This is a genomic window from Rhizobacter terrae, from assembly GCF_003852895.1.
Taxonomy (GTDB): Bacteria; Pseudomonadota; Gammaproteobacteria; order Burkholderiales; family Burkholderiaceae_C; genus Albitalea; species Albitalea terrae.
In genome coordinates this window covers 1-56,682 of record NZ_QUSW01000008.1, presented here as the reverse complement: position 1 = coordinate 56,682, position 56,682 = coordinate 1, and the positions used below count along the sequence as shown (strand labels likewise).

At 67.0% G+C, this 56,682-nt stretch carries 48 protein-coding genes, 2 tRNA genes and 2 riboswitches (1 of these 52 only partly in view); of the genes, 21 read left to right on the top strand and 29 right to left on the bottom strand.

Annotation, left to right across the window (positions count from 1 at the left end; translation table 11 throughout):
• Positions 1 to 3,531, bottom strand: partial view of a DUF2339 domain-containing protein gene (locus DZC73_RS23840; RefSeq protein ID WP_124542877.1) — the 5' portion only. Its footprint begins 225 nt before the window's first position; the window shows 3,531 of its 3,756 coding nt (coding positions 1-3,531); it begins with the start codon at positions 3,529 to 3,531; the stop codon falls past the left edge of the window.
• Between the two features lie 197 nt (positions 3,532 to 3,728).
• Between DZC73_RS23840 and DZC73_RS23835 the strand changes: the two genes are divergently transcribed.
• Positions 3,729 to 3,804, top strand: a tRNA-His gene (locus DZC73_RS23835).
• A gap of 138 nt (positions 3,805 to 3,942) precedes the next feature.
• Here DZC73_RS23835 and DZC73_RS23830 read toward each other — a convergent pair.
• The 9 genes from DZC73_RS23830 to uvrC form a co-directional block, all read right to left on the bottom strand.
• Positions 3,943 to 5,874 carry a peptidylprolyl isomerase gene (locus DZC73_RS23830; protein WP_124542876.1) on the bottom strand — a complete coding sequence of 644 codons (1,932 nt, stop codon included), beginning with the start codon at positions 5,872 to 5,874 and terminating at the stop codon, positions 3,943 to 3,945.
• Positions 5,875 to 6,038: 164 nt separating this feature from the next.
• Positions 6,039 to 6,114: transfer RNA gene (locus DZC73_RS23825), tRNA-Val, on the bottom strand.
• Between the two features lie 11 nt (positions 6,115 to 6,125).
• On the bottom strand, positions 6,126 to 6,398 hold the full coding sequence (locus DZC73_RS23820) for an HU family DNA-binding protein (protein ID WP_124542875.1): 273 nt from the start codon (positions 6,396 to 6,398) through the stop codon (positions 6,126 to 6,128).
• 273 nt (positions 6,399 to 6,671) lie between these two features.
• Complete coding sequence (locus DZC73_RS23815) at positions 6,672 to 7,763, bottom strand: tartrate dehydrogenase (RefSeq protein WP_124542874.1); 1,092 nt, start codon at positions 7,761 to 7,763, stop codon at positions 6,672 to 6,674.
• A complete protein-coding gene (locus DZC73_RS23810; RefSeq protein ID WP_124542873.1) occupies positions 7,760 to 8,644 on the bottom strand; it encodes an alpha/beta fold hydrolase in 885 nt (294 codons plus the stop codon). Before DZC73_RS23810 ends, DZC73_RS23815 begins: the two co-directional genes overlap by 4 nt.
• Positions 8,645 to 8,662: 18 nt before the next feature.
• Complete coding sequence (locus DZC73_RS23805; protein ID WP_124543114.1) at positions 8,663 to 9,520, bottom strand: DMT family transporter; 858 nt, start codon at positions 9,518 to 9,520, stop codon at positions 8,663 to 8,665.
• 38 nt (positions 9,521 to 9,558) lie between these two features.
• A complete protein-coding gene (pgsA, locus tag DZC73_RS23800; protein WP_124542872.1) occupies positions 9,559 to 10,128 on the bottom strand; it encodes a CDP-diacylglycerol--glycerol-3-phosphate 3-phosphatidyltransferase in 570 nt (189 codons plus the stop codon).
• 54 nt (positions 10,129 to 10,182) lie between these two features.
• Positions 10,183 to 10,677, bottom strand: coding sequence for a hypothetical protein (locus DZC73_RS23795; protein WP_235835258.1), 495 nt, complete (start codon positions 10,675 to 10,677; stop codon positions 10,183 to 10,185).
• Positions 10,664 to 12,658, bottom strand: coding sequence for an excinuclease ABC subunit UvrC (gene uvrC, locus DZC73_RS23790; RefSeq protein WP_124542871.1), 1,995 nt, complete (start codon positions 12,656 to 12,658; stop codon positions 10,664 to 10,666). Before uvrC ends, DZC73_RS23795 begins: the two co-directional genes overlap by 14 nt.
• A 111-nt stretch (positions 12,659 to 12,769) precedes the next feature.
• Here uvrC and earP point away from each other — a divergent pair, with 111 nt between their 5' ends.
• From earP to mnmC, 3 genes are all read left to right on the top strand, one after another.
• Positions 12,770 to 13,828 carry an elongation factor P maturation arginine rhamnosyltransferase EarP gene (gene earP / locus DZC73_RS23785; protein ID WP_124542870.1) on the top strand — a complete coding sequence of 353 codons (1,059 nt, stop codon included), beginning with the start codon at positions 12,770 to 12,772 and terminating at the stop codon, positions 13,826 to 13,828.
• A gap of 144 nt (positions 13,829 to 13,972) precedes the next feature.
• Positions 13,973 to 14,527: an elongation factor P gene (gene efp, locus DZC73_RS23780; protein WP_124542869.1), complete on the top strand. Its 555-nt coding sequence runs from the start codon at positions 13,973 to 13,975 to the stop codon at positions 14,525 to 14,527.
• A 60-nt stretch (positions 14,528 to 14,587) separates the two neighbouring features.
• Positions 14,588 to 16,516: a bifunctional tRNA (5-methylaminomethyl-2-thiouridine)(34)-methyltransferase MnmD/FAD-dependent 5-carboxymethylaminomethyl-2-thiouridine(34) oxidoreductase MnmC gene (gene mnmC / locus DZC73_RS23775; RefSeq protein WP_124542868.1), complete on the top strand. Its 1,929-nt coding sequence runs from the start codon at positions 14,588 to 14,590 to the stop codon at positions 16,514 to 16,516.
• Here mnmC and DZC73_RS23770 read toward each other — a convergent pair.
• The 3 genes from DZC73_RS23770 to rpiA all read right to left on the bottom strand — a co-directional run bounded on the left by DZC73_RS23770 (position 16,491) and on the right by rpiA (position 18,684).
• Positions 16,491 to 17,741 carry an alpha/beta hydrolase family protein gene (locus DZC73_RS23770; RefSeq protein ID WP_124542867.1) on the bottom strand — a complete coding sequence of 417 codons (1,251 nt, stop codon included), beginning with the start codon at positions 17,739 to 17,741 and terminating at the stop codon, positions 16,491 to 16,493. The genes mnmC and DZC73_RS23770 overlap by 26 nt on opposite strands.
• 10 nt (positions 17,742 to 17,751) lie before the next feature.
• On the bottom strand, positions 17,752 to 17,946 hold the full coding sequence (locus DZC73_RS23765; RefSeq protein WP_124542866.1) for a hypothetical protein: 195 nt from the start codon (positions 17,944 to 17,946) through the stop codon (positions 17,752 to 17,754).
• A 78-nt stretch (positions 17,947 to 18,024) separates the two neighbouring features.
• Positions 18,025 to 18,684, bottom strand: coding sequence for a ribose-5-phosphate isomerase RpiA (gene rpiA, locus DZC73_RS23760; RefSeq protein ID WP_124542865.1), 660 nt, complete (start codon positions 18,682 to 18,684; stop codon positions 18,025 to 18,027).
• Between the two features lie 51 nt (positions 18,685 to 18,735).
• Here rpiA and DZC73_RS23755 point away from each other — a divergent pair, with 51 nt between their 5' ends.
• From DZC73_RS23755 to DZC73_RS23745, 3 genes are read left to right on the top strand one after another with little or no spacing between them, the layout of a single operon-like run.
• Positions 18,736 to 19,773: a quinone-dependent dihydroorotate dehydrogenase gene (locus DZC73_RS23755; protein WP_124542864.1), complete on the top strand. Its 1,038-nt coding sequence runs from the start codon at positions 18,736 to 18,738 to the stop codon at positions 19,771 to 19,773.
• 40 nt (positions 19,774 to 19,813) lie between these two features.
• Positions 19,814 to 21,205: a cardiolipin synthase gene (cls, locus tag DZC73_RS23750; RefSeq protein WP_124542863.1), complete on the top strand. Its 1,392-nt coding sequence runs from the start codon at positions 19,814 to 19,816 to the stop codon at positions 21,203 to 21,205.
• 38 nt (positions 21,206 to 21,243) lie between these two features.
• Complete coding sequence (locus DZC73_RS23745; protein ID WP_198414943.1) at positions 21,244 to 22,089, top strand: hypothetical protein; 846 nt, start codon at positions 21,244 to 21,246, stop codon at positions 22,087 to 22,089.
• A 25-nt stretch (positions 22,090 to 22,114) separates the two neighbouring features.
• On the opposite strand, the gene DZC73_RS23740 is transcribed toward DZC73_RS23745, so the two are convergent.
• Both DZC73_RS23740 and DZC73_RS23735 read right to left on the bottom strand, forming a co-directional pair.
• Positions 22,115 to 22,753, bottom strand: a complete 639-nt coding sequence (locus DZC73_RS23740; protein ID WP_124542861.1) for a CoA transferase subunit B — start codon at positions 22,751 to 22,753, stop codon at positions 22,115 to 22,117.
• Positions 22,754 to 22,763: 10 nt separating this feature from the next.
• Positions 22,764 to 23,465, bottom strand: coding sequence for a CoA transferase subunit A (locus DZC73_RS23735; RefSeq protein WP_124542860.1), 702 nt, complete (start codon positions 23,463 to 23,465; stop codon positions 22,764 to 22,766).
• 125 nt (positions 23,466 to 23,590) lie between these two features.
• On the opposite strand from DZC73_RS23735, the gene DZC73_RS23730 reads away from it, so the two are divergent.
• Positions 23,591 to 24,157 (top strand): PAS and helix-turn-helix domain-containing protein, encoded by a 567-nt coding sequence (locus DZC73_RS23730; RefSeq protein WP_198414941.1) that lies wholly within the window; start codon positions 23,591 to 23,593, stop codon positions 24,155 to 24,157.
• On the opposite strand, the gene DZC73_RS23725 is transcribed toward DZC73_RS23730, so the two are convergent.
• The 3 genes from DZC73_RS23725 to DZC73_RS23715 form a co-directional block, all read right to left on the bottom strand.
• Positions 24,158 to 24,577 (bottom strand): acyl-CoA thioesterase, encoded by a 420-nt coding sequence (locus DZC73_RS23725; RefSeq protein WP_124542859.1) that lies wholly within the window; start codon positions 24,575 to 24,577, stop codon positions 24,158 to 24,160. It lies immediately after the preceding gene.
• Between the two features lie 4 nt (positions 24,578 to 24,581).
• Entirely contained in the window at positions 24,582 to 25,250 is a 669-nt protein-coding gene (locus DZC73_RS23720) for a YceH family protein (RefSeq protein ID WP_124542858.1), read from the bottom strand.
• 76 nt (positions 25,251 to 25,326) lie between these two features.
• On the bottom strand, positions 25,327 to 26,109 hold the full coding sequence (locus DZC73_RS23715; RefSeq protein WP_124542857.1) for an SDR family oxidoreductase: 783 nt from the start codon (positions 26,107 to 26,109) through the stop codon (positions 25,327 to 25,329).
• A 152-nt stretch (positions 26,110 to 26,261) separates the two neighbouring features.
• Here DZC73_RS23715 and DZC73_RS23710 point away from each other — a divergent pair, with 152 nt between their 5' ends.
• Positions 26,262 to 27,944 carry an electron transfer flavoprotein-ubiquinone oxidoreductase gene (locus DZC73_RS23710; protein WP_124542856.1) on the top strand — a complete coding sequence of 561 codons (1,683 nt, stop codon included), beginning with the start codon at positions 26,262 to 26,264 and terminating at the stop codon, positions 27,942 to 27,944.
• On the opposite strand, the gene DZC73_RS23705 is transcribed toward DZC73_RS23710, so the two are convergent.
• Positions 27,945 to 28,361: a hypothetical protein gene (locus DZC73_RS23705; RefSeq protein ID WP_124542855.1), complete on the bottom strand. Its 417-nt coding sequence runs from the start codon at positions 28,359 to 28,361 to the stop codon at positions 27,945 to 27,947.
• A 131-nt stretch (positions 28,362 to 28,492) separates the two neighbouring features.
• A riboswitch (glycine riboswitch) is annotated at positions 28,493 to 28,584 on the top strand.
• Positions 28,585 to 28,600: 16 nt separating this feature from the next.
• A riboswitch (glycine riboswitch) is annotated at positions 28,601 to 28,714 on the top strand.
• 48 nt (positions 28,715 to 28,762) lie between these two features.
• On the opposite strand from DZC73_RS23705, the gene gcvT reads away from it, so the two are divergent.
• From gcvT to DZC73_RS23675, 6 genes are all read left to right on the top strand, one after another.
• Positions 28,763 to 29,881, top strand: coding sequence for a glycine cleavage system aminomethyltransferase GcvT (gene gcvT / locus DZC73_RS23700; protein ID WP_124542854.1), 1,119 nt, complete (start codon positions 28,763 to 28,765; stop codon positions 29,879 to 29,881).
• 56 nt (positions 29,882 to 29,937) lie between these two features.
• Entirely contained in the window at positions 29,938 to 30,312 is a 375-nt protein-coding gene (gene gcvH, locus DZC73_RS23695; RefSeq protein ID WP_124542853.1) for a glycine cleavage system protein GcvH, read from the top strand.
• A gap of 115 nt (positions 30,313 to 30,427) precedes the next feature.
• Positions 30,428 to 33,325, top strand: coding sequence for an aminomethyl-transferring glycine dehydrogenase (gene gcvP / locus DZC73_RS23690; protein ID WP_124542852.1), 2,898 nt, complete (start codon positions 30,428 to 30,430; stop codon positions 33,323 to 33,325).
• Positions 33,326 to 33,344: 19 nt separating this feature from the next.
• The gene (locus DZC73_RS23685) at positions 33,345 to 34,838 is read left to right on the top strand and encodes a flavin-containing monooxygenase (protein ID WP_124542851.1); all 1,494 of its coding nucleotides are present in this window, start codon (positions 33,345 to 33,347) and stop codon (positions 34,836 to 34,838) included.
• Position 34,839: 1 nt separating this feature from the next.
• On the top strand, positions 34,840 to 36,231 hold the full coding sequence (locus tag DZC73_RS23680) for an L-serine ammonia-lyase (RefSeq protein WP_124542850.1): 1,392 nt from the start codon (positions 34,840 to 34,842) through the stop codon (positions 36,229 to 36,231).
• A gap of 19 nt (positions 36,232 to 36,250) precedes the next feature.
• The gene (locus DZC73_RS23675) at positions 36,251 to 36,820 is read left to right on the top strand and encodes a GNAT family N-acetyltransferase (RefSeq protein WP_124542849.1); all 570 of its coding nucleotides are present in this window, start codon (positions 36,251 to 36,253) and stop codon (positions 36,818 to 36,820) included.
• Positions 36,821 to 36,823: 3 nt separating this feature from the next.
• On the opposite strand, the gene DZC73_RS23670 is transcribed toward DZC73_RS23675, so the two are convergent.
• From DZC73_RS23670 to DZC73_RS23635, 8 genes are all read right to left on the bottom strand, one after another.
• Positions 36,824 to 38,623, bottom strand: coding sequence for an ATP-binding protein (locus tag DZC73_RS23670; protein WP_124542848.1), 1,800 nt, complete (start codon positions 38,621 to 38,623; stop codon positions 36,824 to 36,826).
• Positions 38,624 to 38,957: 334 nt separating this feature from the next.
• Positions 38,958 to 40,532 (bottom strand): galactarate dehydratase, encoded by a 1,575-nt coding sequence (gene garD / locus DZC73_RS23665; RefSeq protein WP_124542847.1) that lies wholly within the window; start codon positions 40,530 to 40,532, stop codon positions 38,958 to 38,960.
• Positions 40,533 to 40,546: 14 nt separating this feature from the next.
• Complete coding sequence (locus DZC73_RS23660; RefSeq protein ID WP_235835257.1) at positions 40,547 to 41,629, bottom strand: lactonase family protein; 1,083 nt, start codon at positions 41,627 to 41,629, stop codon at positions 40,547 to 40,549.
• A gap of 37 nt (positions 41,630 to 41,666) precedes the next feature.
• Positions 41,667 to 42,635: a Bug family tripartite tricarboxylate transporter substrate binding protein gene (locus DZC73_RS23655; protein ID WP_124542846.1), complete on the bottom strand. Its 969-nt coding sequence runs from the start codon at positions 42,633 to 42,635 to the stop codon at positions 41,667 to 41,669.
• A 22-nt stretch (positions 42,636 to 42,657) separates the two neighbouring features.
• On the bottom strand, positions 42,658 to 43,941 hold the full coding sequence (locus DZC73_RS23650; protein ID WP_124542845.1) for a TRAP transporter large permease: 1,284 nt from the start codon (positions 43,939 to 43,941) through the stop codon (positions 42,658 to 42,660).
• Positions 43,932 to 44,420, bottom strand: coding sequence for a TRAP transporter small permease (locus DZC73_RS23645; RefSeq protein ID WP_124542844.1), 489 nt, complete (start codon positions 44,418 to 44,420; stop codon positions 43,932 to 43,934). Before DZC73_RS23645 ends, DZC73_RS23650 begins: the two co-directional genes overlap by 10 nt.
• Positions 44,421 to 44,442: 22 nt before the next feature.
• The gene (locus DZC73_RS23640) at positions 44,443 to 45,408 is read right to left on the bottom strand and encodes a TRAP transporter substrate-binding protein (RefSeq protein WP_124542843.1); all 966 of its coding nucleotides are present in this window, start codon (positions 45,406 to 45,408) and stop codon (positions 44,443 to 44,445) included.
• A 33-nt stretch (positions 45,409 to 45,441) separates the two neighbouring features.
• Positions 45,442 to 46,296, bottom strand: coding sequence for an NAD-dependent epimerase/dehydratase family protein (locus tag DZC73_RS23635; RefSeq protein WP_124542842.1), 855 nt, complete (start codon positions 46,294 to 46,296; stop codon positions 45,442 to 45,444).
• A 129-nt stretch (positions 46,297 to 46,425) separates the two neighbouring features.
• On the opposite strand from DZC73_RS23635, the gene DZC73_RS23630 reads away from it, so the two are divergent.
• The 4 genes from DZC73_RS23630 to DZC73_RS23615 all read left to right on the top strand — a co-directional run bounded on the left by DZC73_RS23630 (position 46,426) and on the right by DZC73_RS23615 (position 51,927).
• Complete coding sequence (locus DZC73_RS23630) at positions 46,426 to 47,175, top strand: FadR/GntR family transcriptional regulator (RefSeq protein WP_124542841.1); 750 nt, start codon at positions 46,426 to 46,428, stop codon at positions 47,173 to 47,175.
• Between the two features lie 111 nt (positions 47,176 to 47,286).
• Complete coding sequence (kdgD, locus tag DZC73_RS23625; protein ID WP_124542840.1) at positions 47,287 to 48,198, top strand: 5-dehydro-4-deoxyglucarate dehydratase; 912 nt, start codon at positions 47,287 to 47,289, stop codon at positions 48,196 to 48,198.
• Between the two features lie 19 nt (positions 48,199 to 48,217).
• On the top strand, positions 48,218 to 49,654 hold the full coding sequence (locus tag DZC73_RS23620) for an aldehyde dehydrogenase family protein (protein WP_124542839.1): 1,437 nt from the start codon (positions 48,218 to 48,220) through the stop codon (positions 49,652 to 49,654).
• 149 nt (positions 49,655 to 49,803) lie between these two features.
• The gene (locus DZC73_RS23615) at positions 49,804 to 51,927 is read left to right on the top strand and encodes an ATP-binding protein (protein ID WP_161974714.1); all 2,124 of its coding nucleotides are present in this window, start codon (positions 49,804 to 49,806) and stop codon (positions 51,925 to 51,927) included.
• 5 nt (positions 51,928 to 51,932) lie between these two features.
• On the opposite strand, the gene DZC73_RS23610 is transcribed toward DZC73_RS23615, so the two are convergent.
• The gene (locus tag DZC73_RS23610; RefSeq protein WP_124542837.1) at positions 51,933 to 52,673 is read right to left on the bottom strand and encodes a hypothetical protein; all 741 of its coding nucleotides are present in this window, start codon (positions 52,671 to 52,673) and stop codon (positions 51,933 to 51,935) included.
• 83 nt (positions 52,674 to 52,756) lie between these two features.
• Here DZC73_RS23610 and DZC73_RS23605 point away from each other — a divergent pair, with 83 nt between their 5' ends.
• Both DZC73_RS23605 and DZC73_RS23600 read left to right on the top strand, forming a co-directional pair.
• Positions 52,757 to 53,608: an arylamine N-acetyltransferase family protein gene (locus DZC73_RS23605; RefSeq protein WP_124542836.1), complete on the top strand. Its 852-nt coding sequence runs from the start codon at positions 52,757 to 52,759 to the stop codon at positions 53,606 to 53,608.
• Positions 53,609 to 53,680: 72 nt separating this feature from the next.
• The gene (locus tag DZC73_RS23600) at positions 53,681 to 54,808 is read left to right on the top strand and encodes a GGDEF domain-containing protein (protein ID WP_124542835.1); all 1,128 of its coding nucleotides are present in this window, start codon (positions 53,681 to 53,683) and stop codon (positions 54,806 to 54,808) included.
• Positions 54,809 to 54,935: 127 nt separating this feature from the next.
• On the opposite strand, the gene DZC73_RS23595 is transcribed toward DZC73_RS23600, so the two are convergent.
• Positions 54,936 to 56,237 (bottom strand): ABC transporter substrate-binding protein, encoded by a 1,302-nt coding sequence (locus DZC73_RS23595; RefSeq protein WP_124542834.1) that lies wholly within the window; start codon positions 56,235 to 56,237, stop codon positions 54,936 to 54,938.
• Positions 56,238 to 56,682: the final 445 nt, after the last annotated feature.

Genomic DNA, 56,682 nt, shown 5'->3' with positions numbered 1-56,682 from the left:
CACGGCCACCAGCGACCACGCCACCGACAGTGCCGCCTGCGCGAGCCTGGACTGGAACAGATCGCCAGCATCCCAGGGCACGCCCGCCCAGTGGTGGCAGGTACGCAGCACCAGTCCGGTGTAGAGCGCGAAGGCCGTGGCCGCGAGGACGGCGTGCATGGCCTGGCGCGACACCCGGGCGCGCCATTCCTCGGGCAGCGCCTTGAACCACAGTGCCAGGGCCAGCAGCACGAGGCCCTGCCCCATCTCCAGCGGATTGAGCAGTGGCACGTAAGGCAAGGGCCTGGCCGAGCCGGCCTGGGTGTTGCCGACCCACAGCCACAGCAGCAGGTACAGCGCCACCGGCGCAGCGCCTGCCACGAGGTAGGCGGCCGCATGGCCGGCAATCGGCCAGCGCTTGAGCAACGCGGGCCGCGTGATGCCCACCAGCACCGCAGCGGGCACGAGCATGAAACCCAGCACGGACCACGCGGCGCCCGGTTCACCCAGCCCTTGCATCAGCAGCTGGCATTCACGTGCACCCAACAGCAGGAAGAACCAGAACCCCAGCACGTGCAGGGGCCGCAGCAGCTTGGCATCCCAGCTCTCTTCCTGCACCTTGAGCAAGGCGATGTGCCAGGCCAGCGCCAGCGGCCAGGCGAGCCAGCCCAGGGAGGCGGACGGTGAAGCGCCATGCGCGACAGGCCCGACAGCAGCCAGCAGCATCCACGCCGGCAGCGCCACCACGCTGGCCTGACCCATGGCCGTCCAGCGGCGCCAACGCGCCAGGCCCACCATCAGCATGGTGCTGAACAGCACCCACAGCACCATCACCGCCGGCCACAAGGCCGAACGTTGCATGTGCTGAAGCTGGCGGTCGAATTCGGGCGGCAAGAGCTGGATCCACCAGGCCATGGTCCAGCCCACCATCGCCCACTGGGTCGCCGGCCAGCGCACCCACTCGGGCGCGGTGCGGCGCTGCAGCCAGTCGCCCGCCAGGAGCGCCGCGGCCACCAGCACCAGCGGCCCCATCCATGGCGAGCCGTTCACGGTGGCGTCCCACAAGGCGGGGCCGTACAGAATGGTCGCGATGCCCGCCACCACCTGCAGCGCCAGCCAGCTCAAGGACAGTGCCGGATGCGACAGCCGCAGGCCTGCCCACAGCGTGCCCAGGCCCAGCCACGGCCAGACCAGGGCGGCGCGATCCGCCGGCATGACGAAGAGCAGGCTGCCGCTCATCACGCCGATACCGGCGACAAGCGCGAGGCTGCCGGACAAGGACCACGTCGGCGCGGCGCTGGCCTTCAGCTTCAGCCATTGCGCGCGCAGCTCCAGCGCAGCCGTCGCCAGCAGGCCTGCACCGATCAGCACGGCCGACACCAGCCCTGACAGGCCACTGGCCAACATCGCGGCGCCATCGACGGCGCGAAGCGACAGCACGAGGCTGGCCAGCGCGATGACGTGCATCACTGCCGCCGCGAAGCGCAGCACCGGTGCCTTCAGGCGCTCACGCGACAGCATGGCCACGACAGCCAGCCACGAGGTGCACACGCCCGCCCATCGCGGCGCAAGCAGCATCCACGGCATGGAGGTGACGGCCGCCGCGGCGAGCAAGGGCAGCAATGCATCGTTCATGGACTCGATGCCGTTGCGCTCGCTGGCCGGCAGCTTGCGATGCACCAACAGCATCGCGACAACGCTCGCCGCCAGCATGGCCATGCCCAGCGTCGAGCCGACCAGCAGCGGCGTGCCCGCCTGCAGGTCGACGTCCATGCTGGTGACCAGCCGCACCACCGCTCCGGCAAGAACGGCCAGAGAGAACAGCCGCGCGTAGGTGCGGCGCTGCCGGGCGCCCAGCCAGTACATGCCTGCGGCTTCCACCGCCCAGGTCGCGCCCGTCCACACGCCTTCGAGCGCGAGCGGAATCGTCAGCGTGCCGAAGATGACCGACACGATCACGTAGGCCTCGCCCAGCAGCGAATAGCGCCGATGGCCGCCGCGCAGCAGCAGACCGCCCAGCAGCAGGTAGAACACGGCAAAGCCCAGGGCACTCCACGCCGGGCCCCAGGGCCTGTCCTGCACCAGCAGGTACTGCAGTCCATAGGCGGCCAGCGGGATGCCGAAGGTCAGCGTGCTGTCCACGCGCCCCACGAGATTCAGCGCCTGTGCGGCACGTTCAGCCAGCGGCAGGCTTTCGTCGGGCTCCGTTCCCTGCGCCAGCGCACGCCGCGCGAACAGCACACCGATGAAGGTGAAGAGCAGGAAGAAGACGATCAGGAAAAACTGGACGCTGGCGTACAGCGCATCGCTGTAGTGTTCGCTGGCCCAGGCCGAAGCGAGGCTGAAGGTGGCGACCGCGCCAACCAGGTTCAACGGCCTCCAGGCGCGGAACCATGCCATGAGGAAGATGCCCACATCCAGGATCAGCATGTAGCTGAACAAGGCGACGTGGTTGCCGCCGCCGGTGGACACGAGCACCGGCGCCGCGAAGCCTTCGGCGACGGACACCAGGGCCAGCCACGGCGCGTTCTGCGTGACCGCGAGCACCGCGCCCAGCACCGACACCAGCGCCATGAACGTGAAGGCCACCGCAGGCGTCAGCAAGGGATTGAGCTTGATCGCCGCGAGCGCGGTGAGATAGAAGACACCGATGCCCGCACCTTGCAGGATGAGTCCGTAGTCGCTGCCGCCTTGCTGTGCCGAACGGGAACGCAGCCGCCAGCCGATGCCTAGCAGGAACGCGCCCACCATCGCCACGCCGGCATAGCGCAGCTCGATGGGCACCGTCACGCGCTCGGCCGCATAGCGCAGCAGGAAGGCCAGGCCCAGGAAGAGGATGAGCACGCCCACCTTGACGATGGTGTTGCCGCCGAAGATGAAGTTGCTGATGAAGGGCGGGAGTTGGTCGCGCAGCGGCGGCGTGGGGGCTCGCGGCGGCGCGGGGGGCCGGGGGGCCGGGGCTGTCCACGCTGGCTGTTCCTTGTTGGCTTCCGGCGCCTCAGGCAGGTCGAAGGCCTGCGCCTGTTCCACCGTGACCGATGCGGACTCCGACAACGTGGCGGCCATGGGCTGCAGATCGAACTCGGGTTCCTCGGCAGGCGCGACCTCCTCGATCGGAGCGGCAGCCGCCGGCATGGCCAGATCCTGCGCCATGGACACCGTGGGAGCGGGCCCTGGCAGTTCAATCGTTGCCACGGCTGGCGGCTGCATCGCGGCCAGCACGGACGCACTCCTGTGCTCCTCCTGCGCCGTCGCATCGGCCACCGCTTCCGGCCTCGATTCGGCGATGGTCCGGCGCAACTGCGCCACCTGCTCTTCCAGCGCCTGGACCCGTGCCGCCAGCGCCTGGACCGTCGGCACAGCAGCCTTGGCCTGCGCCTCAGTGACCTGGGGGACAGCCGACGGCTTCGGCTTGTCATCGCCGTCGTCGTTCATGCGGTTTCGGATCGAGACCCAGGCCACCGGCAGCACGACCGCGCCGACCAGTGCGCCGGTGCCGCCAGCCATGACGCCGCCGAGCAAGGCGCCCAGCAAGACGAAGACGAAGACCATCCAATCCCCCGCGTTGTTTGGGCGCGATTATGGAAGCGCCGGCCATGCGATGGGGGACCATCCACCCAAGAGAGGGGACGAGTCGCGGAATGCAAAGCCAGCAGTACCGCAAAGCGATGCGATCGCACCCCGCCCACGCGCTAACACGCGAGACTTTGGGTGTCTCTCGTGATTGGCATATAATGCGCGGCTCTGCGGTGGCTGTAGCTCAGTTGGTAGAGTCCCAGATTGTGATTCTGGTCGTCGTGGGTTCGAGTCCCATCAGCCACCCCACCCAAACTGCAAAGCAAAAGGCCTCTCGGAAACTCCGAGAGGCCTTTTGCTTTGTGGGCTCCACCTTTGCGGACTCCACTTTCGCGAGCCCTGCATGGTGAGCTGCTGCCAGGACGGCCGCAGCTCACCCACGGTCCATCACTTCGGTGCGCTGGCGGCGTCGGTCGACACCTTGAGCGACTTCTCCTTGGTCTCCACCTTCAGGCGGCTCTTCAGCGCGGCGTAATAAGCCATCGTCTCGACTTCGCCGACGGCTTGCGCCATCTGCGGCTGGGCGCGCGCGGCATCCGGCGCGGCCGGGTCGCGGCCCAGCACCTTGGTCAGGCGCAGCACGGCATAGCCATTGGGCAGTTCCACACCCAACGCCACGGGCAGCTTGGCAGCGTCGGCGCGCAATGCCGCATCCACCACCTGGCGCGGCAAGTCCTTCGCGCCTGCGCGCGACACCACGACCGGCTCGCCAGCCAGCGCGGCCTGCGGATCCTTCTTCACTTCAGCCAGGCGGGCCTCACCATCCTTGCGAGCCAGCACCGCAGCCTGGGCCTGCACGACACGCGCACGCACCATGTCCTTCACCTCGGCCAGCGGGATCGTGTGCGCGGCGGTGTACTGCACGATGCGAGCAGAGACGAGCTGGTTCGGGCCCACCTCCACCGCATCGGTGTTGCGCTTGTTCTTCACGATGTCGGGCGCGAAGAGCGCGGCCATCAGCTTCTCGCTGTTCAGCGGCGCGGGCGCATTGGGCGACGCCGTGCGCTTCACGTTCTGCGCGGTGCGCAGTTCCAGCTTGAACTTGTCAACCGCGGGCTTGAGGCTGTCGGACTGCTCGTAGACGGTGTTGGTGAAGTCCACGGCCTTCTCGGCGAAGAGCTTCTGCGCCTCGGTGCGGCGCAGGTCCTTCTCGATCTCCGCCTTCACGTCGTCGAAGCTCTTCTTGCCGCCGGCATGCACGCCTGTGACCTTGATGATGTGGAAGCCGAAGTCGCTCTCGACGATGCCGCTGATGTCGCCTTCCTTCATTGCGAAGGCCGCATCGGCGAAAGGCTTGACCATGGCTTCACGGTTGAAGAAGTCGAGGTCGCCACCGCGTTCTGCAGACGCCTTGTCGTCGGAATTCTTCTTCGCGATTTCCGCGAAGCCGGCGGGGTTCTTCTTCACCTCGGCCAGCAGCGCCTCGGCCTTGGCCTTCGCCTTGGCACGCTCTTCAGCCGGTGCGCTCTTGTCTGCCTTCACGAGGATGTGGCTGGCCTTGCGCTCTTCCTGCACGGTGTAGCGGCCTTGCTTCTCGTTCTGCTCGTAGTAGTGCTTGAGCTGCTCGTCCGCAACCTTCACCGACTTCGCCAGCGAATCCACATCCAGCATCACGTACTCGATGTTGGCTTGCTCCTCGGCCTGGAACAGCGCGGCGTTGGCCGGGTCCTTGTAGAACTTCTCGATGTCGGCGTCGGAAGGCGTGACCTTGCTCGCGTAGTCCTTGGCGTCGAAGCGTTGCACCTGCAGTTCGCGCTGCTGGAAGAAGGCATCGAAGGCGGTACTGGCGGCAGCGGCCGGTGCGAAGGCGCTGCGGCTCACCCCCAGCAGGACTTGCTGGCGGGCATAGTTGGCTTCGAACTCCTTGGGCGAGAGGCCGTTGGACGCCAGCACCTGGATGTACAGGTCCTTGTTGATCGCGCCATCGGGGCCGCGCACGGACGCAAGCTGCGGGTCGCTGTTCATCAGGCTGCGGATGCGCACGTCGGACGAGTTCAGGTGCAGCTTGTCGGAGACCTCCTGCAGCACGCGGTCGCGGATCAGCGTGTCGAGCAGTTGCTGGCGCATCTGCGGCGTGTCGAACATCTTGATGTCCAGGCCGGGCGCCTGACGGCGGATGCGGTCGATCTGCCGACGGTGCTCGTTGTCGAACTCTTCCTGCGTGATCCGGCCCGAGCCCACCTTCACGACGGTGGTGTTGCCGGGACCGGTGAACTTGTTGTAGCCCTGGAGGCCGAACCCGAACACGAAGGCGGGGACGATCACCAGCAGCAGCAGGAACTGGAACAGCTTGGTGTGCGATCGAACGAAATCAAACATCGAAGGCCTCGACGATGGGGCAGCAGGACTTCTGGCTGCGTATGACAAAGAGTGAAGCTGCAAACGCAACAAAGGCGAACCGAGGTTCGCCTTTGTGGGTGCGGGCTTGCCGGAGATTCTAGCCGACCGGACCACATCTGCCCGGGGTGGCAAGCCGCTGATTCTGGTGGGTGCTGAGGGGCTCGAACCCCCGACCTACGCCTTGTAAGGGCGCCGCTCTACCAACTGAGCTAAGCACCCGGAATGGAATCTCAGTTGACTGCGTCTTTGAGCGCCTTGCCGGGACGGAACTTCGGCACCTTGGCGGCCTTGATCTTGATCGTGGCGCCGGTGCGCGGGTTGCGGCCCGAGCGCGCTGCGCGCTTGCTGACGCTGAAGGTGCCGAAGCCCACCAGCGACACGCTGTTGTTCTTCTTCAGCGTGGTCTTCACACCGCCGATCACCGCTTCGAGCGCGCGAGTCGCGGCCGCTTTGGAGATGTCCGCCTGCTTGGCGATGTGTTCGATCAGTTCAGATTTGTTCACGAAGGTACCCCCTCTCAAAGGTGTCTCACAAGGAATCTGGGATGGTGATTGGGCCGCGGATTGGGGAGGACGGCGTCGAATTCATTACAGCCGTGCGACCTCACAGTGTCAAGCGCGGAAGCGGATTCTATGCGTATTCACCAGGGGCAAGACGGGCAACTTCGAGCGTGATTTCTCGCTTGACAAGCGCGCGTCGCGCGACGAGGAAAAACGGCGCCAACCCGCATGGCGCCAAGTGTTTCCGCGTGTTTGTGTCAGTGCCGTTCACGCCTTTCACAGCGATGCTGCAATCGCACGGCCCATGTCGATGGTCGTCGCCTTGCCCCCGAGGTCGGGCGTGCGCGGTGCGCCCGATTCAGGCGCGAGCACCGTCTCGATGGCCTGCAGGATGGCATCGTGCGCGTCGCGGTGTCCGAGGAAGTCCAGCATCATCGCGGCCGACCAGACCTGCCCGACGGGATTGGCGATGCCGCGGCCGGCGATGTCCGGCGCCGAGCCGTGCACGGGTTCGAACAGCGAGGGCGCACGGCGCGTCGGGTCGATGTTGGCCGAGGGTGCGATGCCGATCGTGCCAGTGCATGCCGGTCCGAGATCGCTGAGGATGTCGCCAAAGAGGTTGCTCGCCACCACCACGTCGAAGTGCTGCGGACGCTGGACGAAGTGAGCGGTCAGGATGTCGATGTGGAACTTGTCCACACTCACGTCCGGATACTTTTTCGACATTTCTTGTACGCGCTCGTCCCAGTACGGCATGGTGATGGAGATGCCGTTGGACTTGGTGGCCGAGGTGAGCTTCTTGCGCGGCCGTTGCTGCGCCTGGTCGAAGGCGAACTTGAGCACGCGGTCCACGCCGACGCGCGACATCACCGTTTCCTGGATGACGATCTCGCGCTCGGTGCCTTCGTACATGCGCCCGCCGATGCTGGAGTATTCGCCCTCCGTGTTTTCACGGACGATGAGCATGTCGATCTCGCCCGGCTTGAGCGGCTGCCCGTCGCGCCCCACCAGCGGCGAGCGCACGCCGGGCATGAGGCGCGCGGGCCGCAGGTTGATGTACTGGTCGAACTCGCGCCGGAAGCGAAGCAGCGAACCCCACAGCGACACGTGGTCGGGGATTTTCTCGGGCCACCCCACTGCACCAAAAAGGATCGCGTCGGCGGACTGGAGCCGGTCCTTCCAGTCGTCGGGCAGCATCTGGCCGTGACGCTCGTAGTAGTCCCAGCTGGAGAAGTCGTGGTGCTCGAACTGCAGGTCGATGTTGAAGCGCGAGGCCGCGGCTTCGAGCACGCGAAGGCCTTCGGGCATGACCTCCTTGCCGATGCCATCGCCGGGAATCACGGCGATGCGGTATTTAGTTTTTTTCATGGCGTGTCCTTGAAGAAGGCGAGCATCTCGCCGAGAAGTTCAGCCGGTTGTTCTTCGGCGACGTAGTGGCCGCAGTCCAGCGCGCGGCCACTCACCTGATTTGCTGCAGCGCGCCACAGACCAAGCACGTCGAAGCACTGGCCCACCGTGCCGTGCGCGCCCCACAGCACACGCGTGGGCACGTCGAGCTTGCGGCCGGCCCCGCGGTCGGCACGATCATGGTCGAGGTCGATGCCGGCCGACGCACGGTAGTCCTCGCAGATCGAATGGGCAGAGCCGGGGATGCCCACGCAGCGCTTGTATTCGCTGAGCGCACGCGGATCGAACACCGACAGGCCCGCATGCCGGCGCCCCATCACGTTGACCACGTAGGACGATGGGTCGGCTTCGATCAACCGTTCGGGCAAGGGTGCTGGCTGGATGAGGAAGAACCAGTGCCAGTAGGCGCGGGCAAAACGCTCGGAGGTCTGCTCATACATCGCGAGCGTCGGGGCGATGTCCAGCAGCATGAGTTGGCTCACGCGATCCGCATGGTCCAGCGCCAGCCGGTGCGCCACGCGGGCGCCGCGGTCGTGGGCGCACAGCGCGAAGCGGTCGTGGCCCAGTTGCTGCATCACCTGCGCCGCATCGCGCGCCATGCGGCGCTTGCAGTAGGGCTCGTGCGATTCATCGGACAAGGGCCGCGACGAGTCGCCATAGCCACGCAGGTCCAGCGCCACCACGCGAAAGCGCTGCGCCAGGTCGCCGGCCACGCGATGCCACATCACATGCGTCTGCGGATGCCCGTGCAGCAACAGCAAGGCCGGACCGGTGCCGCCGACGCGGCCATGGATCTCGGCGCCGTCGACCACAAAGCGGCGCGACTCGAAGGATTCGAACATGCGGGCGATTGTGCCGATTCAGGCCGTCGGTGTGCGCGCCACCAGCGCCACCCCTGCCGCCGTCAGGACCATGCCGAGCATCATCGGCACCGTCAGCACTTCATGGAAGATGGCCCAGGCCATGATCGCCGTGCACGGCGGCACAAGGTAAAGCAGGCTCGTGACCTTCGTCGCCGCGCCGCGCTGGATGAGCAGGTACAGCAGCGAACTGCCACCCAGCGTCAGCGCGAACACCGACCAGGCCATGGCCCCGATGAAGGCCGGGTGCCAGTCGACCGCCTCGGGCTCCAGCAGGGCCAGGGGCGCGGTGACCGCCAGGGCCGCCAGCAGTTGCACGAAGCTCGCGGTGCGCACGTCGCAAGGCGCGACGAAGCGCTTCTGGTAGAGCGTGCCAGTGGTGATGCTGAGCAGCGCGAAGATCGCGAGCCCCAGGTTGGCCGCACCCACCTCGCCGGCTCCGAGCTTGCGCCACACCACCAGGGCCAGTCCGCCCAGGCCCAGCATCAGGCCCAGCCATTGCTGACGGGTGACTGAGTGCGCCTCGCCCGATGCAGGCATGGCAGTCACCCACAAGGCAGTGAGGATGGGCTGCAGGCCCACCAGCAAGGCGATGGTGCCAGCGCCCAACCCGAGTTTGACTGCTGCCCACACGCCGCCGAGGTAGCCAGCGTGCATCAGCACACCCGTCACGGCGAGGTGGAATGCCTGGCGCCGGTCGCGCGGCCAGGCGGGGCGAGAGACCGCGATCCACACACCAAAGCACAGCACCGACAGCGCGTAGCGGATGGCGAGGAAACTCAGCGGCGGCGAGTGCGGCATGCCGAAGCGCGCCACGATGAAACCGGTGCTCCAGATGAGCACGAACACCGCAGGCATGGCGCGGACCAGCGCGCCGTCGTTGCTGCCGGACAAGGCTAGCGGGCCTTGGCGCGGATCTCGGGCAGCGCCTTCTGCAGGTAGTAGATCATCGACCAGATGGTCAGCACCGACGCGATCCAGATGAGGCCGGTGCCCCAGATGCGCGTGTCGATGAGGCCGAAGAGCACGGCGTCATAGAGCAGGAACGGAATCGCGATCATCTGCACCGTGGTCTTCACCTTGCCGAGCATGTGCACGGCCACGCTGCGTGAAGCGCCGATCTGCGCCATCCATTCGCGCAGCGACGAGATGGCGATCTCGCGACCGATGATGACCAGGCCCACCAGTGCATGCGCGCGGCCCAGGTGCACGAGCACGATGAGCGAGGCGCACACCAGGAACTTGTCGGCCACCGGGTCGAGGAAGGCGCCGAACGATGAAGTCTGGTTGAGCTTGCGAGCGAGGTAGCCGTCCGCCCAGTCGGTCAGCGCCACCACCACGAACAGCACGGTGGCCACGAGGTTGCGCGTGTGCTGCTGCAGGTCGCTCAGGTAGAACACGCCGACGATGAGGGGAATGGCGACGATGCGCGCCCAGGTCAGGAGTGTCGGCAGGTTGAAGAACATAGGCCCCCATTCTGCCGAAACTCGGCTGCCCCCACGAAACCGCGCCTCATGCACTCATTCGTCCAGCGTGCGTGGCTTGAACTTGCGCTCGTTGTTGAAGAGGAAGGTCTCGGCGAACTTCCACGGCTTGGGCGCGCGCGACACGTCGCCGAACGGCGCCGCGCGGCGCACCGCGTCGATGGCCATCTGCAGCGTCTCGGGCGCTTGGCCGGGCCTGCGCAGCACGTCGATGTTGCGGATGCTGCCATCAGCGTTCAGCTCGATCTCCAGCACCGGAATGGCCAGCAGGATGTCGGGCACCGTGCCGACGTAAGTGCCGTTGGGGTTGGCGGCCACGATGCGCCGCGCGGCCTGCTGCCGCATCTCGGTCATGCTGCGCACCGCGCCCGGCGTGTTCAGCCTGCCCGCGGCCGGCACAGTGGCGGTGGTCGACGGCCGGGGCGTGGGCGCCGGCGCGGGCGGCGGCGGTGATGGAGAAGCGCAGGCCGTCAGCAAGGCCGCGGTCGCGATGGCACTGCGCTGCAAGCGCTTGTTGTCAATGAAGGGCACGATAAATCTCCTCAGCGAGTTCCTTGGACACACCTTCCACTGTCGCCAGGTCGTCCACGCTGGCGGCGGCCACACCTCTCACGCCGCCGAAACGCTGCAGCAGTTTGGCACGCTTCTTCGGGCCGACGCCCGCGATGTCTTCCAGCCGGCTGCCGCCGGTGCGCACGCTGGCGCGGCGAGCCCGCATGCCGGTGATGGCGAAACGGTGGGCCTCGTCGCGGATCTGCGCGACCAGCATCAGCGCGGCGGAATCGCGGCCCAGATAGACCTTGTCGCGACCGTCGGCGAAGACCAGTTCTTCCAGGCCGACCTTGCGCCCTTCACCTTTTTCGACACCCACGATCAGCGACAGTTCCAGGCCCAGTTCCTGGAAGACTTCGCGTGCCATGCTCACCTGGCCCTTGCCGCCGTCGACCAGCACGAGGTCGGGCAGCCGGGCGAGCTTCGTGGGCGCGGGCCTGGGTTCGGCATCGTTGGCGGGGGGCGTCTCGCCTTCGGGTGCGGCAGGCGGGTTGGCCTGCTCGGCCATCATCGCCGCGATCTTCCCGTAGCGGCGCGTGAGCACCTGCCGCATGGCTGCGTAGTCGTCTCCGCCGGTGATGCCTTCGATGTTGTAGCGACGGTACTGCGAGTTCTGCATCTTGTGGTTCTCGAACACCACGCACGATGCCTGAGTCGATTCGCCGGCGGTATGGCTGATGTCGAAACACTCGATGCGGAAGGTATCGAGGTCGTCGACGTCCAGGTCCAGCGCCTCCACCAGCGCACGGGTTCGCGCCTGCTGCGAGCCTTCCTCGGCCAGCAGTTGCGCGAGCTTGATCTCCGCGCCCTTGATGCACATGTCCAGCCACGCCCGCCGCGGCTCGCGCGGCTGGTGCTGCGCGGTGATGCGCACGCCGCTTTGCTGCGACAGCGCATCGATGAGCGCCTTGTCCACCGCATGGCTCAACACCAGCAGCGGCGGCACCGCGCTGTCGAGGTAGTGCTGGGCGATGAAGGCTTCGAGCACCTGCACCTCGGGCTCCTTGCGCTCGGCCTCGTCGTCCACGATGGCGGTGGCGTCGTCCACATGCGCCGGGAAGTACGGCCGGTCGCCCAGGTGGCGGCCGCCGCGCACCATCGCCAGGTTCACGCAGGCGCGGCCGCCGTGGACCTTCACGGCGAGGATGTCGGCGTCCTTGGTGGTCACGCCGGTGTTGTCCTCCACCGCCTGCTGGTGCAGCACCCGCGACAAGGCACCGAGCTGGTTCCGGATCTCCGCTGCCTGCTCGAACTTCAGCTCCTCGGCGTAGCCCATCATCTGGGTCTGCAACGCGTTCATCACCTCCTGCTGCTCGCCCATCAGGAAACGTTCGGCGTGGCTCACGTCGCGGGCGTAGTCCTCGGGGGCGATGTACTTCACGCACGGCCCCGAGCAGCGCTTGATCTGGTACAGCAGGCAAGGCCGCGTGCGGTTGTTGAAGACCGTGTCCTCGCATGTGCGAAGGCGAAAGACCTTCTGCAACAGCGCGATCGAATCCTTCACCGCCCAGGCGCTGGGGTACGGGCCGAAGTAGCGGTGCTTCTTGTCCACCGCGCCGCGGTAGTAGGCCACGCGCGGGAACTCGTGCGACACCAGCTTGAGATAGGGGTAGCTCTTGTCATCGCGGAACAGGATGTTGTAGCGCGGCTTGAGCGTCTTGATGAGGTTGTTCTCGAGCAGCAGCGCCTCGGCCTCGGAGCGCACCACCGTCGTCTGCAGCCGCGCGATCTTGCTCACCATGTGGCCGATGCGCGTGCCGCCATGGTTCTTCGTGAAGTAGCTGGACACCCGCTTCTTCAGGTCGCGCGCCTTGCCCACGTAGAGCACGTTGTCCTGCGCGTCGAAGTAGCGGTAGACGCCCGGCAGGCCGGGCAGCGCGGCCACGTCGGCCAGCACGCGCTCGCGGGCGGCATCGTCGGGGGACGGTTCGTCCGGGGGGATATCCACAACGTCGGTCATTGGCCGAATTATGTGTTGGACCTCGTGGCCGGGTCTGCCGATGCCCGCGAGGGCCGCACGCGAGGGCCGCACATGGCAATGGCGAACGAAGGCATGGCAAATAATCGGCCCATGCTCTGGGACATCTTCTGCCGCGTGGTGGACAACTTCGGCGACATCGGCGTGTGCTGGCGCGCGGCGGCCGACCTCGCGTCGCGCGGCGAGCGTGTGCGGCTGTGGGTGGATGACGGCAGCGCTTTGGCATGGATGGCGCCGCAAGGACACGAGGGCGTGGAGGTCCGGCCATGGCCGTCCGGGCCGGTCGAGGCCGTCCCGGGCGACGTGGTCGTCGAAGCCTTTGGCTGCCACCTGCCGGACGACTTCATGGCCCGCATGGCGGCAGCCAGCAGGCCACCCGTGTGGATCAACCTGGAGTACCTCAGCGCGGAACCCTACGTCGAGCGCAGCCACCGCCTGATGTCGCCGCAGATGAGCGGGCCGGGCAAGGGGCTGGTGAAGTGGTTCTTCTACCCCGGCTTCACGGCCGCCACGGGAGGACTGATTCGCGAGCCCGATCTGATGTCGCGGCAGGCCCGGTTCGAGCCCGGGCCGTGGCTGGCCAGCCGGGGCCTGGCCCCGCGCGGCGAAGAGCGCATCGTCAGCCTGTTCTGCTACCCGAATCCAGCCGTGGCTGCCCTGCTGGACCGGCTCTGCCAGCAGCCCACCCTGCTACTGGCGACCAGCGGCCACGCCAGCGAACAAGTGGCTGCCCAGCTTGGCCCCAGCCTGCAGCGCGGCCACCTGCGGGCCCTGGTCGTCCCCCGGCTGACCCAGCCCGACTACGACCACCTGCTGTGGTCCTGCGACCTGAACTTCGTGCGCGGCGAGGATTCCTTCGTCCGCGCCCAGTGGGCCGGCAAGCCGTTCGTGTGGCACATCTACCCCCAGGACGATGGCGTGCACGGCGACAAGCTCACCGCCTTCGAGGCCTTGTTCCTCCAGTCGGCGGAACCTGGAGTCGCCGCGGCGGTCCATGGCTGGCATGCGGCCTGGAACGGCCTGGGGCACGACCTGCCCGCCCTTGCCGGCCTGGGCGCGTGGACCCGGCAGGCCCGGGCGTGGCGTGAATCCCTGCTCAGCCAGCCGGACTTGGTGAGCCAGCTGCGCGATTTCGCCATCGAAAAACGCTAGAATTCAAGGCTTTGCGCGATCCGGTAGCCGGGTGACCAGACACCCGGGGGCAATTTGGGCGGACGCGCACCTACAGCGCCAGGAAGGCCATCAAACCAGCCCGCGGCGCGTCCCCGCCCTGGCGGGATCATTCGGAAATTCGCTATGAAGATTGCACAGGAAATTCGCGCCGGCAACGTGATCATGCAGGGCAAGGACCCGATGGTCGTCCTCAAGACCGAATACAGCCGCGGCGGCCGCAACTCCGCCACCGTGCGCATGAAGCTCAAGAGCCTCTTGAACAACTCGGGCACCGAAGTCGTCTTCAAGGCCGACGACAAGATGGACCAGATCATCCTGGACAAGAAGGAGTGCACCTACTCCTACTTCGCCGACCCGATGTACGCCTTCATGGACGCCGAGTACAACCAGTTCGAGGTGGAAGCCGAGAACATGGGCGACGCCATCCAGTACCTCGAAGACGCCATGCCCGTGGAAGTGGTGTTCTACGAAGGCAAGGCCATCTCGGTCGAGCTGCCCACCAGCCTGGTCCGCGAAGTGACCTACACCGAGCCGGCCGTCAAGGGCGACACCTCGGGCAAGGTGATGAAGCCTGCCAAGCTGTCCACCGGCTTCGAGATCGCCGTTCCGCTGTTCGTGGAAACCGGCGACAAGATCGAAATCGACACCCGCACCCACGAATACCGCAAACGCGTCTGACCGTTGGCCGGTGACGGGCACACTCAAGGGCACTTCGGTGCCCTTTTGTCTTTTTGCTGAATGAAAACCGCTCCCATCGTGGCGGCCCGGGTCGAGCGCGACGAGCGCGGCGTGCCCTTCTCGCCCTTGTTCGGCGACGTCTACCACCCGGCTGCGGGTGCCCTGCAGCAGGCGGAGCACGTCTTCCTGCGCGGCAATGGCCTGCCCGGGCGTTTCGCCGGCCGCGACAGCTTCGTCGTGCTGGAGACCGGCTTCGGACTGGGCAACAACTTCCTCGCCACCTGGGACGCCTGGCGGCGCGCCGGCCGTCCTTGCCGGCTTCACTTCATTTCCATCGAGCAACACCCGCTGACGCGTGACGACATGGCCGCCATGCCACGCGATGAGTCGGTGGCCGGCCTGGCCCGGCAATTGGTGGAGGCCTGGCCGCCGCTGACACCCAACCTGCACCGGCTCGGCTTCGAGGACGGACAAGTCGAGCTGTTGCTGGCGCTGGGCAACGCGCAGGACTGGCTGCCCGAACTGGTGGCCCAGGTGGACGCCTTCTTTCTCGATGGCTTCACGCCGGCCAAGAACCCGCAGATGTGGGAGCCGCGCCTGTTCAAGGCCATGGGCCGCATGGCTGCGCCGGGCGCGACCGCGGCCACCTGGTCAGTGGCGCGCGCGGTTCGCGACGGACTGGCCGCCGCCGGCTTCGAGGTGACCCGGCAGCCCGGCGTCGGCGGCAAGTTCGACATCACCGTGGCGCGGTACTCGCCGCGCTTCGCGCCCAAGGCTTCGCCTTCACGGCACGCAGGGTCGGCGCCCTCGCGTGGACGTGCGGTGGTCATCGGCGCCGGGCTGGCCGGCTGTGCCACGGCCTGGGCCCTGGCCGGGCAAGGGTGGACGTGCGAGGTGCTCGATGCCAACGACCAGCCGGCCATGGCAACGTCCGGCAACCCGGCCGGACTCTTCCACGGCGTGGTGAACGCGCAGGACGGCACGCACGCACGCTTCAACCGGGCCGCCGCGCTGGAGGCCCGCCGTGTCATCTCCGGCCTGCTCACGCAACAACCCGGACTGGGCGAGGTGCGCGGCCTGCTTCGCCTGGAAACCTCGGGGCTGGATGCTGCCGCGATGCAATCCTCGCTCGCAGCCCTGGGGCTTCCGGAGGACTACGTGCAGGCCGTCGCCGCAGACCAGGCCGCCGCCATCGCGGGCATGGCGATGGCACATCCCGCCTGGTTCTATGGCGGAGGCGGCTGGGTGCGGCCGGCCTTGCTGGCACGGTCCCTTCTCGCCGCATCGGGCGCCCAGGTCATGTTCCGCGGCGGGCTCCAGGTGGATTCACTGCGCCGCCACGAGGGCCGCTGGCAGGTGATCGATGCCCGGGCACAAGTCATCGCCGAGGGCGACGCCGTGGTGCTGGCCAACGCCGGATCGAGCATGAAGCTCGCCGGCACGGCCTGGCCGATGCAACCCGTGCGCGGCCAGCTCAGCATGGCGCCGGCTGGAACAATGGCCCTGCCCCGCGTGCCGGTCGCCGGCTCAGGCTACCTGCTGCCGCCGGTGGATGGCCTCGCGATGTTCGGCGCCACCGTGCACACCGACGATCTCGAGCCCGATTGCCGAGACGCCGATCACGCCCACAACCTTCGACAGGTCCAACAGCTGACCGCCGATGCCGGTTGGGCTCGGCTCGATCCAGCCAGCCTGAGCGGCCGCGTCGGTTGGCGCTGGGTGACTGACGACAGGTTGCCTGTGCTCGGCGGTGTGCCCTTGCCCGCGGATCAACTCCACGGCAAACGCCTGGACCAGCCCCGTTTCGTTCCGCGCCAGGAAGGCCTCTACGTGTTCACCGGCCTCGCCTCGCGAGGCATCACCTGGTGCATGTTGGGAGCCAGGGGGCTGGCATCCATGATCACCCGAGCCCCTGTCCCGCTGGAAGCCAGCCTGATCGATGCCGTGGACGTTGCGCGCTTCGTCAGCCGCGAGGCGCGGCGCCAGTGACCAGCGCAGGGCGCGTCTCGTCCCACCACCGCCGCACGATCTCGTAGACCCGCGCATCGTTGAGCAGGCCCATGTGGCCGATGCCGCGAAGCTCCTCGCGCTGCACGTCGCCGCGCAGGTCGCCATCGGCAGCGCTTGAAGGCATCACCAGCCCATCGCCCAGCAAGGCCGACATCATGGCCGACGCCGGGCTGGCATCGTCATCTGCCAAGCGGGCGGCGAGCAGCCGAACCGGCACGCTCAACGCAGCGCCCTGGCCACGCAGGCCGTGCCGCAGGTCCTTGATGCCGCGGCTGCGTGCGTTGGCCACCTGCGCCAGCGGCCTCGTCACCTTCGACAGATTCAGCGCCATCGACGCCAGGTGCCCCAGCCGTTCGAGCGGAGCGCCGCGGTGCGGGGTGCCCAGGCACATCAGCACGGACACGGCGCGCAGCCAGGAGGCGCCATCCTGCACGGCCAGGTCGCAGGCGCTGCGGGCCACCAGGCCACCCATGCTGTGCCCGACGATGGCCAGGTCGCGCACCTGCGGGGCGGCAGCGAGCAGCGCCTCGATGCGCTCGCCGAGGCGGCGCGCGTTGTGCTCGACCGGCATGCCGGTGTTGTAGCGAACGTAGAGCGCGCTGACGGGCCGCTCGGCGGCCAGCCGCTCGCCGTACGAGCCCTCGGAAACCGAACCGCTGGTGCTGCGCCTGAACCAGCTGCGCTCATCGCAGGCCAGGCCGTGGATGAAGATCAGCACATTCGGCTGCAGACCTTCGACGACCGGGCCGTCCAGCTCGAGCGGTGCGCCGTCCAGGTGGAAGTCGAGGTCCGCCGCGAGCGGACTGCCGTCCTCGGCGAGGTGGTCGCCGAACACGCCGTTCAACGCGCTCCTCACGGCCTGCTCGGAGGGACCCACGCGTCGCGCAGGATCCAGGCTCATCGCCTCGGCCGCACCGGCCACGCTCAGGGCGGCATGCCCACCTGCGCGGACAGCGGCGTAGACCCCATCGGTGATGGCATCGTGGGCGCCTTGCACCACACGTGCCGGCAGCGACACGACCGGCACCTTCTGCAAGACGCCGAAGGTCTTGTCGGCGATGGCGTGGTGCATGTCCTGCACCCGCTGAGCGGTGGCCCGGAAGCCGGCCTTCAGGCCTGGTGCATAGACGGCGGCACGGGGTTTGGCCGGGGCCGTCTCGTCTTTGGGCTCGTTGGCATCATGCCGCTTCGAACGTCGCGGCATGGCCGCCTCCTCAGGGATTGGGTTGGGTGTCGGCAGGCGCCGCACCGTCGTCGGCGGGCACGTTGCCCTGGGTGGCTTCGTCGGGCTGCTCGCCGGAGCCGCCTCCGGCCTTGCGGGCGGCCTTTTCCTGCAGCTTCTCTTCCTTTTTCTTCTTCTTGGCCAGCTCGCGCTGGCGCTTTTCGAACGAGTAGTTGGGCTTGGCCATGGGCCGTCCTTCATCAGTTGCCGACACCCCGAGGTTACGCCCATTTGGGCGCCCGCGACCGTCCGACCGTGCGACGAATCAGAAGCTCAAGGTCTTCACGCCCTGCGAGGTGCCCAGCAGGCACACCGCTGCGCGGTTGCGGGCAAAGATGCCCACGCTCACCACCCCGGGCCACTGGTTGATGTCGCGCTCCATGGCCGCCGGATCGGTGATGGACAAGCCGCGCACGTCCAGGATGTGCCCGCCGTTGTCGGTGACCACGCCTGCGCGCAGCACCGGCTCTCCGCCCAGCGCCTTGAGCCTGCGTGCCACCTGCGAGGCCGCCATCGGGATCACCTCCACCGGCAGCGGGAACTTGCCCAGCGTCGGCACCAGCTTGGACTCATCGGCGATGCACACGAAGCGGTCGGCGATGTCGGCCACGATCTTCTCGCGCGTGAGCGCCGCGCCGCCGCCCTTGATCATGTTGCCGTGGTGGTCGATCTCGTCGGCCCCGTCCACGTAGACCGGAATGCGTTCCACCGTGTTGCTGTCGAGCACCGCGATGCCGTGGGCACGAAGCCGCTCGGTGCTGCGTTCGCTGCTGGACACCGCGCCCGCGATGCGGTCCTTGATGGTCGCCAGCGCATCGATGAAGCAGTTCACCGTGGAACCGGTGCCCACCCCCACGATGCTGCCTGGCACCACGTAGTCCAGGGCCGCCTGGCCCACCAGTGCTTTCAATTCGTCCTGGGTCATGTTCGCTCGCCGCGTTTGAGACAATCCGCGGATTATCCCAAGACCCGCTCCATGGCCCTCGTTCCCTACGCCCTCGCCCGCCCGTTCCTCTTCGGACTCGACCCTGAAGCCGCGCATGAACTGACACTCGGGGCGCTGGCGCGCATCCAGCGCACACCCCTGATCTGCACCGTCGCGCAGACCCGGGTGAGCGACCCGGTCACCGTCGCGGGCCTGAAGTTCCCGAACCGCCTGGGCCTGGCCGCGGGCCTGGACAAGAACGGCCGCTGCATCGACGGCCTGGGCGCCATGGGATTCGGCTTCATCGAGGTGGGCACGGTCACGCCGAAGGCGCAGCCGGGCAACCCCAAGCCGCGCATGTTCCGCCTGCCGCAGGCCAACGCGCTCATCAACCGGCTGGGCTTCAACAACGAAGGGCTGGCCGCCTTCATCGCCAACGTGAAGCAGGCGCGCTTTCGCGAGAGCGGCGGCATCCTCGGGCTGAACATCGGCAAGAACGCGGCCACGCCCATCGAGAACGCAGTAGACGACTACCTCATCGGCCTGGACGGCGTGTACCCGCATGCCGACTACGTGACGGTGAACATCTCCTCGCCCAACACCAAGAACCTGCGCGCGCTGCAGTCCGACGAGGCACTGGACGCCCTGCTGTCGGCCGTGAGCGAGCGCGACGTGAAGCTCGCCCGGGAGCACGGCAAGCGCGTGCCCATCTTCCTGAAGATCGCGCCGGACCTGGACGAAGCGCAGGTCGACGTCATCGCCGCGACCTTCGCCAAGAGCGGCATGACGGGCATCATCGCCACCAACACCACCATTGCACGCGATGCGGTGAAGCACTTGCCGCATGGCGAGGAAACGGGCGGCCTGAGCGGTGCGCCGGTGTTCGAGGCGTCCAATCGCGTGATCCGCCAGCTGCGCTCGCGGCTGCCCAAGGGCACGCCGATCATCGGCGTGGGCGGCGTGATGTCCGGCGCCGATGCGAAGGCCAAGATCGACGCAGGCGCCGACCTCGTGCAGATCTACACCGGCTTCATCTACCGCGGCCCGCCGCTGATCACCGAAGCCGCCCAAGCCATCAAGAACCGCTGAACATCGCGCAGCCACCGGCGCCGGGCACGGCGCTTGCCGAATGAGGGTCGTGCGAATCCATCCGATTCTTCGATCTCTCTTTGCCGTGGGCCTGGGCATCTTCTTCATCAGCGGATGCCGCTCGCTGCCGGCCATCCATCCCGACATGGCGCCGGTGGGTAAGGCCCCCGTCCTGGAGAACGGCAAGGGACCGCTGTCGGCGGCGCGCAGCAAGGCCATCATCGACGAGCTCAAGCGCCGCACGCCTGACACCAACATCCTCGAACGCCACCTCGCGCTGGAACAGGCCATGGTCGACAGCCCGCTGGTGACCGACAACAAGGTCACGCTGCTGCAGGACGGGCCGGCCACCTACAAGGCCATGCTCGCGGCCATCGCAGACGCGAAGAGCCATGTGCACATGGAAACCTACATCTTCGAGGACGACGAGACCGGCCGCCAGTTCGCGCAGGCGCTCATCGCCAAGCAGAACCAGGGCGTCCCGGTCGCGATGATCTATGACGCGGTGGGCACGATGGGCACATCGGCGGAGTTCTTCAAGACCCTGACCGATGCGGGCGTGCAGGTGCTGCAGTTCAACCCGGTGAACCCGCTCACCGCCAAGGCGGGCTGGAACGTGAACCAGCGCGACCACCGCAAGCTGCTGGTGGTGGATGGACGCACGGCCTTCCTGGGCGGCATCAACATCAGCGCCGTGTACTCGGGCGGCTCGGCCAAGTCGGCGCCGCGCAAGGGCGCGAAGCTGCCGTGGCGCGACACGCACCTGCAGATCGAAGGCCCGGCCGTGGCGGAATACCAGCGCATGTTCATCGACACCTGGACCAAGCAGAAGGGCCCGCCGCTGCCCTCGCGGGAGTTCTTTCCGAAGCTCACGCCGCGCGGCAAGGAAATCGTGCGGGCCATCGCCGGCTCGCCGGACGACGCCTACAGCGCGATCTATGCGACGCTGATCTCCGCCATCGAGAGCGCGGAGAAGGAGATCTGGCTGACCAACGCCTACTTCGCGCCCGACCCGCAGCTTCGCGCCACACTGGCCGATGCCGTCAAGCGCGGCGTGGACGTGCGGCTCATCCTGCCCAGCAAGACCGACTCGGGACTCATCTTCAATGCCGGCCGCAGCTACTACGACGAAATGCTGCAGGCAGGCGTCAAGATCTACGAGCGGCGCGACGCGCTGCTGCACTCGAAGACCGCGGTGATCGACGGCGTGTGGTCGACCATCGGCTCCACCAACCTCGACTGGCGCAGCTTCCTGCACAACCAGGAGGTCAACGCCGTCATCCTCGGGCCGGACTTTGCGGCGCAGATGAAAGCGGTATTCGAGCACGACCAGGCAGCCTCCACGCCTGTTACCCTGGAGGCTTGGCAACACCGGCCGGTTGGCTGGCGCATCAAGGAAGGGTTGGCCCGGATGTGGGAGTACTGGTTGTGATGACCGGCAGGCCGCCGCGGTTGACGCGGTGTCTGGCCTTGCTCCTGAGCCTCGCGGGCGCGGCAGGCGCCATCGCCTCGCCCGAGGCCGATTCGCTGCGGTCCCACCATGCCGGCATGGCGCCCCAGCTGGCCAACAGCGCCTTCCACCAGCCGCTGGTGCTGGAGTCCACCCAGACCTCGGGCGACCTCAAGGGCGATGTGTTCGCCGTGGTCGAGCATGAGTTCGGCAAGCTCGAAGCCGCGCTGCAGGGCGTCGAGGTGTGGTGCGACGTGCTCATCCTGCACCTGAACGTCAAGTACTGCCACAGCACCGGCAAGGGCGCCAGCGGCAGCATCGCGCTGGCCGTCGGCAAGAAGGGCGACCAGGACATCGCCGATGCCTACCAGGCCAACTTCGCCTACCAGCTCGCCGCCGCGGCGCCCGACTACCTGAAGGTGCAGCTCAGCGCCAAGGAAGGACCGATGGGCACGAGCAACTACCGCATCCTTTTCGAGGCCACGCCACTGGACGCGACGCATTCGTTCGTGCACATGTCATATGCCTACGGCTACGGCTTCACGGCACGCATCGCGATGCAGGGCTACCTGGCCACCGTCGGCCGCAACAAGGTGGGCTTCACCGTGGTGGGCAAGAAGTCCGATGGACAACCGGTGTACGTGGACAACGTGCGCGGCGTCGTGGAGCGCAACACCATGCGCTACTACCTCGCCATCGACACCTACCTGGCCACTCTTTCACTGCCGGCCGCCCAGCGCGACGAGAAGCGCATGCACGACTGGTTCATCGCCACGGAGCGCTACCCGCGCCAGTTGCACGAGATGGAGGAAGGCGAGTACATGGCGATGAAGCGCAAGGAGCTTGCGCGGCAGCGGGCGTCGTAGGCACCCGCCACCCTCGAACGTCCGCTCAGTGCAGCGGCACGCCGGTCTTGGACTGCAGCTCCTCGTGCGTCACGCCCGGCGCGAGTTCCACCACCTTCAGGCCTTGGGGCGTCACGTCCATCACCGCCAGGTCGGTGATGATGCGGTTGACCACGCCCACGCCCGTCAGCGGCAGCGTGCACTTCGGGATGATCTTCAGGTCGGTCGTGCCGTCCTTCTTCTTCGCGACGTGCTCCATCACCACGATGCAGCGCTCGACGCCAGCCACGAGGTCCATGGCGCCGCCCATGCCCTTGACCATCTTGCCGGGGATCATCCAATTGGCGAGGTCGCCCTTCTCGCTCACCTGCATCGCGCCCAGGATCGACAGGTTGATTTTGCCGCCGCGGATCATCGCGAAGGAATCGTGCGAGCCGAAAATGCTGGAGCCGGGGATGGTGGTCACGGTCTGCTTGCCGGCGTTGATGAGGTCGGCATCGACCTCGTCTTCCTTCGGGAAGGGGCCGATGCCCAGCATGCCGTTCTCGCTTTGCAGCCACACCTCGATGTTGCTCGGCACGAAGTTCGCCACCAGCGTGGGAATGCCGATGCCGAGGTTGACGTAGTAGCCGTCCTTGAGTTCTTGCGCGGCCTTGGCGGCCATTTGGTCTTGAGTCCAGGGCATGTCGGTCTCCTCAGTTCGCAGGACGGGTGGTGCGCTTCTCGATGCGCTTCTCGGGGTGCGCGTTCACGACGATGCGATGAACGTAGATGCCGGGCAGGTGCACGTCGTCCGGGTCGATCTCGCCGACTTCGACGAGCTGCTCCACTTCCACGACCGTGGTCTTGCCGGCCATCGCCGCGGCGGGGTTGAAGTTGCGCGCGGTGCGGCGGAACACGAGGTTGCCGCTCTTGTCGGCCTTGTGGGCCTTGACCAGCGAGACCTCGGGCGTCAGCGAACGCTCCATGACGTACACATGGCCGTCGAACTCGCGCGTCTCCTTGCCCTCGGCCACCATGGTGCCCACGCCGGTGCGGGTGAAGAAGGCCGGGATGCCGGCACCACCGGCGCGCAGCTTCTCGGCCAGCGTGCCCTGCGGCGTGAATTCAAGCTCCAGCTCGCCGGCCAGGTACTGGCGCTCGAACTCCTTGTTCTCGCCCACGTAGCTGGAGATCATCTTCTTGATCTGGCGCGTCTCCAGCAACTGCCCGAGGCCGAAGCCGTCGACGCCCGCGTTGTTGGAGATGACGGTGAGGTTCTTCACCCCCGAATCGCGCAGCGCCGCGATGAGCGCCTCGGGAATGCCGCACAGCCCGAAGCCGCCGACCGCCATCAGCTGGCCGTCCTTGACCAGCCCCTTGAGCGCTTCGGCCGCGCTCGAATACACCTTGTTCATACGCCGTCTCCGGATGGTCTGAATTCGAGGGGTGGACCCTTGGCCCACGGAAGCCGCAAGCGTACTACGTAACCCATTACGTAGTCGTTACGTAGAATTGATTAATCCCTCCTCGGGACAACCCCATGAACGCCCTGCCTCCCCTCGACTACCGAATGGCTTTCGACCTCGCCCCGATCGGGCTGGTCATGTCCCGCAACCGGCTCATGGTGGACTGCAACCAGCAGCTGCTGGACATGTTCGGCGCGACGCGCGAGCAACTGGTGGGGCAATCCTTCGAGGTGCTTTACCCAACGCACGACGAGTTCGAGCGGACCGGCGCGCGCATCGTGGCGAGCCTCAATGCCAAGGGCTACTACGCCGACGAGCGGGTGATGAAGCGCACCGGCGGGCCGCACAAGGGCGACTTGTTCTGGTGCCACGTGTCAGGGCGTGCGCTGAACCCGAAGCAGCCGCATGCGGCAGGCATCTGGAGCTTCGAGGACTTGTCGGCCACGCGGCAGGTGAAGGCCGATCTCACGCCACGCGAGCGGGAGATCGCGGCGCTGCTGATCGAAGGGCTGACCAGCAAGCAGATCGGCAAGCGGCTGGGGATCAGTCCGCGCACGGTGGATGTGTACCGGGCCAGGCTGATGAGAAAGTACGAGGCGGCAACGACGCCGTTGCTGGTGCAGAAGCTGCTCAGCGCGTAGTCAGATGAGGTGCTCTCGCAGCCAATCCGGAATCGGCACCGACTTCTGCTGCGGAAAGTCGATCCACACCGTCGTCGCCCCACCTTCCGCATAGATCACGCCCGGCTCATCCACCCGCTCCAGCGTGATGAAGGTATCGAAGCTCGTGCGCCCTGGATTCGCCACGTAGTGCTTGGCCAGGATGTCGCCCGGGAACTCCAGCTGCCGCACGAAGTTGCAGAACGCATTGACGATCACCGGCCCCTGCCCGTTCGGATCCGGCGCCCCGCCCAGCGAGTTCAGCCACTCGATGCGGATGGTCTCCAGGTAGCGGAAGTAGATCGTGTTGTTGACGTGCCCCATCGCATCCATGTCGCCCCAGCGGATGGGCATGGTCATCTGGTAGACGAACTTCTTCTGCACGGGGATGTCGATGCGCATGCGCTCAGGCTCCGCCCTTGCTCACGCCCAGCTCGGCGTAGAGCCGCTCGACGAGTTCGCGCAGTTCGCCGATCTCGGATTCCATGGCCGCCTGCCGCGACTTGAGCGACGCCAGTTCGCTGGCCGCGACGAAGTCTTCGGAATCAGCCGACACCGCCGAGGCGGACACCTCCACCGCACCGCACAGCAGGTGCCCCCAGCGCGCCTCACGCGCACCGGGCGCACGGGGCAGCTTCACCACCAGCGGCCCGCCCTTCTCTGCCGAACGCTCGACCAGCTCGGTGAGAAAACCTTCCACCGACGACACGTCCGCGAAGCGGTGCAGCCGATCGCAGTTGGCCCGCAGCTCCGCACTCGTCTGCGGACCCCGCAGCATCAGCACCGCCAGCAACGCGACCGATTGCGATGGCAATCCCATCGCCCGACCGAAGTTGTGCTCATAGCGGCTCACGCGCGAGCCGCTCGACTCGAACGCCAGGCTCAGCGACTTGAGCGCATCCACCGCCACCTGCACCTCGCTCTCGGTGGCATTGAGCACCGGGTCGCGGGCGGTCTTCTGGTTGCAGCCGGAGACCAGTGAATTCAGGGACAGCGGATAGCTGTCGGGAACCGTGTGTGCCTTTTCAACGAGCACGCCGAGAACGCGTGCCTCCAGCAAGGAAAGCTCGCGCATCAGACGCCGCCGGGCCGCCCCAAGGCGGCTGAGCGCCCCCTCGGGGGGCAGGAGTGGAACGACGTGGGGGCCTTCATCAGACGGCAAACCCATCATCAGCCTGGATCACCGCCCCATTGATGAAGTGGCTCTCGTTGGCCACCAGCATCATCAGCGTCGAATCGAGATCGGACGGCTGGCCGATGCGCTTGCGCGGCAGCATGTCGATGAGCTTGCGGCCCTGCTCGGTCTGCCAGTGGTGGTGGTTGATCTCGGTGTCGATGTACCCGGGGCAGATGCAGTTCACATTGATGCCGTAGCGCCCCCATTCAAGCGCCATGGCCTTGGTCATGTGGATGACGGCCGCCTTGCTCATGCAGTACACGCCGATCTGGCTGAGCACACGCATTCCCGCCATCGAGGCGATGTTGACGATGCGCCCGCCGGTGAAGGTGCCCGGCGCCGACCCCTTGGCCCGCGCCAGCATGCGCTTGCCGACTTCCTGCGCCACGAAGAAGGCGCCCTTGGTGTTGGTGTCGAAGACGTAGTCGTAGTCGTCCTCGCTGACGTCGGTGAGCTTTTGCGTGGTGCTCACCCCGGAGTTGTTGATGAGGATGTCCAGCGTGCCCATCTCGGTCTCGGCATGCGCCACGGCGGCGCGGATGCTGTGCACGTCCGTCACGTCCACCGTGACCACGTGCGCCGTGCCACCGCCGGCCTCGATCTCGGCGCGCAAGGTCTTCAGGCGCTCGACCCGGCGACCCGCCAGCACCACGCCGCACCCCGCAGCGGCCAGCGTCTTCGCGAATTGCGTTCCAAGACCGCTGGACGCTCCAGTGACGAGCGCCACGCGCCCGGACAAATCGATGCTGTAACCCATGCGACAACTCCTCGAATTCTGTTGAAGGGACGATAGCACGCAGCCTCGCTGCAACGAACGGCGAGTGCCCTCACTAAAAAATCGAACGGTCGTTCTATTTCGCGCCGCTTCCCTCGTAGAATCGCGCCCAATTCAAGCTGGAAGGAAGCCCGATGACCCCCCAAGCGATCCTTGAACAATACGGCCCGCGCGAGTCGATGGAATACGACGTGATGGTCATCGGCGCCGGCCCCGGCGGCCTGGCCACCGCGATCCGCATCAAGCAGCTCGCAGCCGAGCAAGGCAAGGACGTGTCGGTCGTCGTGCTCGAGAAAGGCTCGGAGCCCGGCGCGCACATTCTCTCAGGCGCGGTCATGGACCCGCGCGCCATCACCGAGCTGTTCCCGAACTGGAAGGAGCTCGGTGCGCCGCTGAACCAGCCCGTCACCGGCGACGACATCCTCTTCCTGAGCGAGACCGGCTCCAAGCGCACGCCCGACTGGCTGGTGCCGGTGCCCTTCCACAACAAGGGCAACTACGTCATCAGCCTGGGCAACGTCGTGCGCTGGCTGGCGCAGCAGGCCGAAGGCCTGGGCGTTGAAATCTTCCCGGGCTTCGCGGCCGCCGAAGTCCTCTACAACGACGATGGCTCGGTCAAGGGCGTGGCCACCGGCAACCTCGGCGTCGGCAAGGACGGCGAGCCCACCGAGAACTTCCAGCTCGGCATGGAGCTGCACGCCAAGTACACGATCTTCGCCGAGGGTGCGCGTGGCCACCTGGGCAAGCAGCTCATCAAGAAGTTCAAGCTCGACGAAGGCCGCGACCCCGCCAGCTGGTCCATCGGCATCAAGGAGCTGTGGGAGATCGACCCGAAGAAGGCCAAGCCCGGCCTCGTGGTCCACACCGCCGGCTGGCCCATGGACAACGACACCTTCGGCGGCGGCTTCCTGTACCACCTCGAAGACAACAAGGTGACCCTCGGCCTGGTGGTGGGCCTGGACTACCAGAACCCCTACCTCAGCCCCTTCGAGGAAATGCAGCGCTGGAAGACGCACCCTGCGATCCGCCAGCACCTGGAAGGCGGCAAGCGCCTGAGCTACGGCGCGCGTGCCATCAACAACGGCAGCCCGCAGTGCCTGCCCAAGACGGTGTTCCCCGGCGGTGCGCTGGTGGGCTGCGACGCGGGCTACATGAACGCGGCACGCATCAAGGGCAGCCATGCGGCGATCAAGTCCGGCATGCTGGCGGCGGAGGCCGCCTTCGGCGCGGTGACCAGCGGGCGCCAGCACGATGAGCTCTCGGCCTACCCCGAGGCGTTCGAGAAGAGCTGGCTCAACGAGGAGCTGCAGTCCACCCGCAACTTCAAGCCGTGGTTCAAGAAGGGCTTCACCATCGGCTCGCTGATGTTCGGCATCGAGCAGTGGCTGCTGCCCAAGCTGGGCATCAAGAACCCGCCGTGGACGCTGCACCGCGACACGCCCGACAACGCGCGGCTGCTGCCCGCGTCACAGTGCAAGAAGATCGACTACCCCAAGCCGGACGGCAAGCTCACCTTCGACCGCCTGAGCAGCGTCTTCGTGAGCAACACCAACCACGAAGAGAACCAGCCGGCTCACCTCACGCTCAAGGACGCGAGCGTGCCGGTGAACGTCAACCTCGCCAAGTACGCAGGCCCCGAGAGCCGCTACTGCCCGGCCGGCGTGTATGAGTTCGTCAACGACGGCTCGGGCGACCGCCTGCAGATCAACGCGCAGAACTGCGTGCACTGCAAGACCTGCGACATCAAGGATCCGACGCAGAACATCGTCTGGGTCACGCCCGAGGGCGGCGGCGGGCCGAACTACAGCGGGATGTAGTCAGCGCAGGACCTGCCGGTACTCCTTCAGCCCGCGCAGTTCGACCTCGACGTCATACGGAAACCCGTGGCGCCCGCCACGGTGGTCCACCAGCAGGTCGTCGAAGGTTTCCGCACAGCGCATGCCGCTTGCCCAGTTCAGCGCGATCTGGTTGGCCACGCGCGGAAAGCGCTCGGCCAGTCGCGACGGCCGCACCGTCGATGGCAGCTTGGACAGCCAGTCCAGCGCCACGCCGGACAAGGCCCGGTCCGTCGGTTCCGCCGCACGGCGGCGCGCCTCCCAGTAGCCGGGTTTCAGGCGCTGGACTTCAGCAATGCCCGCCGGCAGTTCTTCAAGTGCCTGCCGTGCGGTATCGAAGTCCGTCAGTTCGAATTCAAATGCCCCAACGTCGCCTGCATTGTTCTTGGAAGTAGCCATTCACGCCTCTCCAACAATCGCGACATGGGAATTTTGATGTCGCCGCGGGCAAATGCGGACAGGGTTCTCACCAAGTCCGAGCCCCTTGGTCGAGGGATGGGCCGAAGCGGGAATCCTTCCGCTACACTCGCGGGCTGTGTTCAGGAGAGAGCTTCAAATGAAGCCGCCGAAGGCGCAGGGCCCACCCGCCCGAACGCTCAGGCAAAAGGACTGACAAGGCGGCTTGTGAATGAAACAAGCCGTTCCTCACTGGAGAGAGGCCCGTCATCGAGCGGGTCCACCGAAGGGGCAAGCGGCCGCGCCGTCATCCGGCAGCCGTCAATCTCTCAGGTAAAGCGGACAGCGAGGGCATCCCAACGTATGCTGAGTGCGTTGGTCCCAGAATGCCCTCGGAGAGAGACATGTCCGCACCCTCACTTCTGAAGACCCCGCTGCATGCCCTGCATGTGGAGCTTGGCGCCAAGATGGTGCCCTTCGCCGGCTACGACATGCCGGTCAACTACCCAGGCGGCATCATTGCCGAACACAGGCAGTGCCGGGAGTCGGCGGCACTCTTCGACGTCTCGCACATGGGCCAGCTGCGCATCACCGGCGACGACGCCGCCCGCGCCCTGGAAAGCCTGGTGCCCGTGGACGTGGTGGACCTCGCGCCCGGCAAGCAGCGCTACGCCCTCTTCACCAATGCCAACGGCGGCATCCTCGACGACCTGATGATCACCCGGCGCGAGAACGACCTGTTCGTGGTCGTGAACGCCGCCTGCAAGGACGCCGACACCAGGCACCTGATGACCCACATCGGGCACCGCTGCACCATCATCCCCCTGCCCGACCGCGCCCTGCTGGCGCTGCAAGGCCCCAAGGCCGTGACCGCCCTGTCGCGGCTGAACGACGGCGTTGCCAAGCTGACCTTCATGACCGGCGCGAACTTCACGCTGGCCGGCATCGACTGCTTCCTCACCCGTTCGGGCTACACCGGCGAAGACGGCTTCGAGATTTCCGTGCCGGCCGACCGCTCCGTGGAACTGGCCCGCGCGCTGCTCGACCAGCCCGAGGTCAAACCCGCCGGCCTGGGTGCGCGCGACACGCTGCGCCTGGAGGCGGGCCTGTGCCTGTACGGGCATGACATCAACACCACCACCACGCCGGTCGAGGCAGCACTCACCTGGGCCATCCAGAAGGTGCGCCGCCCGGGTGGCGCGCGGGCCGGTGGCTACCCGGGCGCGAGCGTCATCGAATCGCAGCTCGCCACCGGCGCCGTCAGCAAGCGCGTGGGCCTGCTGGGCCTGGAGCGCGTGCCGGTGCGCGAAGGCGCCAAGCTGGTCGATGCGCACGGCCACACGCTGGGCCACGTCACCAGCGGCACGCTGGCGCCCACGGTGAACCAGCCCATCGCCATGGCCTACCTGGCCGCCAACCACGCGCTGCCCAGCCACGAGGTCTACGCCGAAGTCCGCGGCAAGCGACAGCCCATGCGCGTCGCGCCCATGCCCTTCTCGCCGCACCGCTATTTCCGCGGGTGATCCGCACCCTTCTTGCATCTTTCGCCAGCCCAACGCCACCACAGGAGCACACGCCCATGACGACCATGTACACGCCGGACCATGAGTGGATCAACATCGAGGACCACGAGGCCGCGACCGTCGGCATCACGCTGCATGCGCAGGACGCGCTGGGCGACGTGGTCTTCGTCGACCTGCCCGAAGTGGGCCGCACCTTCAAGAAGGGCGAAGTGGCCGGCGTCGTCGAGTCGGTGAAGGCCGCGGCCGACCTCTACATGCCGGTGAGCGGCGAGATCGTGGAAGTCAACGAAGCGCTGCGCGCCGACCCGTCGCTGGCCAACAGCGATCCGCTGGGCAACGGCTGGTTCTTCAAGGTGCACGTGTCGAACATGGCCGAGTTCGAGCAGCTCATGGACGGGCCGGCTTATGACGTGCTGGTGAAGAACAGCTGATCGCGTTCGACGCCCGTTCCGGCCGGCCCCCCCTGCTCGTTCGGGTCGCAGCCCGAACGAGGCGTTTGCCCACGGAAGAAATCCCTCTCTTGTTTCGTTAGACCCTGGAAGTCCCATGCCCTCGACCACCGCCCTCCCCCTTGCCGCGCTTGAGAACGCGAGCGAATTCGTCGCGCGCCACATCGGCATCGAGCCCGAAGACGAACGGCGCATGCTGTCGGTGATCGGCCTGGCCTCGCGGCAGGCGCTGATCGATGCGGTGGTGCCGGCCAACATCGCACGCGGCAATCCGATGGACCTGCCCGCGCCGCTGACCGAGGCGCAGGCGCTGGCCGAGCTCAAGGCCATTGCAGGCAAGAACCAGGTGCTCAAGAGCTTCATCGGCCAGGGCTACCACGGCACGCTCACGCCCGGGGTCATCCTGCGCAACATCCTCGAGAACCCCGCCTGGTACACCGCCTACACACCCTACCAGGCCGAGATCTCGCAAGGCCGCATGGAAGCGCTGGTGAACTTCCAGACCATGGTGACCGACCTCACCGGCCTGGCGATGGCGAACGCCTCGATGCTCGACGAGGCCACCTCCGCCGCCGAAGCGATGACGCTGGCCGCGCGCGTGGGCAAGAGCAAGTCCACCACCTTCTTCGTGGCCGACGACGTGCTGCCCCAGACGCTGGAAGTGGTGCGCACGCGCGCCAGGCCGCTGGGCATCACGGTGGTGACGGGTCCGGTGGGCGATGCGGCCGGTGCAGGCGCCTTCGCCGCGCTGCTGCAATACCCCGGCGTGAACGGCGCAGTGCGCGACCTGAAGCCGGTGATCGACGCGGTGCACGCAGCGGGCGGCCTGGCCATCGTCGCGGCCGACCTGCTGGCCCTCACGCTGATCACCTCGCCGGGTGAACTGGGCGCCGACATCGCGGTGGGCACCACGCAGCGATTCGGCATGCCCATGTGCAACGGCGGCCCGCACGCCGCCTACATGGCCTGCAAGGACGAGTTCAAGCGCTCGCTGCCCGGCCGCATCGTGGGCGTGAGCGTGGATGCGCACGGCAACCCCGCTTACCGACTCGCGCTGCAGACGCGCGAGCAGCACATCCGCCGCGAGAAGGCCACCTCCAACATCTGCACGGCGCAGGTGCTGCCGGCCGTCATCGCCAGCATGTACGCCGTGTACCACGGGCCCGAAGGGCTCAAGCGCATCGCGCGCCGCGTGGCGAGCTACACCGCGGTGCTGGCTTCGGGCCTGAAGCAGCTGGGCTGCAAGCTGCCGCACGAATCGGCTTTCGACACGCTGGAAGTCACCACCGGCGACCACACGGCTGCCGTCCTTGCCGCCGCACGCGCCAAGGGCTTCAACCTGCGCCAGGCCTCGCGCACCAGCGTGGGCATCACGCTGGACGAGACCACCAGCCGCGACGACATCCACACGCTGTGGGCGCTGTTCGCCAACGGCCAGTTGCTGCCGTCCTTCGCGCAGTTCGAGCAAGGCGTGGCCACGCTGCTGCCGGCATCGCTGGAACGCACCAGCGCCTTCCTCACGCATCCGGTGTTCAACGCGCACCACAGCGAGACCGAGATGCTGCGCTACATCCGCAGCCTGTCGGACAAGGACCTCGCGCTGGACCGCTCGATGATCCCGCTGGGCTCGTGCACGATGAAGCTCAACGCCACCAGCGAGATGATTCCCGTCACCTGGCCGGAGTTCGCAGGCGTGCACCCCTTCGCGCCGCGCGACCAGCTGAAGGGCTACGAGGAACTCGACAGCCTGCTCACCGGCTGGCTGTGCCAGGCCACGGGCTACTCGGGCATCAGCCTGCAACCCAATGCCGGCTCGCAGGGTGAATATGCCGGCCTGCTCATCATCCAGGCCTGGCACGCCGCGCGTGGCGAGGCGCACCGCACCATCTGCCTGATTCCCGAATCCGCCCACGGCACCAACCCCGCCAGCGCGCAGATGACCGGCCTGCAGGTGGTGGTGGTGAAGTGCGACGCCGAAGGCAACGTGGACCTCGCGGACCTGAAGGCCAAGTGCGAGCAGCACAGCCAGAACCTGTCCTGCGTGATGATCACCTACCCGTCCACCTACGGCCTCTTCGACACGCACGTGAAGGAGCTGTGCGGCATCGTTCGCCAGCATGGCGGCCGGGTGTACGTGGACGGCGCCAACATGAATGCCCTGGTGGGCGTGGCTGCGCCGGGCGAGTTCGGCGGCGACGTGAGCCACCTCAACCTGCACAAGACCTTCTGCATCCCGCACGGCGGCGGCGGCCCCGGCGTCGGCCCGGTGTGCGTGGTGCAGGACCTCGTGCCCTACCTCCCCGCGCACCGCAGCGCGGGCCTGGGCACCGAGCAGCAGATCGGCGCCGTCTCGGCCGCGCCGCTGGGCAATGCCGGCGTGCTGCCCATCAGCTGGATGTACGTGCGCATGATGGGCGCCGACGGCCTCAAGCAGGCCACCGAGACTGCCATCCTCAGTGCCAACTACATTGCGGCGCGGCTGGCCGACCACTTCGACATCCACTTCAGCGGCAACAACCCCGAGGTCAAGGGCGGCGGCGTGGCGCACGAATGCATCCTGGACCTGCGCCCGCTGAAGGACAGCTCCGGCGTCACCGCTGAAGACGTGGCCAAGCGCCTCATCGACTACGGCTTCCACGCGCCCACGCTGAGCTTTCCGGTGGCCGGCACGCTGATGGTGGAGCCCACCGAGAGCGAGCCGCTGAAGGAGCTGGACCGTTTCTGCGAGGCCATGATTGCCATCCGCGACGAGATCCGCAAGGTCGAGTCCGGCACCTGGCCGCGCGAGGACAACCCGCTGAAGGCCGCGCCGCACACGACCGAGGCCTTGCTCAAGGGCGACTGGACACACCCCTACTCTCGTGAGGACGCGGCGTATCCGTTGAAATCGCTGCGACTGCAGAAGTACTGGTCGCCGGTGGGCCGCGTGGACAACGTCTACGGCGACCGCAACCTCTTCTGCAGCTGCGTTCCCCTGTCCGCCTACGATCACTGAAGCAAAAGGATCCGCGCCGATGACGACACCGACCCCCATCAACGGGCACCACGATGTCGTGATCATCGGCGCGGGCTTCGGCGGGCTGGGCATGGGCATGCGGCTCAAGCAGGAAGGCCGGCACGACTTCATCATCATCGAGCAGGAAGTGGGCGTGGGCGGCACCTGGCATGCCAACCGCTACCCGGGCGCGGCCTGCGACATCCCCTCGCTGCTGTACTCGTTCAGCTTCGCGCCTACGCCGGACTGGTCGCGCAGCTATCCCGGCCAGGAAGAGATCGAGCAGTACCTGAACGACTGCGTGGCGGACTTCGAGCTGGAGCCGCACCTCAAGCTGCGCACCAAGGTGCTGTCGCTGGACTGGGATGCTGCCACGCAGCACTGGACCGTGACGGCGCAGCAGCGCGGCGGGCAGGAGATGCGCTGGACGGCCCGCGTGATCGTCAGCGCCACCGGCGCGCTGAGCCGGCCGGTGATGCCTGACATTCCCGGCCTCGCCGACTTCCAGGGACCGGTGATGCACACCGCGCGCTGGCAAGGCGAGGTCAACCTCGGCGAGCGCCGGGTGGGCATCGTGGGCACGGGCGCCAGTGCCATCCAGATCGTGCCCAAGCTGGTGGACCGTGCCGCGCAGGTGGTGCTGTTCCAGCGCACGCCGCCCTGGATTCTTCCCAAGCATGACCGCGTGCGCCCCGGCTGGCGGCGCTGGCTGTATGCCAACGTGCCTGGCATGCAGAGGCTGGCGCGTGGGGTGGTCTATGCCATTCATGAGGTGCGGGCGCCCGCCTTCATCCGCTGGACGGGCCTGCTCAAGGCTTCGGAATCACAGGCGCGCAAGTTCATGGAGCGGCAGGTGCACGACCCCGCCTTGCGCGAGGCGCTGACGCCCAATTACCGCATGGGTTGCAAGCGCATCCTCATCGCCAGCGACTTCTACCCGGCGATCCAGCGGCGCAATGCGAAGCTGGTGACCTCGTCCATCGAGAAGGTGGTGAGCGACGGCGTGGTGACCACCGACGGCGAACACCACCCGCTGGACGTGCTGGTGCTGGCCACCGGCTTCCAGGCGGCCACGGCGCTCGCGCCCTTCCCAATCCGCGGACGGCAAGGGCAGGAGCTGAACGAAGCGTGGCGCGACGGTGCCCAGGCCTACCTCGGCACCACGGTGCCGGGCTTTCCCAACTTCTTCATGCTGGTGGGGCCCAACACGACACTGGGCCACAACTCCATGGTCTACATGATCGAGTCGCAGATCCGCTACGTGCTCGATGCGCTGGACCGCATGGCGCAAGCGCACCTCGCTGCCGTGGACACGCGCGCCGAGGTGAGCGAGGCCTACAACGCACAGCTCCAGCAGCGCCTGCAGCGCACGATCTGGGTGACTGGCGGCTGCACCAGCTGGTACCGCGTGGGCGACCGGCGCATCTCCACACTTTGGCCCCACTCCACCCTCGCCTTCCGCTGGCACACCCGGCGGTTCCGCCTCGACGACCACGAACCTTTGCGGGCCTGACATGGCAGTTTCCGTTTTCGACCTCTTCAAGATCGGCATCGGGCCGAGCAGCTCGCACACCGTGGGGCCCATGCGTGCAGCCCGCCTGTTCACGCTGCGGCTGCAGCACGACGGCTTGCTCGACAAGACCGCGCGCGTCGTGTCCGAGCTGTACGGCTCGCTGGGCGCCACCGGCAAGGGCCACGGCAGCGACAAGGCCGTGCTGCTGGGCCTGGCCGGCCACGAGCCCGACACGGTGGACGTGGACGCGATTCCCACGCTGCTGCACGCCATCCGCCACGATCACCGCGTGATGCTTGGCAGCACGAAGGAGATCGGCTTCGACGAGAAGGCCGACCTCGTCTTCCACCGCAAGGAAAGCCTGCCCTTCCATGCGAACGGCATGCGCTTCATCGCCTCCGATGCCGGCGGCAGGGAGCTGGCCTCCCGCACCTACTACTCGGTGGGCGGCGGCTTCGTGGTGAGCGACGAGGTGGCCGCCGATGGCACGCGCCAGAAGCAGATCGCGCCGGACACCACCGTGCTGCCCCTGCCCTTCCACAGCGGAGAGGAACTGCTGGCCGTCACCCGCCGCGAGAACCTCAGCATCGCGCAGGTGATGCGCCGCAACGAGCGGCATTGGCGCACGGATGATGAGATCGATGCAGGCCTGCTGAAGATCTGGTCGGTGATGCAGGCCTGCGTCGAGCGCGGGCTGAAGACCGACGGCGTGCTGCCCGGCGGCTTCAAGGTGCGCCGCCGCGCGGCCGACCTGCACCGCCAGCTGTGCGGCAACCCCGAGGCCGCGCTGCGCGACCCCTTGCAGGTGCTGGACTGGGTGAACCTCTACGCACTCGCGGTGAACGAGGAGAACGCCGCCGGCGGCCGCGTGGTCACCGCGCCCACCAACGGGGCGGCCGGCATCGTGCCCGCGGTGCTGCACTACTACACCCGCTTCGTGCCGCAGGCCACGCAGGCCAGCGTGATCGACTTCCTGCTCACGGCCGCGGCCATCGGCATCCTCTACAAGGAAAACGCCAGCATCAGCGGCGCCGAGGTGGGCTGCCAGGGCGAAGTGGGCGTGGCCTGCTCGATGGCTGCGGGTGCCCTGTGCGCGGTCATGGGCGGCACGCCCGAGCAAGTCGAAAACGCCGCGGAGATCGGCATGGAACACCACCTGGGCCTCACCTGCGACCCGGTGGGCGGGCTGGTGCAGATCCCCTGCATCGAGCGCAACGCCATCGCCTCGGTGAAGGCCATCAACGCCGCACGCATGGCGTTGCGCGGCGACGGCACCCACCACGTGAGCCTGGACAAGGTCATCAAGACCATGCGCGAGACCGGCGCGGACATGATGACCAAGTACAAGGAAACGGCGCGCGGCGGACTCGCGGTGAACATCGTGGAGTGCTGACCTTCCGGAGGACGAGGCCATGGACACGATCGAGATCCATCCGCTGTCTGCGGACCGCCTGGGCGACTGGCTGCACTACTTCGATCACGTGGCCTTCGCCGACAACCCTGACTGGCAGGATTGCTACTGCCACTTCCTGCATGCGGACACGGCCAGCAAGCCGTGGTCGCAATGGACGGGCGAGGAAAACCGCCGCGCGGTCATCCCGCTCATCGAGCAGCGCGAGATGAACGGCATGCTGGCCTATGCCGGCGGACAGGTCATCGGCTGGGTGCACGCTGGCCCGAGCCGATGCTTGCCGGCAATGAAGGACAAGCCCGGTGCGGACGAGGCCGGCGTGGCCGCCATCGGCTGTTTCGTCGTCGCCAAGCGCTGGCGCGGACAAGGCGTGGCCAGGCAGTTGCTGCGCGCGGCGTGCGACCAGCTCAAGGCGCAGGGCCTGCACACGGTGCAGGCCTATCCGCGGCGAGAAACCAAGTCCGAGGCCGATGCACACTTCGGGCCCCTGGACCTCTACCTCGACGAAGGCTTCAGCATCTGGCACGACGCGCCCGGCGAGCGGCTTCTCACCGTGCGCCGTGCGCTGTGAACATCACAGCCAGGCTTCGACCTTTTCCTTGATCTGCTTGCGCGTGTAGGGCTTGGCCAGGTGGGCATCCATGCCCGCCTCGCGGGTGTGGCGGATGTCGTCGTCGAAGGCATTCGCCGTCAGCGCGATGATGGGCGTGCGCGGCAGCCCGAGCTGGCTCTCGCGCTCGCGCCACAGCCGCGTGGCGGTGTAGCCATCGACCTTGGGCATGTGGCAGTCCATCAGCACCAGGTCCACGCTGTGGGCGTGCGCGGCCTGCAGCGCCTGCTCGCCGTCGGTCGCCTCGATCACCTCCATGCCCAGGGCTTCGAGGTGGGTGCGCGCGATGAGGCGGTTGACCGCATCGTCCTCCACCAGCAGCACCACGCCGGCCAGCGGCGCGGACAGGTCGAGCGCACCGGTGGTGGTGTCGGGCGCCTGGCGCGGGGCTTCGCCCACGAGCTCCGTCAGCGTCACCGTGAAGCGGAAGGTGGAGCCCCTGCCCAGGGTGCTCTCGATGTCGATGTGCCCGCCCATCGCCTCGACGATGCGCTGCGAGATGGCCAGCCCCAGGCCCGTGCCGCGGCGCGAGGTGGGCGCGTCGTTCTGCAACTGCGTGAACGGCGTGAAGAGCTGGGCGGCGGCCTCCGCCGAGATGCCGGCACCGGTGTCCTCCACCTCGAACTGCACGAGGTCGTCGCCCACCTGGCGGATGTTCAGCTTCACGCTGCCGCGCTTGGTGAACTTGACGGCATTGCTCACCAGGTTCAGCAGCACCTGCTTGATGCGCGGACCGTCGCCGATCACCCAGTCGGGCACCTGCGGGTCCAGGTTCAGCTTCAGCGCCAGGCCCTTGTCTTCCGCATTCGCGCGGAACAGTCCGATGACCGAGGTGGCCAGGTTCATCACGCTCAGCGGATCCGACTTCAGCGAGAGCTTGCCCGCCTCGATCTTCGAATGGTCCAGCACGTCGTTGAGGATGGACATGAGCGACTCGCCCGATGCCGCCGCGGTGCGCACCAGCCGGCGCTGCTCCTCGCTGAGCTGCGAACGGCGCAGCAGTTCGAGCGAACCCAGCACGCCATTCATCGGCGTGCGGATCTCATGGCTCATGGTGGCCAGGAACTGCGACTTCGCGACCGTGCCGGCTTCCGCATCTTCCTTGGCCTTCTGCAACTGCAGGTTGGCCTCGTCCACCGCCAGGCCATGCTCGATGGCACGCTCGGTGGTCTCGCGGTACTGGGCTCCCGTCTTGAGCAGCGTGGCCACGTAGATCACCGCCAGCAGGGCCAGCGGAATGGAGCGCGTGGACTCGACGAACAAGGACACGTAGGCCAGCGAACCGATGGTGGGCACCACCAGCAGCGGGTACGACCAGCGGATCAGCGTCATCGTCTGCACCGACAGCGCGGCCGAGCCGATGAGGATGGCCAGGTGCATGGCCGAGGCCCGCGTGTCCAGCAGCGGATAGAAGGCGATGGTGGACAGCGCCCAGGTCAGGCCGGCCAGGAAGGCGTTGGTGCGCATCTGCACTTCGACGTGGCAGGTGGTGGCTGGCGACAGTTCAGCATCGCGGTAGCGCCTCACGAGGATGAAGCGCCACACCGCAGTGACGGTGGTCATCAGCGCGATGGCGATGGCGGCCGTCGTGGCTCCAGCGCGCATCCCCACCCAGGCGACGAACCAGCCGGCCATCATCAGCATGGGAATGGTCTTGGCCGCCGACCGCAGCGCAAACGACAGCATGTCCCGGTGCACGGCAGAGGCCAGCCGCACGGCATCGTCGGCGGGCGCTGCCGTCGGGTCCTGCGGGGCAGAACTCAAAGGTTGCTCGTACATCTTCTTGGCGACCTCGGGTCCAGGTGTGCGTGATCCAAGGAGTCATCGGCCCCGGGGGCTGTGACTTGATGGGTCCGCGGGAAGAACCCTGGGGCCAATCCGGTCGGATTGCGCACTTCGCCGCCAAGGCGCCCCACTCAAAGACGCCCTCACCTCTGTGTCCTCTGTGTTCAATCTGTTCATTTCGCGTGCGCCCGAACGCGTCGAAGGCCTCCTGCTCCTCGACGCTGGGGAGCGCGCCCAGGCCGAATGAAACACAGAGGACACAGAGAGCACAGAGCTCACAGAGGTGAGCGGTGCCCTGGGCGCCCGACGCCCTTCAGGTCACCGGCGCCGGGTTGAACAGCACCAGCGCGTTGTGCAGCTTCCATCGCTCGGCCCAGGTGCGGCGCCGGCCGCTGGCGACGTCCAACATCATCTGGAAGAGCTGCATGCCGACCACCTCGATGCTGGCTTCGCCGTCGGCGATGGTGCCGGCGTTGAGGTCCATCAGGTCGTGCCAGCGGCGCGCCAGGTCGGTGCGGGTGGCCACCTTGATGACCGGCACCTCGGCCAGGCCGTAGGGCGTGCCGCGTCCGGTGGTGAAGACGTGCAGGTTCATGCCGGCGGCCAGCTGCAAGGTGCCGCAGATGAAATCGCTGGCCGGGGTCGCGGCGTAGATCAGCCCCTTCTGCTTGAGCTTCTCGCCCGGCGCGAGCACGCCCGAGATCGGCGCGGTGCCCGACTTCACGATGCTGCCCATCGCCTTCTCGACGATGTTGGACAGCCCGCCCTTCTTGTTGCCCGGCGTGGTGTTGGCGCTGCGGTCCACGCTGCCGCGCTGCAGGTAGGCGTCGTACCAGGCCATCTCGCGGATCATGGCCCCGGCCACCTCGGCGTTCACGGCACGCGAGGTGAGCTGGTCGATGGCATCGCGCACTTCGGTGACTTCAGAGAACATCACCGTGCCGCCGGCCCGCACGAGCAGGTCGGTGGCGTAGCCCACCGCCGGGTTGGCGGTGACGCCGGAGAAAGCATCGCTGCCGCCGCACTGCACGCCGACGACGAGGTCGGCCGCCGGGCAGGTTTCGCGGCGGCGCCTGTTCAGCCGTTCGAGGTGTTCCTTCGCCTGCGCGAAGATGGAATCGATCATCGACATGAAGCCCACGTGCGCTTCGTCCTGCAGGCACACCACGTCCAGCTCCGGCGCTTCGCCGCGCTGGTCGGCGATGGCGATGGTGCCAGGCGGCAGAAGGCGTTCAGGCTGCAGCTTCTCGCAGCCCAGGCTCACCACCATCACCTCGCCGCCGAAGTTCGGGTTCAGGCTGATGTTGCGCAGCGTGCGGATGGGCACCACCGCATCGGGCGCATCGATGGCCACGCCGCAGCCGTAGGTGTGCTCCAGCCCCACCACGTCGTCCACGTTCGAGTACTTCGGCAGCAGCTCGGCCTTGATGCGCCGGACCGCGAAGTCCACCACGCCGGCCACGCACTGCACGGTGGTCGTGATGGCGAGGATGTTGCGCGTGCCCACCGAACCATCGGCATTGCGGTAGCCCTCGAAGGTGTAGCCGGTGAGCGGCGGCAGCTCCGGCGCGGGACGGTCGGCGATGGGCAGACCGGTGAGCTGGCGGGCCGCGGGCATCTCCAGCAGCCGCTCGTGCACCCAGCTTCCGGCGGGGATGTCTTTCAACGCGTAGCCGATGGGCACGTTGTAGCGGCGCACGGCCTGGCCGGCTGCGATGTCCACCAGCGACACCTTGTGGCCTTGCGGCACCTTGTCGCGCAGCGCGAGGCCCGACGGGAACACCGTGCCGGCCGGCAGGCCGCCGTCGTTGGCGACGATGGCCACGTTGTCCGCCGCGTGCATGCGGATGGTGAGCGGCGGGCGGGCGGCGGGTACTGCGTCGGTCATGGTCGGGATCAAGGTCAAGGGAAGCTGATGATCTCCACCCAGTTCGGGTTCTGGCCGAGGGTGTAGTTCTTCAGCGGGTGGAGTGCGCCGGTGCCGGCATCGATCGCATACAGCGTGACGGCATGCGACACCTGCCCCACCGCCACGAGATAGCGGCCGCTCGGGTCGATGTTGAAGCCGCGCGGCTGCTTCTCGGTCGGGGTGTGGGCCCGCACGGCGAGTCGGCCGGTGGACGCATCCACCGCGAAGGTGGCCAGCGTGCTGGAGGTGCGCTCCGAGGTGTACAGGAAGCGGCCGTCCGGCGTGAGGTGAATGTCAGCGGCCCACGGCTTGCCGTCGAAGCCCGCAGGCAGTGTCGACAAGGTCTGCACAGGTGACAGCGTGCCGGACGCATCGTGGTAGGCCAGCACGTCAACGGAGGCATCCAGCTCGTTGAGCAGGTAGACGATGCGGCCGTTCGGGTGCATCACCAGGTGCCGAGGCCCGGCCTTGGGGCGCTGGTTGAAGGTGGGGACCCCGGCCGGCGACAGGCTGCCGGTGGCGGCGTCGAAGCGAAGCTGCATCACCACATCGGACCCGAGGTTGGTGATGAAGACGTGGCGGTTGTCCGGCGCGACGAGCACCGCATGCGCGTTCTGGCCGGTGGGCAGCACCTGCGATGCGGCCTGCGCCACGCCATCGGCACCGATCGTGCTCACGCTGGCCTTGTGCCCGCCGTAGGAGGCCGCGAAGAGGAACTTGCCGCTGCGGTCCGTCGCGACGTAGGCCATGCTGTCGGGCAAGGGGTTCACGCCGATGGGCGTGAGCTTGCCGCTCGTCGCATCGATGGCGAAGCTCGCCACCGAATACGGCTGCGAGCGCAGCGCGGCGTAGAGGAACTTCTTGTCCGGGCTCACGGCCAGAGGCATCACCTGCCCTGTCACCGGCACGGTCTGCACCAGCAGCAGGTCGTTCTTCGCAGGGTCGAGCAGCAGCACGGAAATCTCGCGGCTGTCGGCGTTGGACACATAGACGAAGGTGGCAGCTTGCGACACGGCGTGGCCCAGCATCAGGAGAAGAAGAAGGAAGACTGTACGCAAGCGGAGAAGTGCTGGCATGGATGCAGGCATGGTTCCTCCTCGATCACCGCGGGTGTCATTCGGGCTTGATGCCGCCGTCCTTCACCACCTTGGCCCACTTCGCGCGCTCCCTGGTCTCGAAGGCGCCCAGTTCGGCAGGGGTCATGGGCTGGGCTTCAAGGCCCAGGAAGGCGAAGCGGTCCTGCACGTCGGGCAGCTTCATGGCCTTGGCGAATTCGGCCGAGAGCTGCTGCGTGATGTCGGCGGGCGTGCCGGCCGGCGCATGCACCGATTGCCACGAGGCCACGTCATACCCCGGCACGCCGGACTCGGCGATGGTGGGAATGCTCTCGAAGCCACGCGCCCGCTTGGCGGTGGTGACCGCCAGCGCCCGCAGCGCGCCGGACTTGATGTGCGGCGCGGCCACCACCAGAGTGTCGATGCCCATGGTCACCTGGCCGCCGATCACGTCCTGGATGGCCGGGCCGCTGCCGCGGTAGGGGATGTGCACGATGAACACCTTGGCGAGCTGCTTGAGCAGTTCGCCGCTCATGTGCTGCGAGGTGCCCGTGCCGGCGGATGAATGCGTGAGCCGGCCGGGCTTCCTGCGGGCGTCTTCCAGCAGGTCCTGCATGGTCTTGTAGGGGCTGCTGGCCGGCACGATGACGACGTTGGGCGTGGAGCCGATCATCGTGATGGGCACGAGGTCGCGCTCGGCGTTGTAGGGCATCTTGGCCTGCAACGCGGGGTTGATGGCCTGCGTGGAGATGGTGCCGCCGAGGATGGTGTAGCCATCGGGCGGCGACTTGGCCACGGCATCGGCGCCGAGCACGCCGCCGGCACCGGCGCGGTTGTCGACGATGAAGTTCTGGCCGACTGCCGCCTGAAGCTTGGGTGCCAGCAGGCGGGCCAGCACGTCGGTGGTGCCGCCGGGGGCGAACGGCACGACGTATCGGATGGGCTTGGCCGACGGCCAGCCTGCGGCCAGCGACCAAGGGGCCACAGCCAGCGCGGGCACGCCCAGCAAGAGATCTCTGCGCTTCATCATGAACTCCTTCGCTGCGCGATCACTTCCAGATCAGGCCCGGCAGCCACAACGAGAACGCCGGCACATACGTCACCAGCATCAAGGCCGCGATCAGCGCGCCATAGAACGGCCAGATCGTCTTCATCACGGTACCCACCGATACCCCGCCGATGGCACAGCCCACGAACTGCGTCGTGCCCACCGGCGGCGTGTTCAGCCCCAGGGCGCAGTTGATGAGCATCACCATGCCGAACTGGATCTCGCCCATGCCGTAGGCCTGGCAGATGGGCAGGAAGATCGGCGTGCACACGAGGATGGTGGCGGCCATGTCCAGGAAGGTGCCCAGCAGGAACAGGATCACGTTGACCAGCAGGAAGATCACCCAGGGGCTGCTCGACACCTGCGCCAGCGCCTTGCCGGTGAGGTCGGGCACTTCGTACAGGGCGATGATGTAGCCGAAGGCCGCCGAGATGCCGATCAGCAGCAGCACCACGCCGGTGGTCTTCACCGCCTTGCTCGCAGCCTTGAGGAACTGCTCCCACTTCAGCGTCCGGTAGACCACGGCGCTCAGCAGCAGCGCGTAGATCACGGCCACGGCGGCGGACTCCGTCGCGGTGAACACGCCCGAGAGGATGCCGCCGAGGATGAGGATCACCACGAACAGGCCCGGCAGCGACGCCGCGAAGGTGCGCGCCACGATGGACCAGCCCGGGAACTTGCCGGCGGGGTAGCCGCGCTTCACCGCGACGAGATAGGCTGCCGCCAGGTTGCAGATGGTGAGCACCAGCGCGGGGATCAATCCGGCCAGGATGAGCTTGGCGATCGACACCTTCCCGCCGGCCGCCAGCGTGTAGATGATCATGTTGTGGCTGGTGGGCATGAGGGCGCCCACCAAGGCCGCATGGGTCGTCACGTTGACGGCGTAGTCGGCGTGGTAGCCCTCCTTCTTCATCATCGGGATCATCACCGCACCCATGGCGGAGACGTCGGCCACGGGCGAGCCCGACACGCCGCCGAACAGCGTGCAGGCCACCACGTTGCTCATGCCCAGGCCACCGCGGATGTGGCCCACCACCGCCTTGGCGAAGTCCACGATCTTGTCGGCGATGCCGCCGTAGAGCATGAGCTCGCCCGCGAAGATGAAGAAGGGAATCGCGAGGAAGGAGAACACGTTCATGCCCGAGGTCATCTGCTGGAAGATGACCGCCATGGGCAGGCCTTCGTACAGGATGGTCGCGAGCGCGGACAGTCCGATGGAGAACGCTACCGGCACGCCAAGGATCAGCAAGCCGAAGAACGTGATGCAGAGAATCGTCAGTGCCATGCCGGCTTCACCTCTTGACCGCGCACGATGGCGACGATGTGTTCAATGGAAAACAGCACGATGAGGCAACCGGCAAGCACGAGAGGCACGTAGCGGAAGGACTCGGAGATGTGCAGCGTGGGAATCATGTAGCTGCGCACCGACTCGAACATCTGCGCGCAGTTCCAGGCCATGAGCACGCCGAACAGCAGCGTGAGCGAATGGATGAGCAGCGAGACCGGCTTCTGCCAGCTCTGGGGCACGAGGTCGCCCAGCAGTTCCATGCCGATGTGCCCGGCGTCGCGCACACCCACCGCGCAGCCGAGCATGGTCACGTACAGCACCAGCAAAAGCGCGAGGCTTTCAGCCCAGGTGGGCGTGTTGTTGAGGACGTAGCGGCCGAACACCTGGTAGGCCACCGCAACGATGAGAAGGACCAGCCCGGTCACGCCAAGCTGAAGGCACAGCTTGGCGATCCGCGCGCAAATGGTGGTGAACATGGGATGCGTGATGGCAGGCGGCTTACTTCGTCTCCTGGATGCGCTTGATCATGTCCTTGAGCTTGGGGTCGGTGATGAACTTGTCGTACACCGGCTTCATCGCCGCCTGGAATGAGGCCTTGTCCACCTCGATGATCTGCGCGCCGCCGGCTTTCACCGTGGCCAGCGACTTCTCTTCGCGCTCGTCCCACAGCTTGCGCATGTAGGGCACCGACTCCTTGGCCGCCTGGCGCAGCGCCTTCTGGTCGTCGGGACTCAGGCCGTCCCACACCTTCTTGGAGAACAGCAGCATCTCCGGTGCCATCGAGTGCTCGGTCTTGGAATAGAACTTCGCGACCTCGAAGTGGCGCGAGCTCTCATACGAGGGGTAGTTGTTCTCGGCTGCATCCACCAGGCCCGTCTTCAGCGCGGTGTAGACCTCGCCGAAGGGCATGGGCGTGGCGTTGGCGCCCATGGCTTCGAGCAGCGCCACCCACAGGTCGGACTGCTGCACCCGCACCTTCATGCCCTTGGCATCGGCCAGGGTCTTGATGGGCTTCTTCACGGTGTACATGGAACGCGCGCCGCTGTCGTAGAAGGCCAGGCCGATGAAGCCCTGCGCCTCGCAGCTCTTGAGGATCTCTTCACCGATCGGGCCATCGAGCACGTGGCGCATGTGCTCCTTCGAGTGGAAGAGGAAGGGCATGGTCGGCACGACGGTGGTGGGGCAGATGTTGTTCATCGGCGCGATGTTCACGCGCGTCATCGCCACCGCGCCGATCTTGGCCTGCTCGATGGTGTCCTTCTCCTGGCCCAGCGCGCTGTTGTTGAAGACCTTGATGGTGTGCTTGCCGTTGGTGAGCTTGTTGAACACCTGGCCCATGTACTTCACGGCTTCGACGGTCGGATAGCCGTCCGGGTGGATGTCGGTGGAGCGGAAGTCGGTGGCATGGGCCGCGAGTCCGGCGCCGGCGAACAGCGCGGCGATGAGGCGAGGCAGAGGTTTCATGGATGTCTCCTGTGAAATGCGTGTTGTCACTTGTCACTCGAACGGGCCCTGGCGCACGAAGGCACCGCCCTGGTAGATCTGCACCGGGTCGTTCACGTCGACGCTCGGCTGGCGCGCCTCGACTTCGGCACGGAATGGCTCGGAGCTGTCCTGCGGCACGTAGCCGAGGTGGCGGGCGCTGGTGTTGTCCCACCAGACGGTGCGGTTGGCCGACACGCCGTAGACCACCGAGTGGCCGACGACCGGCGCGGTGAGGCACGACACGACGAGGCGCTCGAGGTCGTCATAGCTCATCCAGGTGGCCAGCATGCGGCGGTCTTTCGGCGCGGTGAACGATGAGCCGATGCGCAGGCAGGCCGTCTCGATGCCGTAGCGGTCGAAGTAGAAGCGCGAGAGGCTTTCGCCGAAGGCCTTGCTGATGCCGTAGAGGCCGTCGGGGCGCATCGGGTCGGCGGGCGAGATGACTTCATCCTGCCGATAGAAGCCGGTGACGTGGTTGGAGCTGGCGAAGACGATGCGCTTCACGCCGTTGACCCGCGCCGCCTCGTACAGGTTGTAGGCGCCGACGATGTTGGCTTCGCAGATCGGATCGAAGGGCCCCTCCAGCGAGACGCCGCCCAGGTGGACCGCGGCATCCACGCCTTCGAGCAGCGATCGCACCGCGGCCCGGTCGCCCAGTTCAACGAGGCGGATCTCTTCGCCGGTTTGCTGCGCGCCCAGGTCGGCACGGTCGGACAGGCGAAGCGTCTTGCAATAGGCCTTCAGGCGCGGGCGCAGTTCGCGCCCCAACCCACCGGCGGCACCCGTGAGCAGCAGCCGGCCGAAGCGCAGGGGCGAGACGGAACCCGGCGCGAGGCCGGACGAGGGGGTGGAACTCGGAGTGGACATGCGGGCCGCTTTTGCTACATTGCTTGAATCGGTCGATGTACGTCATCTGTTGTCGTACAACAAGACCCATATCGTCGCGAACCGACTGTTCACTGTCAACCCGAAGCCCCAAGGGAAAACCCGACATCCATGGAAAGCCCGAACCTCCCGCCCTCTCAGCCCAAACCTGCGCGCCGCCCCAAGAGCCTGGCGCTGGGCCTGGTCGAAGCCGTGGGCGGCCGCATCCGCGACGGGCAGATGCGGCCGGGCGACAAGCTGCCCACGGAAGCAGCGATCATGGAAGAGTTCGGCGTGAGCCGCACCGTGGTGCGCGAAGCCTTGTCCAAGCTGCAGGCCGCGGGCCTGGTGGAGACGCGGCATGGCGTGGGCACCTTCGTGGTGGGCACGGGCGACACCGCCAACTTCCGCATCGCGCCCGAGCAGATCGCCACTGCGAAAGAAGTGATCGCGGTGCTCGAGCTTCGCATCGGACTGGAGACCGAGGCCGCAGGCTTGGCCGCCGTGCGCCGCAGCGATGCCAACCTGCTCGCCATGCGCGGCGCCCTGGCCACGTTCTCCAAGGCCATCAACGAGGACGGCGACGCCCTCGCCCCCGACTTCCAGTTCCACCTGGAGATCGCGCGTGCAACCCAGAACGTGCACTTCCTGGAGCTGATGAACTACCTGGGCACGATGATCATTCCGCGCGCGCGGCTGAACACCGCGCGGGTGGCCGGCGAGTCGCGCAAGGAGTACCTGCGGCGCGTGAACACCGAGCACGAGAACATCGTGAGCGCCATCGCCAACCAGGACCCCGAAGGCGCCCGCGCGGCCATGCGCACCCACCTCGCCAACAGCCGGGAACGTCTGCGCCGGGCGCACGAAGCCGCGGGTCGCTGACCCCTCCTCATCGTCGAAGACAGGGCCGGGACGGCGTCAGGGACTCTTGGAATTCCTCGAATCATGTTGTACGATGACATACAACCTGAACCTCACCCACCAAGCCCTGCCATGACGCCCCAAGACCTCAAGCACATCATCTCGTCGGGACTGCTGTCGTTCCCGGTCACCGACTTCGACGCGGAAGGCAACTTCAATGCGCGCTCCTACGCGGCCCGGCTGGAGTGGCTGGCCCCGTATGGCGCGAGCGCCCTCTTCGCCGCCGGCGGCACGGGCGAGTTCTTCTCGCTGTCGGGCCCGGAGTACGGGCAGATCATCAAGACCGCGGTGGACACCTGCCAGGGCAAGGTGCCCATCATCGCTGGCGCCGGCGGGCCGACACGGCAGGCCATTGCCTTCGCGCAAGAGGCTGAACGGCTCGGCGCCCACGGCATCCTGCTGCTGCCGCACTACCTCACCGAGGCCAGCCCGGAAGGCGTGGCCGCGCACGTGGAAGCGGTGTGCAAGTCGGTGAAGTTCGGCGTGATCGTCTACAACCGCGCGGTGTGCCGCCTCGGGCCGGCGCAGCTCAAGGTGCTGGCCGAGCGCTGCCCCAACCTCGTGGGCTTCAAGGACGGCATGGGCGACATCGAGCTGATGGTGAGCATTCGCCAGGCCATGGGCGAGCGCTTCGCCTACCTGGGCGGGCTGCCCACGGCCGAGGTCTACGCCGCGGCCTACAAGGCGCTGGGCGTGCCGGTGTATTCGTCGGCCGTCTTCAACTTCATTCCCAAGACGGCGCTGGCCTTCTACGAAGCCGTGCGCACCGACGACCGCGCCACGCAGAGCCGCTTGCTGGACGAGTTCTTCCTGCCGTACCTCGCCATCCGCAACCGCAAGCCGGGCTATGCGGTGAGCATCGTCAAGGCAGGCGCGACAATCATCGGCCACTCGGGCGGTCCGGTGCGTGCGCCGCTGACCGACCTGACCGGCGAGGAAGTCGAACAACTGCGCGGCCTGATCCACAAGCTCGGGCCGCAGTGACAAGAGAAAAGGCATCACCGTGACCGAGCATCTCAACTACATCAACGGCGAATGGGTAGCAGGCAGCGGCTTCGCGCCCAACGTCAATCCGTCCGACCTGGCCGACACCATCGGCCTGTACGCCAAGGGCACGGCCGCGCAGGTCGACCAGGCCGTGCAGTCGGCACGCGCGGCCATGCCAGCGTGGCAGGCCTTCGGCATCCAGGCGCGCGCCGACGCGCTGGAAAAGATCGGCACCGAAATCCTGGCTCGCAAGGACGAGCTCGGTGCCTTGCTGGCGCGCGAGGAAGGTAAGACCCGCGCCGAAGCCGTGGGCGAAGTGGCCCGCGCCGGCAACATCTTCAAGTTCTTCGCGGGCGAATGCCTGCGCACGCCCGGCGAGCTGCTGCCCTCGGTGCGGCCCAACATCGGCGTGGAGATCACCCGCGAGCCGGTGGGCGTGGTGGGCATCATCAGCCCGTGGAATTTCCCGATCGCGATTCCGGCGTGGAAGATCGCGCCGGCTCTGGCCTACGGCAACTGCGTGGTCATCAAGCCGGCCGACCTGGTGCCGGGCAGTGCCTGGGCGCTGGCGGAGATCATCTCCCGCGCGGGCATTCCGGCCGGCGCCTTCAACCTCGTGATGGGCACCGGCCGCGAAGTGGGCCAGGCCATCGTCGACCATGCTGGTGTCGATGCGGTGAGCTTCACCGGCTCGCAGTCGGTGGGCAAGCAGGTGGCGGCATCCTGCGTGGCGCGCGGCGCCAAGGTGCAGCTGGAGATGGGCGGCAAGAACCCGCAGGTGGTGCTGGACGATGCTGACCTGAACACAGCCGTGGAGCTTTGCGCGCAGAGCGCCTTCTACTCGACCGGGCAGCGTTGCACCGCATCGAGCCGGCTCATCGTGACGCAGGGCATCCACGACCGCTTCGTGAAGGCGCTGGCCGATCGCATGGCGAAGATCAAGGTCGGCCATGCGCTGGCCGCCGGCACGGACATGGGCCCGGTGGTGTCGCTGTCGCAGCTGGAGCAGGACCTGGGCTACGTCGAGATCGGCCGCGGCGAAGGCGCCACGCTGGTGACCGGCGGCGAACGCGTGGTGCGCGAGACCGAAGGCCACTACCTGGCACCCGCGCTGTTCACCGACACCTCGGCGTCCATGCGCATCAACCGCGAGGAGATCTTCGGCCCGGTGGCGAGCGTCATCCGCGCACGCGACTACGACGAAGCCCTGGCCCTGGCCAACGACACACCCTTCGGCCTGTCGGCAGGCATCGCCACCACCTCTCTGAAATACGCCACGCACTTCAAGCGCCACGCGCAGGCAGGCATGGTGATGGTGAACCTGCCGACGGCGGGGGTGGACTACCACGTGCCGTTCGGCGGGCGCAAAGGGTCCAGTTATGGGCCGCGCGAGCAAGGGCGGTATGCGGTGGAGTTCTACACGACGGTGAAGACGGCCTACACGCTCGCGTAGCAAGCCCCACCACGGCCTCGATGCAAGACCGCACCGGGGCCGTGCAGCGCTTGAAAAAAGCAGCGGATCGAACAAGGAATCACCCCGCCCACCCGGCAATTCGTGGAAACTGTTCCATCGAACAATGGCAACTGCGCGGGAGGAACGCCATGGCTGCTGATTGCGCTCCACCCCTGACGGCGAACGACCTGCCTGCCGAAGACATCGACCGCTCGACCCAGCGGGCGGTCTTCCTGGTGATGGCCTGGTTTCTGATCGGCTTGCTGCCCATCTACGGGGTCGCCTTCGCCTGGGCCCGCCAGTGGATCTACGTGGGCCTTCTCATCATCGGGTTCTGCACGGCGCTGGTTGCCTTGCTGGTGGCCCGCAGGACCCAGAGCTACGAGGCACCGCTGCGCGCCATCACCACCGTGGTGGCAGCAGCGCTGGTCTATGCCACGCTCATCCAGGGCCCCGCCCTGCCCGCGGCGGGCTGGTGGCTGTCCATCCTTCCCTTCGTGCTCGCGGCAGGCGGCCTGCACTACATGGCGCTGGGCATGGTCGCGATATTCATCGGCCTGGTGAGCGTCATGCAGTTCGCAGAGCCCCTGGCCTGGCTGGGCGCCTCGGATGCCGCCGAAACCATCGGCATGGGACGGCGCTATGCCGCAGTCGCCGGCTCCGAACTGCTTGCGCTGTCCCTCATCATCGTCTCGATGCGCCGGCGCGTGCGCATCGCACAGGCGCTGGAGCAGGCACGGCGGGACGCCCTCGAATCCGATGCGGTCAAGGCGCGCTTCCTGGCCAACATGAGCCACGAGATCCGCACGCCGCTGACCGGCATCATCGGCGTCGCGGACGTCCTGCACTCGCCGGACCTGTCCGATTCGCAGCGCCGGCAGCTCATCGAATTGCAGCGCCACAGTGCCAGCACCCTGCTGGCACTCGTCAACGACATCCTGGACATCAGCAAGCTCGACGCCCGCAAGCTCACGCTCGAATCGCACCCGCTGGACATCCGGCAGCTCGTCTTCGAGACCAACGAACTCTTCTCGATGCAGGCCTTCGCCAAGGGCATCGAGCTCTCGTCGAGCTGCAATCCGAACGTGCCTCGTGGATTGCTGGGCGATGCCGTGCGCATCCGGCAGATCTTGAACAACCTCGTGGGCAACGCCGTCAAGTTCACGAGCCGCGGGGGCGTGCACATCCACGTGGAGCTGGAGCCGCTGCCGGCCGACACGGGCACCGCCGCGCAGCGGTGGATCCACCTGGAGGTGGTCGACTCCGGCCCCGGGATCGCGCCGGACGCCCTCAAGCTGCTGTTCCGCCCGTTCATGCAAGCCAGCGAATCGGTCGCGAGGGAGTTCGGCGGGACCGGGCTGGGCCTGAGCATCGCATCCGAACTGGCCAAGCTGATGGGCGGCAGCGTCGAGGCACGCAGCGTGGTGGGCGACGGCACGACGTTCATCGTGAGGCTGCCTTTCACGCTGGGCGTCCCAGAGGGCATCGAACCGGCGACGAAGAGCCGGCCCGATGTGGTGGTGGCCGTCAACACCCGCGGGCTGGAGCGCCACATCAAGGCCATCCTGCATGAACTAAAGGTGGATCCGGTCATCGTGCGCCACGTGCCCGATGCACGGGACCTGGCGGCTTGCAAGCTGCTGCTCATCGATGCGCCGCTGCTGGAGACGATCGAAGCCCGGACATGGCTCGCCGAGCAGGCGGCTGCGGGCCGGCGCGTGGCCATCCTCACGCCGCTGGGCATCGACTCCGTGGCCGGCGGGCTGCCGAATGCGCAGCTGATCTTCAAGCCCGTCACCAGCCGCGCGCTGGAGACGCTGCTCCTGGACGAACTGCCGCGAGGCACCCCCGGCGCTCCGGCCAGCGATGCCACGCCACACCCCCTGGCCGGCCTTCGCGTGCTCGTGGCCGACGACAACCCGGTCAACCAGATCGTGGTGCAGGCCATGCTGGCCGAACTCGGCGTCACGGCCATCGTCGCAGGCGACGGGCGCGAAGCCCTGGCCTCGATCGCGAGCGACGTGTTCGACCTGGTGCTCATGGACGTGAACATGCCGCAGATGGATGGACTGGCGGCCACGCGTGAAATCAGGGCACGTGAGCAGGCGCAGGGGCGGCCCCGACTGACCGTGCTGGCCATGACGGCCGCCACCGAAGGCGAGGAAGGCCCGGTCTGCATCGCCGCAGGCATGGACGGCTTCCTCACCAAACCGTTCAGCCTGCCCCAGCTCGAAGCCGGCCTGCGCCGATTCAAGCCAGCGAAGAACGCCTGAACGCCTCAGGACTTGAGGCCGGCGAACAGCACCGCCCGGCTCGTGTCGCCGTTGACCACCACCAGGTACAGCACATTGCGGCTGACGAAGGCATGCCCGCGCAGGGTGTTGCCGTTCTCGGCGCAATTGGTCTGGAAGTTCAAGGTGATGTCGAACACATTGCCCGACGAATGCGGTGAGGCGAGGCCCGCATAGGTACAGCCGCCGTTGGAGGTGCCTGCGATCAACCCCGCACTGTTGATGGTGATGGCGGCCACGTTTGTACCGCTGAGTTCCGCCGCCTCGCCGGCGTAGTTGCCCGCCAGCGATGACAAGGACGCCGACTGGTCGTAGTTGGTGTTGTAGCTGCCTCCGAAGCTGGTGGTCGCCCCACCGGTCAGGCTGGCCGTGCCGGCGATGGACGTCTTGGCGACGTAGCTGCCGGAGGCCGTGCCGGCCGTCACCGCATGCGTGCCGAAGTTGAAGTCGTGCAGGCTGCCGGCGCTCAAGGTGAGACCACTGGTGGATGCATCTGCCACCATCACGCCAGCCGCTGGCACGGGCGTCGTCGAGTTCATGCCGTAGATGACGTAGAAGCGGCCGCTGTCGAGCACCTGCACTTCCTGCGCCGGGCCGGAGCCGCCCGAGACTTCGTACAGCCCCGCCGCTGCGGTGGGCGTGAAGCCCGCATCGGACCCGCCGCCTCCGCAGGAAGCCAGCAGGCCGGACAAGAGGATCACCGGAACCAGGGAAAAGATTCGAGACATGCGGACACCTTGTGGATGGCGCGCCACCGGCGCGGCCTTCAGTGTCGCGCTACGCTCGCCGCTCTTTCGCAACGAGTTGTGCCATGCCCCCAGTCTCCATCGACCTGCCGCGCTACCTCGATCGCATCGGCTGGACCGGCGACCTGCCCCGCCCGACATTGCCGGACCTGCGGACCCTTGTCGCGCGTCACACCGCCGCCATTCCCTTCGAGAACATCAACCCCCTGCTCGGCGCGCGGGTGTCGCTGGACGTCGCCGACATCGAACGCAAGATGGTCGCCGACGGCCGCGGCGGCTACTGCTTCGAGCAGAACCGCTTGTTCGCCACCGCCTTGGAGAACATCGGCTTCAAGCTCAGCACGCTGATCGCCCGCGTGCTGTGGACCAAGGACGAAGACGCCATCACCACCCGAAGCCACATGCTGCTCAAGGTGGAGACCTCGCAAGGCCCGCACCTGGTGGACGTGGGCTTCGGCGGCCTCACGCTGACGGGCGCGCTGGCGCTGGTCGAGGACATCGAACAGGCCACGCCCCACGAGCCGTTCCGCCTCGTCCGCCGCGATGACGGCGACTGGCGCATGCAGGCCCAGGTGCAAGGCGAATGGAAGACGCTGTACCGCTTCGACCTGCAGCCGCAGCACCCCATCGACTACGAGGCGCCGAACCACTACGCCGCCACCTTCCCGCTGTCGCACTTCACGGACACGCTGATCGTCGCGCGCACCCTGCCCGGCGCGCGCCTGGCGCTGCGCAATGGCGACTACAGCATCCATCGCAAGGGCGCGGAAAGCGAGAAGCGCCTGCTGGGCAGTGTGGACGCGATCTGCCGCGCGCTGGTGGAGGACTTCGGCATCCGGCTGCCCGAGGGCGGCGCGCTGCAGCGGCGGCTCGCTGAAGTGATCCAACCCCAACAAGTTGGCGATTCGGCGAACTGAACGGGGCGTGCCCCGGGGTCACATCGTGTCGATGCGGCTAGCATGCGGCACCGCCTCCCACCACCTGCTCTCTTGGATCTCCGCACCCTTTTCTATGCGCAAACCGGTGCGCTGATCGCCACAGCGGCCATGCTGTGGATCGCGCGCGCCGAAGCGGACAGCCGCAACGGGCTGCGCACCTGGACCTTCGCCATCACGAGCCAGGGCGTGGCCTACCTGTTGCTGGCCAGCGCAGGCCGGCTGCCGGTGCTGCTCACCGCCGTGCTGGGCAACGCGCTCGGTGCGCTCAGCGTGGCCCTCTTCATGGTGGCCATCCGCCAGTTCCTCGGACTGCGGCGCGATGTCCGCTGGCTGTCGCTGATGGTCGTCGCGGTGACGATCGTGGCAGGCATCGGCGGCGCGCACTACGAAATCGCGACCATGTTCAACGGTGTCATCTACGGTGCCGTGCAACTGCTCAATGGCCAGGTGCTCTGGGTGCGGCCTTCCACCGGCCTGCGCCGCATACAGCGCGTGGTGTCGGTCTTCTACCTGCTGATGGGCCTGGTGCTGCCGCTGCGCGCGGCGGCACTGGCACTGACGGGCACGCACCGGGACTACCTGGACCTCCCCCTGGACTGGCAGGCACCGGTCTATGTCTTCGGCTTCCTGTTCATCATCGTCACCAACCTCGGCTTCGTGCTGATGTGCAAGATGCGCGCGGAAGACGAGGCACGCCGCCAGGCGATGACCGACGAACTCACGGGCCTGGCGAACCGGCGCGCGCTCAGCGAGGCGATCGAACGATCGTTGGCACAGTCGGTCTCTCACAGCCGGCCTTTCGCGATGGTGATGGCCGACCTCGATCACTTCAAGTCCATCAACGACCGCTTCGGACACCACGGCGGTGACGCCGCGCTGACCGCGTTCGCGCAGCGGCTGAGTGCCGCAGTAGGAAGCGAGGGGCTGTGCTTTCGCTACGGGGGTGAAGAATTCGGCGTGCTGCTGCCGGACACGAATGCCGCCGAGGCCTTGCGCTTGATCGAGCGCGTGCGGCAGGAGGTGGCGTTGCCCGCCGAAGGCCATCGCCATGCGCTGAGCGCCAGTTTCGGCGTGGCCACCTGGCAGTCAGGCGACACGGCGGACACCTTGCTGGGACGTGCCGACCAGGCCCTGTATCGGGCGAAGGCTGCTGGACGGAACCGGGCGGAAGTGGCCTGAGCCCCACGCCACAAAAAAAATCCGATGCGCGAGTCCTGCTCACGCATCGGCCAAGGCCTCCTCATCAAACCATTGACGCCCCTCTGGCGGGGGCATCCGGGCTTTCACGCCAGGTAGGACCCGCCCATCACGACGCCTTGGCTGCGTTGCCGGCCGCGACGGGTTGCTTGGCCTTCGCCACGCCACTGACCATCTTGATCATGGCTTCTTCCGTGGTCATGCGGTCGTTGTTCCAGTAGGCCGCCACCACTTCACGCAGTGCGGTTTCGATGGGTGCCGGCTGTGCCATCAGGTGCGCGATCGACGGCACCAGCGTGTTGATCATCGCGGTGGCCGCGAAGTAGGCCGCAGACTCCTGCGCGCACAGATCGAACTTGTCCATCTGCACCCCGGTGCCGACCGGGATCGAGCCCTTGTTCAGGTTGAAGGTCTGCTGGAAGTCCGAGCGCATGATGGTGGCGGCCAGCGCCTTCTGCGCTTTCACGGCCGACGGATCCTTCAGGCGGAACATCGCGAAGCTGTCGACGTTGAAGGTGAAGGCGCGCGCGGTTCCTGGGGCGGCCACGCAGACGAAGTCCTTGGCCGGCTGCTTGCCCGCCGCGAGGAACTCACCCTTGGCCCAGTCGCCCATGAACTGCATGCCGGCCTCGCCCTTGATGACCATGCCGGTGGCCACGTTCCAGTCGCGGCCCGGGGCCTTCGCATCGGTGTAGTCCTTGATGCGGCGGAAGGTCTGCAAGGCACTGGCCATGGTGTTGCTCTTGAGCGCCGTCGGGTCCAGCTGCACGAAGGCGCGGCGATAGAACTCGGCGCCCGCCACGCCCAGCACCACCGATTCGAAGGTGGTGAACTCCTGCCACGACTGCCCGCCGTGGGCCACGGGAATGATGCCGTTGGCCTTCATCTTCTCGGCCACGCTGAAGAACTCGTCCCAGGTGTTGGGCACCTTGGAACCCGTCTTGCGCAGGGCCTCGCGGTTGATCCACAGCCAGTTCACGCGGTGCACGTTCACAGGCGCCGCCACGTAGTGGCCGTTGACCTTCATCACGTTGGCCACGACCTTGGGAAGCTGAGCATCCCACTTCTGCTCGGTCGCCACGTCGTCCAGGTCGGCCAGCACGTTGAGCTTGCCCCATTCCTGGATCGCCGGTCCCTTGATCTGGGCTGCGGCAGGCGGGTTGCCGGCGAGCACGCGCTGGCGCAGCACAGCCATCGCGGTGTCGCCGCCGCCGCCGGCCACGGCGAAGTCACGCCAGGTGTGGCCCTGGGCAGCCAGCAGGCGTTTGAGTTCCTCGACCGATTTGCTTTCGCCCCCGCTGGTCCACCAGTGGAGGACTTCCACCTGGCCGGCAAAGGCCGGAACGTTGATCAGGCATGCCGCGGCGATGGCGCTGGCCTTGATGAGGCGCCGAGTGAGGGAACTGCTCATGTGTGTCTCCTTGCTGCACAGGTCGGCTGGGTTGCCGATCGATGAATTCAGCTTAAAGAACTTTTAAATTCTTTCCGCAGAGCGTTTTCCCGGAAGACCACCAGATTCACTCGACACATTCGTTAACCAGTTCTCATGACTGGTGTTTTTGCACTCCAGCACACATTCAGACAACAGGGGTAGTCAATTTTCAGGGTTTGTTGTTGTTCATACAACACCATAGTGTTAACACTAAGTTGGGCACATTAACGTCACTTTAATAATCCGTTCCCGGAGAGGAGCCAACCCTCCCCTGATCGCTCAACCATTCCAGGAGACATATCCGATGAGTCGCACCTTCACCGCGAACCTGTCCATGGCTGCCATCGCAGCAGCCGTTGCCGCCCTCAGCACGCCCGCGCAAGCGGTGGACTGGGGCGGATACTTCCGCACGGGCCCCGGGGCC

Bases quoted from the DNA above. Each gene is read 5' to 3' on its own strand.
- DZC73_RS23680 (WP_124542850.1), top strand. From the start codon at position 34,840: ATGGCAGTTTCCGTTTTCGACCTCTTCAAGATCGGCATCGGGCCGAGC.
- DZC73_RS23810 (WP_124542873.1), bottom strand. From the start codon at position 8,644: ATGTTCGAATCCTTCGAGTCGCGCCGCTTTGTGGTCGACGGCGCCGAG.
- mnmC (WP_124542868.1), top strand. From the start codon at position 14,588: ATGAAAACCGCTCCCATCGTGGCGGCCCGGGTCGAGCGCGACGAGCGC.
- cls (WP_124542863.1), top strand. From the start codon at position 19,814: ATGAGGGTCGTGCGAATCCATCCGATTCTTCGATCTCTCTTTGCCGTG.
- DZC73_RS23595 (WP_124542834.1), bottom strand. From the start codon at position 56,237: ATGAGCAGTTCCCTCACTCGGCGCCTCATCAAGGCCAGCGCCATCGCC.
- gcvP (WP_124542852.1), top strand. From the start codon at position 30,428: ATGCCCTCGACCACCGCCCTCCCCCTTGCCGCGCTTGAGAACGCGAGC.
- DZC73_RS23640 (WP_124542843.1), bottom strand. From the start codon at position 45,408: ATGAAACCTCTGCCTCGCCTCATCGCCGCGCTGTTCGCCGGCGCCGGA.
- DZC73_RS23710 (WP_124542856.1), top strand. From the start codon at position 26,262: ATGACCCCCCAAGCGATCCTTGAACAATACGGCCCGCGCGAGTCGATG.
- efp (WP_124542869.1), top strand. From the start codon at position 13,973: ATGAAGATTGCACAGGAAATTCGCGCCGGCAACGTGATCATGCAGGGC.
- gcvT (WP_124542854.1), top strand. From the start codon at position 28,763: ATGTCCGCACCCTCACTTCTGAAGACCCCGCTGCATGCCCTGCATGTG.
- DZC73_RS23720 (WP_124542858.1), bottom strand. From the start codon at position 25,250: ATGCGCGAGCTTTCCTTGCTGGAGGCACGCGTTCTCGGCGTGCTCGTT.
- DZC73_RS23830 (WP_124542876.1), bottom strand. From the start codon at position 5,874: ATGTTTGATTTCGTTCGATCGCACACCAAGCTGTTCCAGTTCCTGCTG.
- DZC73_RS23715 (WP_124542857.1), bottom strand. From the start codon at position 26,109: ATGGGTTACAGCATCGATTTGTCCGGGCGCGTGGCGCTCGTCACTGGA.
- DZC73_RS23610 (WP_124542837.1), bottom strand. From the start codon at position 52,673: ATGTCTCGAATCTTTTCCCTGGTTCCGGTGATCCTCTTGTCCGGCCTG.
- DZC73_RS23705 (WP_124542855.1), bottom strand. From the start codon at position 28,361: ATGGCTACTTCCAAGAACAATGCAGGCGACGTTGGGGCATTTGAATTC.
- garD (WP_124542847.1), bottom strand. From the start codon at position 40,532: ATGACCGACGCAGTACCCGCCGCCCGCCCGCCGCTCACCATCCGCATG.
- earP (WP_124542870.1), top strand. From the start codon at position 12,770: ATGCTCTGGGACATCTTCTGCCGCGTGGTGGACAACTTCGGCGACATC.
- uvrC (WP_124542871.1), bottom strand. From the start codon at position 12,658: ATGACCGACGTTGTGGATATCCCCCCGGACGAACCGTCCCCCGACGAT.
- DZC73_RS23635 (WP_124542842.1), bottom strand. From the start codon at position 46,296: ATGTCCACTCCGAGTTCCACCCCCTCGTCCGGCCTCGCGCCGGGTTCC.
- DZC73_RS23630 (WP_124542841.1), top strand. From the start codon at position 46,426: ATGGAAAGCCCGAACCTCCCGCCCTCTCAGCCCAAACCTGCGCGCCGC.
- DZC73_RS23735 (WP_124542860.1), bottom strand. From the start codon at position 23,465: ATGAACAAGGTGTATTCGAGCGCGGCCGAAGCGCTCAAGGGGCTGGTC.
- rpiA (WP_124542865.1), bottom strand. From the start codon at position 18,684: ATGACCCAGGACGAATTGAAAGCACTGGTGGGCCAGGCGGCCCTGGAC.
- DZC73_RS23615 (WP_161974714.1), top strand. From the start codon at position 49,804: ATGGCTGCTGATTGCGCTCCACCCCTGACGGCGAACGACCTGCCTGCC.
- pgsA (WP_124542872.1), bottom strand. From the start codon at position 10,128: ATGTTCTTCAACCTGCCGACACTCCTGACCTGGGCGCGCATCGTCGCC.
- DZC73_RS23765 (WP_124542866.1), bottom strand. From the start codon at position 17,946: ATGGCCAAGCCCAACTACTCGTTCGAAAAGCGCCAGCGCGAGCTGGCC.
- DZC73_RS23650 (WP_124542845.1), bottom strand. From the start codon at position 43,941: ATGGCACTGACGATTCTCTGCATCACGTTCTTCGGCTTGCTGATCCTT.
- DZC73_RS23730 (WP_198414941.1), top strand. From the start codon at position 23,591: ATGAACGCCCTGCCTCCCCTCGACTACCGAATGGCTTTCGACCTCGCC.
- DZC73_RS23605 (WP_124542836.1), top strand. From the start codon at position 52,757: ATGCCCCCAGTCTCCATCGACCTGCCGCGCTACCTCGATCGCATCGGC.
- DZC73_RS23645 (WP_124542844.1), bottom strand. From the start codon at position 44,420: ATGTTCACCACCATTTGCGCGCGGATCGCCAAGCTGTGCCTTCAGCTT.
- DZC73_RS23755 (WP_124542864.1), top strand. From the start codon at position 18,736: ATGGCCCTCGTTCCCTACGCCCTCGCCCGCCCGTTCCTCTTCGGACTC.
- DZC73_RS23805 (WP_124543114.1), bottom strand. From the start codon at position 9,520: ATGCCTGCGGTGTTCGTGCTCATCTGGAGCACCGGTTTCATCGTGGCG.
- DZC73_RS23740 (WP_124542861.1), bottom strand. From the start codon at position 22,753: ATGCCCTGGACTCAAGACCAAATGGCCGCCAAGGCCGCGCAAGAACTC.
- DZC73_RS23660 (WP_235835257.1), bottom strand. From the start codon at position 41,629: ATGCCAGCACTTCTCCGCTTGCGTACAGTCTTCCTTCTTCTTCTCCTG.
- DZC73_RS23815 (WP_124542874.1), bottom strand. From the start codon at position 7,763: ATGAAAAAAACTAAATACCGCATCGCCGTGATTCCCGGCGATGGCATC.
- DZC73_RS23675 (WP_124542849.1), top strand. From the start codon at position 36,251: ATGGACACGATCGAGATCCATCCGCTGTCTGCGGACCGCCTGGGCGAC.
- DZC73_RS23725 (WP_124542859.1), bottom strand. From the start codon at position 24,577: ATGCGCATCGACATCCCCGTGCAGAAGAAGTTCGTCTACCAGATGACC.
- DZC73_RS23770 (WP_124542867.1), bottom strand. From the start codon at position 17,741: ATGCCGCGACGTTCGAAGCGGCATGATGCCAACGAGCCCAAAGACGAG.
- DZC73_RS23685 (WP_124542851.1), top strand. From the start codon at position 33,345: ATGACGACACCGACCCCCATCAACGGGCACCACGATGTCGTGATCATC.
- gcvH (WP_124542853.1), top strand. From the start codon at position 29,938: ATGACGACCATGTACACGCCGGACCATGAGTGGATCAACATCGAGGAC.
- DZC73_RS23655 (WP_124542846.1), bottom strand. From the start codon at position 42,635: ATGAAGCGCAGAGATCTCTTGCTGGGCGTGCCCGCGCTGGCTGTGGCC.
- kdgD (WP_124542840.1), top strand. From the start codon at position 47,287: ATGACGCCCCAAGACCTCAAGCACATCATCTCGTCGGGACTGCTGTCG.